This window comes from Niveispirillum sp. SYP-B3756 (genome assembly GCF_009495745.1).
In the GTDB taxonomy this organism is placed as follows: domain Bacteria; phylum Pseudomonadota; class Alphaproteobacteria; order Azospirillales; family Azospirillaceae; genus Niveispirillum.
In genome coordinates this window covers 57,672-115,342 of the sequence record NZ_WIDQ01000006.1, presented here as the reverse complement: position 1 = coordinate 115,342, position 57,671 = coordinate 57,672, and the positions used below count along the sequence as shown (strand labels likewise).

Annotated in this window: 28 protein-coding genes and 4 pseudogenes (2 of these 32 cut by a window edge); 19 read left to right on the top strand and 13 right to left on the bottom strand. The window is 66.6% G+C overall.

From position 1 onward, the window contains the following. Positions 1 to 175: the 3' portion of an aldehyde dehydrogenase family protein gene (locus GE253_RS26690; protein ID WP_348770864.1), read on the top strand. 110 nt of this gene lie to the left of the window's left edge; only the last 175 of its 285 coding nucleotides appear in the window; its start codon lies beyond the left edge, outside the window; its stop codon occupies positions 173 to 175. A 276-nt stretch (positions 176 to 451) separates the two neighbouring features. On the opposite strand, the gene GE253_RS14130 is transcribed toward GE253_RS26690, so the two are convergent. Continuing rightward, positions 452 to 1,540: an energy transducer TonB gene (locus GE253_RS14130; RefSeq protein ID WP_173012641.1), complete on the bottom strand. Its 1,089-nt coding sequence runs from the start codon at positions 1,538 to 1,540 to the stop codon at positions 452 to 454. A 141-nt stretch (positions 1,541 to 1,681) separates the two neighbouring features. Further along, positions 1,682 to 2,809 carry an energy transducer TonB gene (locus tag GE253_RS14125; protein ID WP_153204768.1) on the bottom strand — a complete coding sequence of 376 codons (1,128 nt, stop codon included), beginning with the start codon at positions 2,807 to 2,809 and terminating at the stop codon, positions 1,682 to 1,684. Positions 2,810 to 2,935: 126 nt separating this feature from the next. Here GE253_RS14125 and GE253_RS14120 point away from each other — a divergent pair, with 126 nt between their 5' ends. From GE253_RS14120 to GE253_RS14100, 5 genes are all read left to right on the top strand, one after another. Continuing rightward, the gene (locus GE253_RS14120) at positions 2,936 to 3,241 is read left to right on the top strand and encodes a hypothetical protein (RefSeq protein ID WP_153204767.1); all 306 of its coding nucleotides are present in this window, start codon (positions 2,936 to 2,938) and stop codon (positions 3,239 to 3,241) included. A 144-nt stretch (positions 3,242 to 3,385) separates the two neighbouring features. Then, positions 3,386 to 4,345: an aspartate carbamoyltransferase catalytic subunit gene (locus GE253_RS14115; RefSeq protein ID WP_153204766.1), complete on the top strand. Its 960-nt coding sequence runs from the start codon at positions 3,386 to 3,388 to the stop codon at positions 4,343 to 4,345. A 64-nt stretch (positions 4,346 to 4,409) separates the two neighbouring features. Then, positions 4,410 to 5,702: a dihydroorotase gene (gene pyrC, locus GE253_RS14110; protein ID WP_153204765.1), complete on the top strand. Its 1,293-nt coding sequence runs from the start codon at positions 4,410 to 4,412 to the stop codon at positions 5,700 to 5,702. 45 nt (positions 5,703 to 5,747) lie between these two features. Beyond that, on the top strand, positions 5,748 to 6,371 hold the full coding sequence (plsY, locus tag GE253_RS14105) for a glycerol-3-phosphate 1-O-acyltransferase PlsY (RefSeq protein WP_173012640.1): 624 nt from the start codon (positions 5,748 to 5,750) through the stop codon (positions 6,369 to 6,371). A 270-nt stretch (positions 6,372 to 6,641) separates the two neighbouring features. Next, a complete protein-coding gene (locus GE253_RS14100) occupies positions 6,642 to 7,832 on the top strand; it encodes a hypothetical protein (protein WP_153204764.1) in 1,191 nt (396 codons plus the stop codon). Between the two features lie 149 nt (positions 7,833 to 7,981). Here the strand turns inward: GE253_RS14100 and GE253_RS14095 are convergent, their stop codons facing one another. From GE253_RS14095 to GE253_RS14085, 3 genes are all read right to left on the bottom strand, one after another. Then, positions 7,982 to 8,950 carry a GDP-mannose 4,6-dehydratase gene (locus tag GE253_RS14095; RefSeq protein WP_153204763.1) on the bottom strand — a complete coding sequence of 323 codons (969 nt, stop codon included), beginning with the start codon at positions 8,948 to 8,950 and terminating at the stop codon, positions 7,982 to 7,984. Between the two features lie 186 nt (positions 8,951 to 9,136). Further along, positions 9,137 to 10,174 (bottom strand): GDP-mannose 4,6-dehydratase, encoded by a 1,038-nt coding sequence (gene gmd / locus GE253_RS14090; protein ID WP_153204762.1) that lies wholly within the window; start codon positions 10,172 to 10,174, stop codon positions 9,137 to 9,139. Between the two features lie 119 nt (positions 10,175 to 10,293). Further along, on the bottom strand, positions 10,294 to 11,394 hold the full coding sequence (locus tag GE253_RS14085; RefSeq protein WP_348770856.1) for an NAD(P)/FAD-dependent oxidoreductase: 1,101 nt from the start codon (positions 11,392 to 11,394) through the stop codon (positions 10,294 to 10,296). 267 nt (positions 11,395 to 11,661) lie between these two features. On the opposite strand from GE253_RS14085, the gene GE253_RS14080 reads away from it, so the two are divergent. After that, positions 11,662 to 11,982 (top strand): NAD/NADP transhydrogenase alpha subunit-like protein, encoded by a 321-nt coding sequence (locus GE253_RS14080; RefSeq protein ID WP_247878661.1) that lies wholly within the window; start codon positions 11,662 to 11,664, stop codon positions 11,980 to 11,982. 5 nt (positions 11,983 to 11,987) lie between these two features. Then, a complete protein-coding gene (locus GE253_RS14075; protein ID WP_153204760.1) occupies positions 11,988 to 12,629 on the top strand; it encodes a hypothetical protein in 642 nt (213 codons plus the stop codon). 231 nt (positions 12,630 to 12,860) lie between these two features. Here GE253_RS14075 and GE253_RS26685 read toward each other — a convergent pair. The 5 genes and pseudogenes from GE253_RS26685 to GE253_RS14065 all read right to left on the bottom strand — a co-directional run. Beyond that, positions 12,861 to 13,013, bottom strand: a pseudogene (locus tag GE253_RS26685) (acetyl-CoA carboxylase biotin carboxyl carrier protein subunit); the annotation flags it as partial. Positions 13,014 to 13,336: 323 nt separating this feature from the next. Further along, the gene (locus tag GE253_RS26535; RefSeq protein WP_282183230.1) at positions 13,337 to 13,468 is read right to left on the bottom strand and encodes a hypothetical protein; all 132 of its coding nucleotides are present in this window, start codon (positions 13,466 to 13,468) and stop codon (positions 13,337 to 13,339) included. A gap of 82 nt (positions 13,469 to 13,550) precedes the next feature. Continuing rightward, positions 13,551 to 14,279 (bottom strand): annotated as a pseudogene (locus tag GE253_RS26270) (carboxyltransferase domain-containing protein); the annotation flags it as partial. Next, a complete protein-coding gene (locus tag GE253_RS26265; protein ID WP_247878659.1) occupies positions 14,246 to 15,304 on the bottom strand; it encodes a biotin carboxylase N-terminal domain-containing protein in 1,059 nt (352 codons plus the stop codon). The pseudogene GE253_RS26270 and the gene GE253_RS26265, both read right to left, overlap by 34 nt. 25 nt (positions 15,305 to 15,329) lie before the next feature. Next, complete coding sequence (locus GE253_RS14065) at positions 15,330 to 15,716, bottom strand: amidase (RefSeq protein ID WP_211101459.1); 387 nt, start codon at positions 15,714 to 15,716, stop codon at positions 15,330 to 15,332. 176 nt (positions 15,717 to 15,892) lie between these two features. Here GE253_RS14065 and GE253_RS14060 point away from each other — a divergent pair, with 176 nt between their 5' ends. From GE253_RS14060 to GE253_RS14045, 4 genes and pseudogenes are all read left to right on the top strand, one after another. Further along, positions 15,893 to 16,219, top strand: coding sequence for a hypothetical protein (locus tag GE253_RS14060; protein ID WP_153204759.1), 327 nt, complete (start codon positions 15,893 to 15,895; stop codon positions 16,217 to 16,219). Between the two features lie 73 nt (positions 16,220 to 16,292). After that, positions 16,293 to 16,784 carry a hypothetical protein gene (locus GE253_RS14055; RefSeq protein ID WP_153204758.1) on the top strand — a complete coding sequence of 164 codons (492 nt, stop codon included), beginning with the start codon at positions 16,293 to 16,295 and terminating at the stop codon, positions 16,782 to 16,784. Between the two features lie 129 nt (positions 16,785 to 16,913). Continuing rightward, positions 16,914 to 17,414: pseudogene (locus tag GE253_RS14050) on the top strand (transporter substrate-binding protein); the annotation flags it as partial. Further along, positions 17,410 to 17,661: pseudogene (locus GE253_RS14045) on the top strand (ABC transporter ATP-binding protein); the annotation flags it as partial. The pseudogenes GE253_RS14050 and GE253_RS14045, both read left to right, overlap by 5 nt. 8 nt (positions 17,662 to 17,669) lie before the next feature. On the opposite strand, the gene GE253_RS14040 reads toward GE253_RS14045, so the two are convergent. Next, positions 17,670 to 18,158, bottom strand: coding sequence for a DUF697 domain-containing protein (locus GE253_RS14040; RefSeq protein WP_153204757.1), 489 nt, complete (start codon positions 18,156 to 18,158; stop codon positions 17,670 to 17,672). Between the two features lie 253 nt (positions 18,159 to 18,411). On the opposite strand from GE253_RS14040, the gene GE253_RS14035 reads away from it, so the two are divergent. Genes GE253_RS14035 through GE253_RS14025 form a run of 3 tightly spaced genes read left to right on the top strand, consistent with a single transcriptional unit; the run spans position 18,412 to position 23,916 of the window. Then, entirely contained in the window at positions 18,412 to 20,151 is a 1,740-nt protein-coding gene (locus GE253_RS14035) for an ATP-binding cassette domain-containing protein (RefSeq protein WP_153204756.1), read from the top strand. Next, a complete protein-coding gene (locus tag GE253_RS14030) occupies positions 20,148 to 21,347 on the top strand; it encodes a prohibitin family protein (RefSeq protein WP_153204755.1) in 1,200 nt (399 codons plus the stop codon). Before GE253_RS14035 ends, GE253_RS14030 begins: the two co-directional genes overlap by 4 nt. A gap of 10 nt (positions 21,348 to 21,357) precedes the next feature. Then, the gene (locus GE253_RS14025) at positions 21,358 to 23,916 is read left to right on the top strand and encodes a hypothetical protein (RefSeq protein ID WP_153204754.1); all 2,559 of its coding nucleotides are present in this window, start codon (positions 21,358 to 21,360) and stop codon (positions 23,914 to 23,916) included. A gap of 13 nt (positions 23,917 to 23,929) precedes the next feature. Here GE253_RS14025 and GE253_RS14020 read toward each other — a convergent pair whose 3' ends face one another. Together GE253_RS14020 and GE253_RS14015 are read right to left on the bottom strand one after the other, a co-directional pair. Further along, positions 23,930 to 24,901 (bottom strand): acyltransferase domain-containing protein, encoded by a 972-nt coding sequence (locus tag GE253_RS14020; RefSeq protein WP_153204753.1) that lies wholly within the window; start codon positions 24,899 to 24,901, stop codon positions 23,930 to 23,932. 117 nt (positions 24,902 to 25,018) lie between these two features. Further along, a complete protein-coding gene (locus tag GE253_RS14015; protein WP_153204752.1) occupies positions 25,019 to 25,633 on the bottom strand; it encodes a DUF697 domain-containing protein in 615 nt (204 codons plus the stop codon). Positions 25,634 to 26,126: 493 nt separating this feature from the next. Here GE253_RS14015 and GE253_RS14010 point away from each other — a divergent pair, with 493 nt between their 5' ends. The 4 genes in view from GE253_RS14010 to GE253_RS13995 are tightly spaced (at most 2 nt apart) and all read left to right on the top strand, a layout consistent with a single transcriptional unit that may run on beyond the window. Beyond that, complete coding sequence (locus tag GE253_RS14010; protein WP_153204751.1) at positions 26,127 to 33,050, top strand: type I polyketide synthase; 6,924 nt, start codon at positions 26,127 to 26,129, stop codon at positions 33,048 to 33,050. After that, positions 33,047 to 45,019, top strand: coding sequence for a non-ribosomal peptide synthetase/type I polyketide synthase (locus tag GE253_RS14005; RefSeq protein WP_153204750.1), 11,973 nt, complete (start codon positions 33,047 to 33,049; stop codon positions 45,017 to 45,019). Before GE253_RS14010 ends, GE253_RS14005 begins: the two co-directional genes overlap by 4 nt. Further along, positions 45,019 to 49,587: an SDR family NAD(P)-dependent oxidoreductase gene (locus GE253_RS14000; protein ID WP_153204749.1), complete on the top strand. Its 4,569-nt coding sequence runs from the start codon at positions 45,019 to 45,021 to the stop codon at positions 49,585 to 49,587. Before GE253_RS14005 ends, GE253_RS14000 begins: the two co-directional genes overlap by 1 nt. A gap of 2 nt (positions 49,588 to 49,589) precedes the next feature. Next, positions 49,590 to 57,671: the 5' portion of a non-ribosomal peptide synthetase gene (locus GE253_RS13995; RefSeq protein ID WP_153204748.1), read on the top strand. The gene runs 1,680 nt beyond the window's last position; the window shows 8,082 of its 9,762 coding nt (coding positions 1-8,082); its start codon is at positions 49,590 to 49,592; its stop codon lies beyond the right edge, outside the window.

Below are 57,671 nucleotides of genomic sequence, written 5' to 3'. Positions count from 1 at the left end.
CGTGCTGTCGATGCGGAAGATCGCGCCGGCCCTGGCAGCCGGCTGCACCATCATACTGAAGCCGGCGGCGGCCCCCCCTTTCCGTCCTGCGCCTGGCGGAAATTGCACGGGAGGTGGGCCGGCCGGCGCGCGCCCGCGTAAGCCCACGCTGCCGGAGACAGCGCCCAGCGCATGAGCAACTGTCTGTCAGGTCATGAGCAGCGTCCAGCCCGGATTATGCGCCGGTGGTGTGATGGTTCTCTCCGGGTGCGACGGCTGTTCTGCGGAGGCTTATATGGATGCAATCCTCCCTCTCCCGTCGGCTGGCGAGTTTCGGGATGATGGTTATGGGGTTATCGGGGTGAGCTTTGGCTGGGCGCATGGCGCGCCGACAATACCGGCAGGTTTCAATCAGGTCGGTATTTTTTCAACAGGCGCTTGACTCTGGTATGGCAGGATTGGGTGGCAACAATCAAACCCGGCGTTTCAGCCGGGTGCCGGTTTCCGGCTTGGCATTGCTGAACTGGTAATCAAAGCTCTCCTCCATCTCTATCAGCGTGCCGGCAGCGCCGGCTGGCACGCTGGGCTTGAAGCGCCATTCCAGCAGCGCCTTCTTCACCCGTTCGGCGAATTGCGGATTGCCTTTCTGCTCGGCAATCTCAATCTGTTTCACCTTGCCATCCGCAGTGGAAACCTTGAAGACTGCGCGCACTTTCCCGCTCAGCTGCACCCCAGCGGAGAAATCCGTGTCGGGTGCTGTGCGGAACAGGGGAAACAGTTCTTCTTCCACGGGTATCTCCCGGGTCTTTTCCACCAGCGCATCTTCCCGCGCGGCATCCCCTTGCTTGTGCGCGATGTAGATCAGCTTGCCATAGGCAGTCAGAGCGACACTGGTGATGTCTTTCTGGCTACGCGGATCGGTATTGGAATGTGCCTTATCGATAATTTCCTGGAACATCCGCGTCGCTTCGTCCCGGCGATCATCATCCAAGGTCAGTTGTGCGTGCTGGATATCAATGCTGAGTCGCATCGGGTGGTTGGTGGGAAGTGCCGAGGTGATTTCCGATGCTTTGTTCAAAAGTTCCCGTGTGCGCACAATATTACGCGTTGTTCTGGAGGTTCTTGCATAGTTCAGCAGAGCCATCATATATTGCGGCGACTTGTCACCATAGATATTGGCTGTCAGCACCAGAACCTGATCAAAGGCGTCCTCGCCATCGGTAAAACGGCCCTCATCATAATAAGCCTTGGCCAACCGCTCCTGAAACTGGATCACCAACGGATCATTTTCGCCGGCACGGCGGCGGAAATCCGCCAAAGCCCGGCGTGCCGCGCCCGGTGTCTGGGTTTTGTCCCATTCGACTGCCACATCAATCGCATTGATCAACAGTTGTGCGTGATTTTCTGCTTTGTAGTTTGGATTTTGTTCATAGAGTACGGCCGCCTTCCATGCCATGTCATAGGCCTCTGAAAGCTTTCCTTCATCAATCAACAAGGCGGAAGCCTTGTTGGCCTCTTGCCATGTGCTTTGTGCAAAGGCAGGGAAGGCGGAAAGCAACATCAACCCCGCAGCGCCTATTAGTACCTTATTTCGCATTCTCATGCTCGCACAGAAAATAATGCCCGTCGAATAGCAACTCATAAGGGAATAAATTTCAAGTGTATTTATTTTCTTTCATTTCCGGCGGTCGCGGAGTGAAGATCACACCCGCCGTTTCAGGCGGGTGCCCAGCTCCGGCCCCTCATTGTCAAAGCGATAGCCAAAGCTCTGTTGGATCTCCACCAGTTCCCCCGCCGCACCGGCAGGTGCGCTGGGACGATAGCGCCATTCCTTCAGGGCCGCTTTTACCCGGTCGGCAAATTGCGGGTTGCCCGACTTTTCCACGATATCGATCTGCTTCACGCGGCCATCTGCGGTGGAGATTTTGAACACCGCCTTGGCGGTACCAGTCAGGTGAATGTCACCCGAAATGGTCAGATCTGGGGCAACACGGACCAGGGGAAACGGTTCCCTGCTTTCCAGTGGCAGGGCGCGCGTCTTCTCCACCCAGGCATCGGCCTTGGCCGCATCGCCCTGTTTGTCGGCGATATAGACCAGCTTGCCATAGGCATGGAGCAACAGGGGAGCCAGCGCCACCCGCTGTTGGGGATCGGCAGCATTCTCGCCTGTCTCCACAAGGGCGCGGAACATGCCCTCCGCCTCGTCCCAACGGTTGGCCTCCAGCGTCAGAATGGCCTGTTGGAAATCTGTCCGCAGACGTTGCGGATGGGTCGGTGGCAGCTTGGCCGTGATAGCGGAGGCGCGGTCCAGCAGCTTTCGTGTATGCACCAGTTCGCTGGTGGTCTTGGACATGCCGGCATATTCCAGTATGGCGTCCAGATATTGCGGCGACTCGCCGCCGAAATTCCGCTCGGTCAGATACAGCATCCGTTCATAGGCGCTGGCCCCATCCTGAAACTGGCCAGTCCCGTAATAGGCCTGGCCCAGCCGCTGCTGGAACTGGATGGTCAGGGGGGCATCCTCCCCGACATGGCGCTTCAGGGCAGTCAAAGCCCGCCGCACAGCAGCCAGTTCCACTTCATTATTGATACTGTCGGCCATATCCACGGCGTTCAGCAGCAACTGCGCGTGGCTGGCGGGTTTGTAATTGGGATTTTGCTCGTAAAGCTCAGCTGCTTTCCAGGCCATCGCCAGTGCCTGATCCTGCTTGCCTTCCTGTTGCAGCGCGGCTGATGCCCTGTTCGCCTCCTGCCAGGTGCTCTGGGCCAGGGCAGTGCTGGTGGAAGCCAGGAATCCAGCCAACAGCAGAATATTGTAGCCAGCGCGCATGGACGATTCTCTATCCAGGTTAATCGGTACAATATCAACCGATAGGAGAGAGGATTTCAATATGCCTTGCGCAGCGGTACGGCTGCGCCATTCTATAAGGGAGCTTGCCAGGGAGAAAGCCGCCCCATGTCCGCCGACCCGAAGGCCGAATTGCTGCGCCAGATGCGGGCCATCCGCCGCCGCATTGATCCCGACGTGCTGGAACGGGCGGAAAAGGCCGCCCAGGCGGCGGAGGCTGCCCGCACATTGCCCCCCAGCCATGTGCCATATGACAAGGAAGCGGCGCGTGATGTGGTGACCGCTTTTCTGCGCGGTCGCAACGATGGCGGCAAATTCGCCCTGAAACTGATGGAAAACCTGAAAAAACCGGAAGCGGCGGCCAAAGCCTATGGCGAGCCGCCGCCCCGCCCACCTGCGGGACGCAAAGTCTGACCCCCCTTGCCGGCACGGCAGGGGCTGAAGGGGAAGCGTTTGAAGGGGCTGGGTTTCGCGTCGCGCACTTGCCTGCCCCCGGTCCCGCGCTATAGTCCGCCGCAACCGAACCAGCCCCGTTTCCATTCCCCGAGGCAGCGCCCCATGGCGACCCATCCGCACGATATCGACGGCCGCGCCGACAGTTTCAGCCACCGGCACCTACTGGGCATCCAGGGGCTGACGGCACCGGAAATCAACCTGTTGCTGGATCTGGCCGACCGTTATGTCGAACAGAATCGCGCCGGGGCCAAGTCCGACCTGCTGGCCGGGCGCACCGTCGTCAACCTGTTCTTCGAGAACTCCACCCGCACCCGCACCAGTTTCGAACTGGCGGCCCGGCGGCTGGGGGCCGACTGCATCAACATGTCGGTCGATGGCAGTTCGGTGAAGAAGGGGGAGACGCTGATCGATACGGCGATGACCCTGAACGCCATGCATCTGGATGCGCTGGTGGTGCGCCACCAGGAATCGGGTGCGCCCAAGCTGCTGGCCGACAAGGTGAATTGCGCGGTGCTGAATGCCGGTGACGGCCAGCATGAACACCCAACCCAGGCCCTGCTGGATGCGCTGACCATCCGCCGCCGCCTGGGCACGCTGAAGGGCCTGACCGTCGCCATCTGCGGCGATATCCTGCACAGCCGCGTCGCCCGCTCCAATATCCAGTTGCTCAATATCATGGGCGCCAATGTGCGCGTGGTGGCCCCGCCCACCCTGCTGCCAAGCGCCATTGGGGAATTGAGCGTGGAGGTGCATCATTCGATGAAGACCGGCCTGAAGGATGCCGACATCGTGATGATGCTGCGCCTGCAACTGGAACGGATGCAGGGCCAGTTCGTGCCCAGCCAGCGGGAATATTTCCGCTTCTTCGGCCTGGATTATGAGAAGCTGGCCGTGGCCAAGCCCGGCGCCCTGATCATGCATCCCGGCCCGATGAATCGCGGGGTGGAGATCGACAGTCTGGTGGCCGACGATATCCACCGCTCCGTCATCTTACAGCAGGTGGAACTGGGCGTCGCCGTGCGCATGGCCTGCCTGGACTTGTTGGTGCGCCACAAGGGTTGAGCCTGTCTGCCACCCTGTTGCGCCCCCATCACCCCTTCCCGCCCGCCGGCCCGGACACGCCCCCATGACCCAGCGCACCGCCTATCTGAACGCCCGCCTGATCGACCCCGCCACCGGCCTGGATGCTATAGGCGGCCTTTTGGTGGAAGGCACCCGTATCGCCGATTTCGGCCCCGGCCTGTTCGCCGGTGGCGTGCCGGAGGGGGTGACGGCGGTGGATTGCACCGGCCTGTGCCTTGCCCCCGGTCTGGTGGACCTGCGCGCCTTTGTGGGGGAGCCGGGGTTTGAACATAATGAGACCATCCTGACCGCCAGCCGCAGTGCGGCTGCTGGCGGCATCACCGCCTTGGCGGCCCTGCCCACCACCGATCCGGTGGTCGATGATGTGGCAGGGATCGAATTCATCGCCCGCCGGGCGCGGGAAACCAAGCTGGTGAAGATTTTCGCCTATGGGGCCCTGACGCGGGAAAATGCCGGCAAGGAACTTGCGGAAATCGGCCTGTTGATGGAGGCCGGGGCCGTTGGTTTCACCGATGGCGGCCCCATCGCCGACCCGGCCCTGATGCGTCGCGCACTCTCCTATGCCAGCACCTTTGCCCAGACCATTTTCCAGCACCCCAGTGAGCCACGCTTGGCCGGCGGGGTGATGAATAGCGGGGAGATCGCCACCAAACTGGGCCTTGCCGGCATCCCGCCAATGGCCGAAGTGATCATGCTGGAACGCGACCTGCGGCTGGTGGAAATGACCGGCGGGCGTTACCACGCCGCCAATATCTCCACCGCTGAATCGGTCAATGTCATCCGCCGGGCCAAGGCGCGCGGCCTTTCCATCACCTGCGACACCGCCCCGCCCTATTTCTCCCTGACGGAAATGGATGTCGGCGATTATCGCACCTTCTTCAAGCTGAAGCCCCCCCTGCGCAGCGAAATGGACCGCCGCGCCATCGTGGAGGGGCTGGCCGATGGCACCATCGATGCCATCACCTCTGACCATCAGCCGCATGATCAGGACAGCAAGCGCGTGCCCTTCGCCCAGGCGGCCTTTGGCGCGGTCGGGTTTGAAACCCTGCTGCCGCTGGTGCTTGACCTGCACCATAAGGGGCAGGTGCCGCTGGCCCGTGCGCTGGCCGCCATCACCCATATCCCCGCTGATATCCTAGGCCTGCGGCGTCTGGGCCGGTTGGCCAAGGGTGGTGCCGCCGATCTGGTGCTGTTCGATCTGGACCGGCCCTGGCGGATCGAGGCGGAGAAGCTGGCATCGAAATCGAAGAATAGCTGTTTCGACAAGCGCCCGGTTCAGGGCATGGTGATGCGCACCATCGTGGATGGGCGCAGCGTGTTCACCCGCGCCGCCTGACCCGTCCGCGCGTAACCATTAAGAACAAAAAGGATCGGTGCCATCATGGCTGAACCGGCAACCGCTTCCCTGGCCTGGGGCCTGTTGATCGCCGCCTTTGCCGGCGGCTATTTCCTGGGCTCCATCCCTTTCGGGCTGGTGCTGACCCGGCTGGCCGGCTATGGCGATATCCGCAAGATCGGCAGCGGGAATATCGGTGCCACCAATGTGCTGCGCACCGGCAACAAGCCGCTGGCCGCATTGACCCTGATTCTTGACAGCGGCAAGGGCGGCATCGCCACCCTGCTGGCGCTCTATTTTGGTGGGGTGGAAGCGGCTGTGGCCGCCGCCGCCGGGTCCATGCTGGGCCATAGCTTCCCGGTCTGGCTGGGCTTCAAGGGCGGCAAGGGGGTTGCCACCGCCATTGGCGTGCTGCTGGCCATTGCCTGGCCGGTGGGCCTGTCTGCCTGTGGCACTTGGCTGCTGGCCGCCTTTGCCTTCCGCATCTCCTCCCTCTCCGCCCTGATCGCCATCGGCCTCAGCCCGGTGGTGGCCTGGTTCCTGGCCGGGCCGGCGGTGGCGGGCCTGTGTGTCTTCATCGCCCTGCTGGTCTTCATCCGGCACAAGGAAAATATCGCCCGGCTGCTGAAGGGTACCGAGCCGAAGATCGGGGCGAAGAAGAAGACATGACACGCTTATACCAAGAGCCATGGGTCACGGCTCCTGGTACTTACCCGTTCCCTCAACCTCAACAGCCGCCATGCTGACTACTGCTCTGCCACCGGCAGCTTGCAGTTGCTGGACGGTGCGCAACAGATCGCTGCGTCAAGCGCGGCAATTGATAAATTCAACCGCCATCAACCAACTACCCTCCGCACTCACGTGGTTAACGATTAATTATCCAAGGGCGATTATCATCGCCACCGGGAACCGCTGGCGTACGGGAAAGTTGGATACTCGATGGCTAACCTGCTGACGGCAGGCTTTTCATTATCGGGCTCCATATCAGCAATGGCGCCGATTCCAAGGCAAACCGCAGGAGCGACCATGCAGGATTCGGACAAGGCTGCAAAACATCCGATACGGTTCGCCCGCTCTTCATCTCAGCGCCTCAAACGTGTCTTTCTTGTGCTGCCGACGGCACCCACCCCCGGATTCGGGGACAATGACAGCGTACATTATCGTTCCCTCAATCGGGCTGAACATCTGGCTGCAAACGGTATCAACGCGATGGTCTGCACAATTGAGACATTGTCCGGTGCGGATATGAACGCTGGCGATGCTGCTATTTTTCAGCATCCGGTGGTCTCTCCCCACCTGCGGCAGATGGTCGATTCCATTCAGCGATCCAATGCGACGGCAGTCGCGGATATCGATACGCATAATATCGATATTTCCTTGGCGATGCGGGGGCCTGCCGGTCGCTTGGATATCCATTCAAGGGAGCAGATCCTGGCCGATCTTGCTGCCAGAACGGAAGCATTGCAGCTTTTCTCCACGGTGATTGTTCCGGACGAGCCATTGGCGATGCGTATCCGTCAGCTCTGTCCGGCAGGTCGGATTCAGGTTGTGCCCGATGTGCCGGTTCCAGCGGAAATTGCCTTGGCAGAAGCCATGCGTACTCTACCAGAAGCAATGGCGGAGAGGGCTTATGTAGCCTGCCTGGGTCAGCCGGAGGAGTTGGCAGAAATCCTGCCGGTTCTGGCGCCACGGCTGATTCCCATACTTTCGGCCGCAGGACTGACATTATTAGTCCAGGTGAATGTAACCGTGCCACCGGTGCTGCTGCAAAGCGGAAGGGTCCGCCCAATATTGCCGGCCAATCCGCAGGACCAACCGGCTCTGCTGCGCGTTTGCCGGTCCCTTGCTTTTCTGACAACTTCCGCAGACACCAGCGGCATCATTGCGTGGCGGGCTTTCATCCAGGCAACCCTGGCTGGAATCCCCTTCCTCGGCTTAAGCACGCCCAGTTTGGCGGATCGATTGGGAGGAGCGGGGCGATTGGTCGAAAATCTGGATGAATGGCTGGGTTGCCTGTCCGCAGTGCCTGCTCGCACCAAGCGGCGGCCCCCAGCAGCTGCGGGCTCTCTTATGCGAAAATTTCCCGTCCATAAAGCGCACAGAAAATTGATGGCCGCTCTGGGAAACTGATACCAATCTCCCTTGATCCTGACCGATCAAGGGAGATTTCAGGTGCCGGGCGCTGCCTCCGGCAGCTTGGCTTGCGCGCCCACGGGGTGCTGAGCCGGCGGTCGCCGGCCTCCAAACTGCTTAAAGGTCAACCTTTAGGTGGCTTGGTATCAGTTTTCCAAAAGCTTCGCCTGTTCGTGCTCAATCAGCGCGCGCGCGATCTGCGGCATGTGCATCTCGGCTTCCCATCCCAAAAGTTGCTTAGCCTTGGCCGGGTTCCCGACACTCCGGTCGATCTCCGAAGGACGAAAAAGCGTGGAGTCAATATCGACATGCTCTTTCCAATCCAGGCCCACCGCAGCGAACACCGCGGCGACAAACGCCTCCAGTGAATAGGTTTTACCGGTTGAAATCACAAAATCTTCTGGCTTATCACTCTGCAGAATACGCCACATGGCATCAACATATTCCGGTGCCCAACCCCAATCCCGCTCAATAGCAATATTGCCCAGGCGCAAATTCTCCTTACTGCCGTTGGCAATGCGCAGTGCGGTTGACACAATCTTCCTTGTCACGAAGCGGGCCGGTCGCAGCGGGGATTCATGATTGAATAAAATACCAGAACACGCGTGCAGCTTATACGCTTCCCGGTAATTGGCGACAGTCCAGAAAGAGGCAGCCTTTGCTGTGGCGTAAGGGCTGCGCGGATGGAAAGGGGTGCATTCATTGGCAGGTTCGGGCGTGTTACCGAAACATTCACTGGAGCCCGCATTGAACAACTTGGTCGGCCGGTCAAGCAGCTTCAAACATTCAAGAATATTAAGCGTTCCAACCGCAATACTTTCAAACGTTTCCACCGGCTGATCAAAAGAAAGCCCCACTGAGGACTGACCCGCCAGATTGTAAACCTCATCCGGTTGGACATTGCGGAAGACTTTGAACATGCTTCGAAAATCGTTCAACGCCAGGGAATGCGTTTGAACCTGACGCCGTATCCCCATAAGGGTCAAACTGTCGAAGCCACGTACCTGATCATCACGGGAAGTGCCATGGATCTCATAGCCTTTCGACAGCAGCAGCTTGGCCAGATAGGTGCCATCCTGTCCGCCAATTCCCAGGATCAATGCGACTTTACCCATCTTCAACCTCCCGGGAGAAAACCCACCCTATACTGGTCACACTGACCGCCGCTGAACCACAAGACATTAATCGCCAGCGCTACTCCCCGTTCCCGATAGAGCACAGCCATCGGGAACGGGGATCAACAGTAAAACCGCCTGTCCGCCGCGCTTCCTGTTCCTTGATAGGGCGACGCCAGCGCTCCGTCAGGCCATCAGCTTCAGATCGGATTCCATCATGTCGCGCACCAGTTCGGCGAACGGCGTGCTGTGCTTCCAGCCCAGCTTTTCCAGGGCCTTGGACGGATCACCCAGCAGTAAATCCACTTCCGTGGGGCGGAAATAGCGGGGATCGACCTTGACCAGTTCGCGGCCGCTGGCACTGCAACGCCCCACCTCGTCCACGCCACTGCCCGACCATGTGATGGTCACGCCGGTATGGGCGAAGGATTTCTCAACGAACTCCCGCACCGTATGCATCTCACCCGTGGCCAGCACGTAATCATCGCCGGCATCCTGCTGCAAGATGCGCCACATACCTTCCACATAGTCGCGGGCATGGCCCCAGTCGCGCAGGCTGTCCAGATTGCCCAGATACAGGCAATCCTGCTTGCCATGGTGGATGGCCGCCACCGCACGGGTGATCTTGCGGGTGACAAAGGTTTCGCCCCGGATCGGGCTTTCATGGTTGAACAAAATGCCGTTGCTGGCATGGAGGCCATAGGCCTCCCGGTAATTCACCGTGATCCAATAGGCGTAGAGCTTGGCAGCAGCATAGGGGCTGCGCGGATAGAAGGGGGTGGTTTCCTTCTGCGGCGTCTCCTGCACCTTGCCGTACAGTTCAGAGGTCGACGCTTGGTAGAAGCGGGTCTTCTGTTCCAGCTTCAGGATACGGATGGCTTCCAGCAGGCGCAGCGTGCCGATGGCGTCGGCATTGGCAGTATATTCCGGCGTCTCGAAACTGACCTGCACATGGCTCTGCGCCGCAAGATTATAAATCTCGTCCGGCTGGGTTTCCTGCACAATCCGGATCAGGTTGGTGCTGTCCGTCAGGTCACCGTAATGCAGCTGGAACCGCACATCCTTCTCGTGGATATCCTGGTAAAGATGGTCAATGCGGCCGGTATTCAGCGAGGAGGAACGACGCTTCACCCCATGGACGATATAGCCCTTGGACAGCAGCAGTTCAGACAGGTAGGCGCCATCCTGCCCCGTCACACCGGTGATCAACGCGACCTTGCTCAATTCACGGCTCCTGCGGATTTTGATAATTTGCTGATATTTAGCTTAATGGCTGGTTTTGTCTCATCATGCAACTGACATGTTTAAGTCGCCGATCTCCTCAATGTTACACATCTTTCACATTATCGGAGTCTTTCCGCAACTTCGGCCGCGATGGCCATGCAGGAGGTCAAACCGGGGGATTCAATCCCAAACAGGTTAACCAGCCCGGCGATGCCATGTTCCGTTGGTCCCTGGATGACAAAATCGCTGTCGCTTTCCCCCGGGCCGACCAGCTTTGGCCGGATGCCGGCATAGGCGGGAATCAGGGCTCCCGTCGGCAAGCCTGGCCAGTAGCGCCGCACCGCCGCATAAAAGCGTTCGGCACGGCCGGGATCCACATCATAGGTTTCCCGGTCGATCCATTCCACATCCGGGCCGAACCGGGCCTGCCCTCCCAGATCAATGGTGACATGCACCCCCAACCCCCCCGGTTCAGGCAGGGGATAAACCAGCCGGCGGAACGGGTTACGGCCGCTGAGCCCGTAATAATTCCCCTTGGCCAACCGCAAAGGCGGCACAAAGGTCGACGGGAGCCCCTCGATGGCGGTTGCCAGTTTCTGCGCCCCCAGCCCGGCTGCATTAATCAGGTTGCGGGTACGTAGACGCAGCGGATCGCTGCCCCCCACCAGCAACTCAATGCCATCCCCCCGAACCTCCGCCGCTTGCAGAGGGCTGCGGAACACCACCATACCGCCATGCTCTTCCAGGTCTGCCTGGAATGACAGCATCAAGGCGTGACTGTCGATAATGCCGCTGACAGGTGACAACAAGGCCTCGGTACAGGTGATTTCCGGCTCCAGCGCCTCTACCTGGGCCCTGGTCAGCCAAACCAGGCTGTCAACGCCATTGGCGATCGCCTTTGCCTGCAAGCCCAGCAAGCGATCATGCTGTTCTTCTGCGGTGGCCACAATGATCTTACCGCAGGCCTCGTGGGGAATGCGGCGCCGTTTAATATAATCATAGATCATCTGCCGTCCGGCGACGCAGAGGCGCGCCTTCAGGGAACCTTGCGGATAATAAATACCGGCATGGATCACTTCACTGTTTCTGGAGCTGGTACCCGAACCGATAAGGCTCTCCGCTTCCAGAACGATAACTTCCTGTCCTGCCAGGGCCAGATGCCGGGCAATAGCCAGTCCGACCACACCAGCGCCGATAATGACTGTTTCGACCTGTTCCACGCTTCCCCCGCTCCCGCTTGCCCGCGGCCTGATCCCTCGTGCAGCAATGACGGACCTTGGCAGGACCGTCATTACACAAGCCCGCTGCTTTCGCCAACAGCCCGACGCATCCCGCTTTGCACGCGCGTTCCAAAGTATATCGTATATTAGGCTTTAATACCTTAAAAACTTGATTTTCCAATTTTAAGGATATATATCCTATTTAAGAGATCGGCACCGCTCCCAGCGGTTGATGCCGGTGTCCTGATCCCAAAGTGAGAGGACAGAATGCAGACGTTCGAGATTTTCCACGATGCGATGGGCAACAGAACGGAAATTTTAGAGCCGTCGGATAGTCGTTACGCCATCGTCCTGGCGGCCGCCACAGCCAAAACCGTCGCGGTACCCGCGGGAACCCGGGTGGTGTTATTCAACGCCACCGGGCCCTTTTGGGTGGGATATGATAATATTCCCTACATTCCAACCGAAGATATCGTGGACGGCAGCGCTGGAGAATATTGTCCATCCGGCCGCAAGATCAGCGGCCGGCAGAGACTGGGATTCATCGCCCCTGCCGCCTGTACTGTTTCCCTCAGCTTTTTCAGGTGATCGTCATGGCCGGCACTTATTTCCTGCACTTAAATCCGGTGTCATCAACCGATCTCAGTCTTTACGCTCCCTTGAACCGGCCGAGCTTCACAGGCACGGTCAGTATTAAAGACGTTGTCCAACTGGCAGAGGGCAGGTCGGGCCAGCCAGCACTGGCCTTTACGGCCGATGCGGACACGGGCATCGCGCATCTGGCAACGGACAGTCTCAGCGTGGTTGGGGGCGGGGTGGAGGTGATGCGGGCCGCTGCCTTGCCGGGCGCCGTCAATGGCGTCCTGCTGGAAGCGGCCCCGACGGGCATCTCCCCAATCCTCACTGCAACCGGCAGCGACAGCCATATCGGCTTCAATTTCAACGCCAAGAACAGTGGCGGCTTTGCCTTCAACGCTACCGGCACGCAATTCGTCATCCAACCGACGGCGTCCTCGGTAAATTATCTGGCCATTACCGGTGCTGGCACCGGTACCGCACCGTCGCTGTCAGTACGCGGCAATGATGCGGATGTGGATATCGCCCTGCTGCCCAAGGGAACAGGCGGGCGGCTGCGCTTTGGGAATTTCACGGCGGGTGGGGCGTCAACCGTGACAGGCTACATTGAAATCCGCGATGCCAGTGGCACCATCCGCAAGCTGGCCGTGGTGGGGTGATCATTGGCAGGTTCGGCCTGACCAGGCGGCGGACACAGCACCGACCATTGACGGAACCGCTAATACCCAGTTGCGATGAGGTGAACTCATCGCAACTGGGTACGGCGGCGACTACCGCCGCGCGGCCCGTGCCGCGTGAAACCAAGCCAACAGATGTTGGCGCCGGCGTTTGAGGACCATGATCAGGACCGATCGGTTCTGATCATGGAAACGGAGTATAAATGCCAAGAGTCATGCTTCATGGCTCTTGGTATGAATCGCCTCCAGCGACAATAACGCATCACCCGCTGTCACCGGTCGGCCCGCCCGGCAATGGATGGCGGCGATACGGCCCGGTATTTTGGCCTGGATGGAGAATTCCATCTTCATCGCCTCCAGCACCACCAAAGGCTGGCCCGGCTCCACCCATTGGCCCGGCTCCACCAGCACCTTCCAGACATTGCCGGAAATATCCGCCTGCACGGCATTGTCATCGGCAGGGGGCGGGGCTTCATCCGCAGCGTCGCTGCTGCCAGCCTCATCCGTCTGCCAGCGCGCCACCTCCGCTGTGAAGGCTACCTGCTGGTGGGTGCGGAAGCTGGTGATCGCATCGGCCTCATCCACCCAGGCCTCCTCGTGAGCGGCAAGGTCGAACATGTCCTCTTCCAACCGCACCTGGACGCGACCTGCGCGGAAATCGCCGCGGAACCGATCCAACTCCAACTCTGTCACCGGATAGAACTGCACCCGGTCGAAGAAACGCAGCAGCCAGGGCTCCGCCCCGAACTGGCGGTTGGCCAGGAACTGTTCCAGATCGGCACCGTCCGCCCCACCAGTTGATAGCCGCCGGGGCTGTCCATGCCATAGATGCACATATATAGATGCCGCCGATCCCACCGTGCCTTCCGCCGTATAAGTGCGGGCGGGGTTGTATTTGCTGGTCAGCAGCCGGTGACGCGGGTCCAGCGGCACCGCACAGGGGGCACCCAGATAGACATCGCCCAGGCCCAGCACCATGTAACTGGCCTCAAACAGCGTATCCCTCACCTGATCCAGGCGTTCCAAGCCGTTGATCCGCTGAATGAAATCCACATTGTTGGGCAGCCACGGCGCCTCTTGCTTCACCGTCTCCCGATAGCGGGTAACGGCACCCAGCGTGGCGGAATCTTAAAATGCCAGCGGCAGGTGCACGATGCGGCTGGGCACCTTCAGCCCCGCCACCCCGCCCAGCCGGCTTTCCAGCTCCAGCAATCTATCGACCAGGGCCGATTGGCTGATGATTCTGCTGTCATAATGGATCTGTACGGAACGCACGCCGGGTGACAGTTCCGCGACACCCTGGATATTGGCCGCCTTCACCGCCTCCATCAACAGATGGATGCGCAGGCGCAGCCGCAGGTCCAGCACATTCTCCCCACATTCCAGCAGGATATATTTATCCCCGGCCTGCCGATAGGGGACCATGGGGCGTTCGTCACTGGCCGGCAGCCGGGTCAGAATACAGCTTTCCGGGTTGATCAACGCCGGCAGCGGCAGCGGGCACGCCGACAGGGTGGCAATCGCCGCATCCTGGGCCTGTTCCAGGGCCAGGGTGTCGGCAAAGCTGACCGGGCGGAAACGGATCGTGTCACCCGGCTTCACCTGCCCCACCTTCCACAGGTCGGCCTTGATGATGGTGGCGGGGCAGACGAAGCCGCCCAGGCTGGCCGCGGTTCCGGCAACAGGCTGAAATCAGGCACGTCGCCGGCGGTGATGCGGATCATCCATTCCACCAGATCCAGGCCGGTTACCGCCTCTGTCACCGGACGTTCGACCTGCAGCCTTGTATTCACCTCCAGGAAATAAAACGCATCACGGGCACCATCATGGATGAATTCCACCGTGCCGGCAGAGACGTAATCCACCGCCAGACCCAGCCGCACAGCGGCATCCAGCAGGCGGCGACGGGTTTCCGGCGGCAATCCGGGGGCGGGTGTTTCCTCAATTACTTTCTGGTTGCGACGCTGGACGGAACAGTCACGCTCACCCAGCGCCACCACATGGCCGCGACCATCGCCGAAAATCTGCACTTCCACATGGCGGGCATCGGCGACGAACCGTTCAATGAAGACCCCGCCATCTTTGAAAAAGGACTGGCCCAGCCGCTTCACACTGTCGAAGGCGGCGACCAGTTCCTCCTCATCGGCGCAGCGCTGCAGGCCGATGCCACCGCCGCCGGCGGTGCTTTTCAGCATGACCGGATAGCCGATTTCCGCTGCCGCCTGCTTGGCCTCAACCACATCTCGTAACAGGTCTGTGCCCGGCGTCAGCGGCGCGCCGGCGGCCCTGGCAATCTCGCGGGAGGTGTGTTTCAGACCAAAACGGCGGATCTGGTCGGGCGTGGGGCCGATGAAGACAATCCCGGCAGCAGCGCATTGTTCCGCAAAATCGGTATTTTCTGACAGGAAGCCATAACCGGGGAAGATGGCTTCCGCCCCCGTTTCCTTGGCGATTTGAATGATACGACCGCCGCGCAGATAGTTTTCCACCGGCGTCTGCCCCCCCAGCGACACCGCCATGTCAGCGGCACTGACATGCAGGCTGTCGGCATCCGCGTCGGAATGGATGGCGACAGAACGGATGCCCATCCGCTTCAAGGTGGCGGCAATGCGCACAGCGATTTCGCCGCGGTTGGCGATCGGGACGGTCTTGAACATCGGCTGCTTTCCATTTTGGGCGCGGTCAGGTGTTGGCATTTTGCTGATTGCGCAGGCGCATAAAGGCCCGCCAGCCGCCCAGGCTGGTGATGTCGGCGGCCCCTTGCGTGGCCCAGGCTTCGCACAGGAAGCCCTGCACATGCCGTCCATTCACCAGTTCCAGGGTGCCGATGCCCAGCGGCGGCGGGATCAGCGCCACAAACGACCCGTAATGGGCGACCGGCATTTCCCACAGTTCCACCGCGATGGGCGTCCCCTCCCCTGTCCGCAGCAGCCCCGGCTTGGGTGGCACGGTGCCCGGCAGGGCGTAGAGGTGGCAGGCCGCCGATGTCAGCGTGCTTCCCGGCAGAACGGCACCGCGTTCGGTCAATTGCCCGTTCAGCGGCATGTCCGACAGGTGCGCCCCCACCACGGCCAGGGTGATATATCCGGGCCGACCCGCGTCCCCCGCCCGGTCCGCCTGCGGGAGCGACAGGGTGGAGGCGCCGCGTTTCCAGGGGCTGGCCGCCTGCCAGATGCAGCTATACCAGTGCCGAAGATGCCGCCCCCAGCGGCAAGGACCGCTCCAACGATGTCAATCTGGACTCCGTGCGCGTGTTCGTTTCCGGTTCGCTGACCGATACGATCAAGGCGACCTTCAACACAGAACGCGACAGCGACGGGAATTTGAAGCTGCTGGACGGCTATGCCCGTTTTGAATTTTCCGATGAATTCAATATCTGGGTCGGCCGGATGCTGCCGCCCAGCGACCGGGCCAATCTGGACGGTCCCTATTACATCAATGCCTGGTCCTATCCCGGCGTGGTGTCGCAATATCCGGCCAAGTTCGCCGGGCGTGACGATGGTGCCACCCTGTGGGGCAAGGTTGCTGACAAACGGCTGACCTACGCGTTCGGCGCCTTCAAGGCGCCATAACCGCATCAAAGGTGCCAGCAATGAAGGCGACAAGCTGCTTTATACCGGGCGGCTGGCCTACAACTTCCTGGATGTGGAAGACAACCCCGCCTATTACACCAGCAGCACCTATTACGGTGCTGCCGATGTGCTGACCCTGGCCATTGCCGGAGCCTATCAGCCCGATGGCGTGGGCACGGCGCGTAAACCGGGCGATTACAGCACCGTCAGTATTGATGTGCTTTTTGAAAAGAAGCTGGGGTCAGCGGGGGCGGTCACCCTGGAAGGGGCCTGGTATTCCTATGATACCGACAATGTGGGTGGCATTGTTGCCGGTGATGCCTGGATGGTGGCGGCAGCCTATCTGCTGCCGGGCAAGGTCGGGATCGGCCAGTTCCAACCCTTCGCCCGTTACCAGACCTTCAACCCCGACGCCCTATCCCGCGATATCAAGCAATATGATCTGGGCGTGCATTACGTGATCAAGGGCCACAGCGCCCGCGTCAGTGCGGAATATTCCAACATCGACAGCGGCACAGGCGGCAAGCAGGACCGCTTCACCCTGGGCCTGCAATTGCAGTTCTGAACTGCCACGCACCGGCCTTTGGCCGACCGCTTCTTCGATTTTCCTCATTTACCCGCAGACGGGAGAAAATCAATGTCGCGTCGTCATTTTCTGCGTTCGGCCGTGCTGGCCGTGACGGGTGCCGCTTTGATGCTGGGCAGCGCCGGGGTGGCCCTGGCCGGCGACAAGCCGCCGATCAAGGTCGGCATTCTGCATTCGCTCTCCGGCACCATGGCCATCAGCGAGACGACCCTGAAAGACGTCATGCTGATGCTGATTGAGGAGCAGAACAAGAACGGCGGCGTGCTGGGCCGCAAGCTGGAACCGGTGGCGGTGGACCCGGCCAGCAACTGGCCGCTCTTCGCCGAAAAGGCGCGCGAGCTGCTGGCCGTGCAGAAGGTGGCTGCCACCTTCGGCTGCTGGACCTCTGTTTCGCGCAAATCCGTGCTGCCGGTGTTTGAGGAACTGAACGGCATCCTGTTCTATCCGGCGCGGTATGAGGGGGAGGAAAGCAGCCGCAACGTCTTTTATACCGGGGCCGCCCCCAACCAGCAGGCCATCCCGGCGGTGGATTACCTGATCGGCGAAGGGGTGCAGCGCTGGGTGCTGGCCGGGTCTGATTATGTCTATCCCCACACCACCAACAAGATCGCCGAAATTGCTGCTGGTCGATGAGCCGGTGGCCGGGATGACGGATGCGGAAACGGCGGAAACCGCCCGCCTGCTGCGGGAAATAGCCCAGACGCGATCTGTCGTTGTGGTCGAACATAACATGACCTTTGTGCGCGACCTGGATGTGAAGGTGACGGTGCTGCACGAAGGTTCCGTCCTGTCCGACGAATCTCTGGACCATGTCAGCGCCGATCCGCGCGTCGTCGAAGTCTATCTGGGGCGCTGAACAAGGACTTAGCGCCGGGCCGCAAACTCGCGCTCCAGTTCCTGGCGTATGGCCTGGGCGCTGATGCCGTGCAGGCGCCCGCCACCCTCGAAATAGCGGATGAAGACACGGCCCAGCGCATAGGTGCCGAACCCGGAGAAAGCGGCCATGGTCGTCAGTCCAACAAGACCCGCAACACCCGGCAGCGCATTGACCAGCAACTGGGTCAGCAGGGAGGAGGCGCTTTTCGGCACCAGCACGCCGATCAGGACGCCAACCAGGGCCTGGATGGATTCCAGCGACACGGTTTCGCCATACAGTTCCGCAAGTTCCGTCACCATCTTGGTCTGGACCACGGCCAGGGCAGCAAGGTCCATCACCGGAACCGGGACGGCCCCGGCAGCGACGCCCCAACCCGCATAACGCGCCAGGATGCGGGAGGCCTTGTCCAGGCGGCAGGCCAGCGCGTCCGGCAACAACGCTACGGGCGGACGCTGCTCTTGCTCTTGCTGGGACATGGGTGGCGATCCCTTCTCTGGTCGGGCCCTGGCGGGTGACGGGCTCCAGATATCATGCCGGCAGGGGAAGCAACAACCACCGGGTTATCGAAGGCGCGGCAGGGCACCATCGTTGCAGGCCTGAGAGGAGGCGGCTTCCCCGCCACCCCTTTTTCAGATATGTTCCGGCCAATAGTGGCGACTGCTGCGCGAGCGGGGTAATTACATTGCTTATGTTTTACACCTGCGAGCACTGGGCCTCGCGGAGCCCTTCATGATGGCTGAAGGCATGGACGCCTCCAGCAGCGCACGCCCCTTTGCTGCGCGCGTGCTGTCGGCCTTGGCCGGTGCACCAAAGGCCGCTGCTGGCCAGGACCGCTTTCAGTCCCTGCGCGATGCGCTGGACCGCACGCGCACCGTCACCCTGCAGCAGTTGGCGCAGGCCGCCATCCTGGCTGCCTGCTGCGGCACCGCCGTGCTGGCCGTCATCAACAAGGCGGCGGCGCTGGCATCCGATGACGGTTATTCGCTGGTCTATGTCTTCCTCTTCTTCATCCTGATCATCGGCTACAACCTCGCACAGAAGTTCTTCACCAAGGGGGCGGCGCGGGATCTGGAAATGGCGCTGCATGACATCAGGGGTGTCACGGCAACCCGCATTGCCCGCCTGGACCTGCGCCATTTCGAAAGCTTCAGCAACGAGCGCTTCTACAGCGCCCTGGTGCGGTATTACGAGATGATCTCGATGGGGATCGTCAACCTGTTGTCGGGTGTGCAGTCGGGCATCCTGTTCCTGTTCAGCATCTGCTACGTCTTCTACCTGTCACCGGCGGCCTTCCTGCTGACCCTGGTGGCCGTGGGGTTCCTGACCTACGGCTATCTGATGAAGGCCGGCGAGACGGACGGCGCCCGGCAGGAGGCGGCCGTAGCGGAGACGCGGCTGATGGACGGCGTCCATGATCTGATCCAGGGTTTCAAGGAACTGAAGCTGGACCCGGCCAAGCGCGCCATCGTGGTGGATGAGATCAAGGCCTGCAGCGCCCAGGCAGCAGAGCGGCGGTCCCATGCCAACGACGTGCTGACGGACCTGATCGTCTATATCAACAGCACCTTCTACCTGCTGAGCGGCGCGGTGGTCTTTCTGTTGCCGCTGTTCAGCCAGGGCAGCCACGAACAGATCGAGCGGCTGGTGATGGTGGTCTTGTTCGCCGCCAGTTCGCTGATGAGCGGGGTGGGTGCCACGGTGCAGACCGTCGCCGGCGTGCGTCTGGCGGCCCAGGGCATTCGCGCCTTCGAGGGCGAGTTGGACGGACAGGTGGAAACCCATGACGACGACGTGGGCACCACCACCCCGCCGCCGTTCCGGTCGCTGGCGTTGCGCGACGTGCACTACACCCACGCCACCGGCAATGGCGACCAGCGCTTCAGCATCGGCCCCATCAATTTCGATGCGCGACCGGGGGAGATCGTCTTCATCACCGGCGGCAATGGATCGGGCAAGTCCACGGCGCTGAAGGTGATGACAGCCCTGTACCCGGCCATGGGCGGGCAGTTGCTGCTGAACGGCGCCCCTCTGGGCGTGGGCGCCACGGAAAGCAATCGTCGCCTGTTCGGCACCGTGTTCGCAGAGTTCTACACTTTCCACCGCCTGTTCAACATCACGGCCGAGCGTGAGCCGGAGATGTGGCGGTTGCTGACGCAGATGCAGTTGGCGGAAAAGCTGCCCGGCGGCCTGATGAACGGCTTCAACCCTGCAGCGCTGTCTACCGGCCAGCGCAAGCGCCTGGCCCTGGTGATTGCTTTGCTGGAGGACCGGCCGATCCTGTTGTTCGACGAATGGGCGGCGGACCAAGACCCGGAATTCCGGGCCATCTTCTACCGCGAGATCCTGCCCGGCCTGAAGGCTGCCGGCAAGGCGGTGATCGCAGTCACCCACGATGACCGCTACTTCGATGTCGCCGACCGGCGCTATCACATGGATGAGGGCAAGATGCGCGAGCTGACGGCGGCATGACCACATCCAAGGACCACTCATCCACCGGCCCCGGCCCCAGTTCTGCGCCCAAGCCCGCGCCGACGCCGGTGAAACCTGACCTTCGGGCGCGGTTTCGCGCATGGCGGCGTCGCCATCGGCTGAACATTCTGCTGGCGACGCTGATCCTGACCTTCGCGGTCGTCATCCTGGCTGACCGCATCTTCATCAACATCCCTTCGGGCTCAGTCGGGGTACTGTGGCTTCGTCTGACCGGCGGCACCCAGATCGGCTTTCACTATAGTCCCGGCCTGAAGATCATCGCGCCCTGGGACCAGATCTTCATCTACGATGTGCGTCTGCGCCGCATGGATGAAACAGTGCAGGCGCTGACCCGCGATGGTCTGGCGGTGGATGTCGAGCTGACCGTGTCCTATTTTGTGGACCGCAATCTGGTGGCCAACCTGCACGAGACCCTGGGGCCGCAGTTCGAAGACACTTTGATCCGTCCGACCATAAGTTCCGAAATCCGCAACGCGGTGGCGGAACTGCGCCCGGATGACCTGTACAGCATCAACCGGACGGCGCTGGAACAGCGCGTCGCCCGTCTGGTACGCGGGGTGCTGGCACGCAGCAACCTGGATGTCGGCGGCGATAACCAATTGATCAACATCCAGGACATCTTCATCCGCAACATCACCCTGCCCCAGTCGGTACGGACCTCCATCGAGCAGAAGATCTCGGAGGAGCAGAACGCCTTGCGCTTCCAGTTCGTGCTGGAGAAGGAACGGCTGGAAAGCGAGCGCAAAGCGATCGAAGCGCAAGGCATCCGGCAGTTCCAGGATATCGTCTCCAACGGCATTTCCGAACGCTATCTCCGTTGGAAGGGCATCGACGCCACCTTGCAACTGTCGAAATCGCCCAATGCCAAGGTGGTGGTGATCGGCGCGCAGAACGGCCTGCCGCTGATCCTGGACACCAGCGACAAGCCCAATGCCGACAAGACACCGGCCGAGAGCCCGCGCGCCAAAGCCCCCTCGCCGGTCAGCGGTTCCGGATCGGAGGGGGACGCGGCATCGGCCGTCTGGCCCCCACCCCTGCCGGATACAGTCGATCCCCTGGACGCCGGTGCAACCAAACCAGCCGCCGCCAAGCCGGAAGGTGGAAAGACCAGCGGCGTAAAGCCCGGGACGTCGGCCGCCGCGCTCGCGGCTGGCCCCGCCCCGGCCAAGCCGTGACACAGCCGCTATGACCTGCCGCCGCCGTTTGGCCTTCGCGGCCACAATCATTCTTTGCCTGGTGGCCCTCGCTGTGGTGACCCCCCGGCTGATGGTGGCCTCTTACCGCCGGTCCGTCACGCCGGCCCCGGTCACCGCCATTGCCGCTTACCGCGATGCCTACAATGGTTCGGAAACGCTGCACGCTGTGGCACGCGCGCTGGTGCACGACCGCCCCATGCTGGTGGCGGTAGGCGAAGGCAGCCTTATCCTGACCAATGACGAGGGCAACCATCTGTGGACGCGGCAGGAGGCGCCCGGTCGCAGCGAACTTTATGCCGTGACCGGCGGCCCTGCCGGCTTCGTCGCGGTCGGGTCGGGCGGAACCGCCACCCTTTCCGCCGACGCCATCAACTGGCAAGAGGTTCAGACCGGGGTGGAGGGCACCTTGACCGCCATCGCGGCATCGCGCGACCGCTATGTCACCATCGGCCCCGCCGGCATGGCCAGTTCCAGCGATGGCCGACACTGGCGCCCCACCGCGCTGCCCCAGGAAGCCAACCTGATGGCAATCACCTATGCCGGCGATCTCTTCGTCGCGGTGGGTGAAAACGTCAGTGCCGTCTCATCCAACGGGCTGGACTGGCGTCTGTGCAAAATGTCCGAGGGGGCGGTGCTGCAAAGCATCACGCATTCGCCCAGTCTGGGCTTCGTCGCTGGCGGCGCCGACGGCCTGTTGCTGCGATCCCGCGATGGCTGCCGATGGGCGCCCCTGGGGCCAGTGCCTGACGCCACCATTCGGGCCGTCCTGGCAGTGCCCCAGGGCATCGTGGCCACCGGCACCGGCGGCATCATCGGCCTTGCCTGGCCAGGCAAGGCCTGGCAGGAGGGGGTGTCCGACGCCCGCTATAACCTGGAGTCCCTGGTCCGCACCGATGACCGCATCGTGGCCGTGGGCACCGGCGGCGTCATCCTGTCATCCGCCGACGGCCGCCGCTGGCAGGTGGAACGGCCGTCAGCGGGTCAGCCCATGCTGGGCGCGATCTTCAATGGCCGCTTCACCGCCGTGGGCGGGGGGGGCAGCATCCTCACCTCCACGGATGGCGAGAACTGGACCCGCCGCGTTCCCGCCACCCGCCGTGTGCTGTGGGGCCTGGCCCAGCACGATAACGGGCTGATCGCCGTGGGCGACCGGGGCTTGGTCATGATGTCGCGCAACGGTGTGCTGTGGTCCTCACGGTTCAGCGGCACCCGCACCGACCTGCTGGGCGTGGCCGCCTTTCGGCGCCAGCTGATCGCCGTGGGGCGGAACGGCACCATCCTGACCTCTCCCGATGGCGATGGCTGGACCCCCCGGCGCACCACTGCGCCCAACCGCTCGACATCGCTGGCGCTGTGGGCGGTGGCGAGCGCCCGGGACTATGTCGTTGCTGTGGGCGAGAATGGCCTGATCTCCGTGTCGCGCGACGGCACGACCTGGAAGACCCTGCCGCCCCTGACCCGCCAGGATCTGCTGGCCGTCATGGCCAGCGGGAACGAAGCCGTGGCCGTCGGAACGGACGGCGTCATCCTGCGCACCACTGACGGCAATATCTGGACGCAGGAAACCAGCGGCACGCAGGAAAAGTTGTGCGCCGTGGCCTTTTGGCAATCCACCGTCATTGCCACCGGTAGCGGCGGCACCATCCTGACCTCCGCAGCCCCCGGCCAATGGACAACCCGTGCCTCCGGTACGCAAAGCACGCTGTGCGCAGCAGCAGCAGCCGGTGGGGGCGTGCTGGTGGCACTGGGTTACAGCGGCGCCATCTCCCATTCCTTTGACGGTGGGGTAACGTGGGAGGCGACGTCCCAGCGTGTTCGGGAAGGCTATTGGCTGGCCCGGGCTGACGGCGATGTCATCGCCACCGGCACCGCCGTGGACCACGGCAGGGTGGGCGCCACACGTTCCCCTGTTGTCGGCATCAGCGCGCCCCTGTTGGGCGACGGTTACTGGGTGGCCACCCGCGACGGCCACGTGCATGTTGTGGGCGCGGTACCTGATTTCGGTGAGGTCACCACCAAGCTGGAACCGGGGCAGGAGATCGTTGGCATCGACCACACGCCGTCGGGGCTGGGATATCGCCTGCTGGCACAGGACGGCGCGATCTTCTGTTTCGGCAATGCCCTTTGCGACCTGCCGGCCGGCCTCGGCTCCCCGGCAGAAAAACCCGCAAGTGCGGCGGTCGACATCGTCAGCGCTCCGGTGGGGGAAGGCTATGGCATACTCTATGCTGATGGCCGTGTGCGAACCTTCGGTTCTCTGAAATATCTGGGGGATGCCCCCACCTTGGGCCAGCGTGGAGAGGGGGCCGCCAAGGCCCTCAGCATCACGTTGCAGCCCAAGGGAGAGGGGTACTGGATACTGGCGAACGATGGATCGGTGACGGGTGTGGGCGCGGCCCCCTCCTTCCCGGCCACCGATGCAGCGCCGATGACAGGGACCGGCCGGCACAGTCGGCGGCCGGTCGCCATCGCCGCCCGCGCCGACGGGAACGGCGTCTGGCTGGCCATGTCGGACGGACAGGTGATCGACCGTAGTCCGCCGCCATAAGCGGTTCGACCGATCAGACCGGCCGCAATGCTGCGGCCAGTCGCTCAATCGACTTCAGGCCACTGGCGAAGGGCGACAGGATGGTGAAGACCTGGGACGGTGATCCGGGCGGCAGGCACAGGCGGGTCAGCGTAGCCAGCGTGCCGGACGGGCTGAGGTCGATATAGATCGCCCCGCCCCGCCCCTCCAGCGTTCGGACCATGGGGCCGACATGCATCTGACTGCGGGCGATGCGCCAGAACAGGTCCGGCGTATCGGGCATGGCCCAGTCCTGCAGGCTGGCGGAATGACAAGGACAATGGCCCGCCTCAAGCCGTATCTCGGCGGTCATCGCCCGGCTGGCCGCCGCCGCCGGTTCAATCCAGCGGGAATGGAAGGCGAAGGGAACGGGCAGGGCCTGGTAAGGCAGATGCAGGCGGTCCAGTTCCATGGTGATCGCCGGCATGGCTTTCGCCTCGGCAGACAGCACGAAATGCTCATCCGACGTAACGCCCGCCAGCTCGCTGCGGCTGCTGAGGATGGGGTTGCTCCGCCAGATGTCGGGGCTGGCCAGCACGGCGACCATACCACCCGGCGCGCAATGGCGAGCGTAGAGCGCGGGCTGGCGCGCCACGAGGTCCAGGGCTGTTTCCAGCGGCATCATGCCGGCGACCACCATGGCCGCGAATTCTCCCAGGCTGACCCCCGCCACCTGATCGGGCACGATGCCGTGATGTTCCAGCGTGCGGGCCAGCGCCACCTCGGTCAAAAAGATGGCGGGGTGAGTGATGGGCAGGGCGTCGAAGACGTCGCCCAGGCCCCGCCCCGGGGCGTAGATGGTTTCCAGGACAGGCCGGCCGAAATTTTCCCGCAGGAAACGATCGCCCCAGCTCATCCACTGGGCGAATATCGGATGGCCGCGAAACAGCTCCGCCCCCATCTGATAGTACTGCGACCCTTGGCCCCCGAACAGGAAGGTGACGGGCAAGGTGCCAGAACCGCTCATGCCAAGACCTCAAAAAGCCAGACGGCGTTCCCGCAGGAACGATCGCGCATACTCACAGCAAAAGGCGCGGCCAGGGAACCCGGCCGCGCCCAACGCTGAAGGGGTGGAAAGTCGGGATCAGGCCGCCGCAGCATCCTTGGCTTCCTTGGCCTCACGCTTGGCGATCCGGGCCAATTGCTTGCCCTTCTCATACTGCTCACGCGCGAAGGCCTTGAACTTGCCGGCGTCCAGGTTGAACAGCGATCCGCCTTCCTCATAGTGCCGCACGAACACCCTGCCGATGGCATAGGTGGACGCGCCAGCCGCGATCGGCATGGTGGCGGCGGACAGGGCCCAACCGATTCCCGGAACGATCTTGACCAGGCTGCCAACCGCCAAGCCGCCGCCCAGACCGCCGAAGGTGCCCAGCAAGGCCCCCTGGAGCGAGCTGCCGAGGCTGCTGCTGAAAGGCTTGCCATATAGCTGGGACAGTTTCTGGATCATGCGCAACTGGATGGCGGCGATGCCGGCGACATCGACCAGGGGCAGCGGCACGGCGCTGAGCGCGACCGCCGCCACCACGTAGCTCTTGATCTCATTGCTGGCCAACAGCGTCAGTGCGACGTCGTGGCGGACATCAGGCCCGGGGATCACCACGGCCGGCGCCGGTGCAGCATCGTCCACCATCGCGGCCAGGGCTTCGGGCGTGACGGCGACCTCGGGCGCAACATGCGGGACGGGCTTTTCAACCATCGGGAAACTCCATGATCGGCATGGTGGGGGCGGCTGAGAAATTCGCCCTATAATAGCAGTTTGGTGCGGGTTTCGCACCCACTCAATTCGACAAGACACACCCCTGGTCGACTGGACTGCCCATCAAGAGCAGATGTTGTTTTAATCGAACAACCCTGGTATTTGTACCATTATTCCGAGTTTTTCCTTACCATGACACCAATAAGTCTGATCATCGAAACCGTGCGGCCGTCCTGGCTTCAACAGGCCACGCCCCCAGTACCGGCAAGGCATCAACCGTCGTCTTGACAACCTGGAAGGGATTTATTCGTATGCCTGAACAGCGGACAACAAGACGTCGGGAAACACGCGGAAATTCAGGCGGGTTTCCTCCATCCGCACTGGATTCATCCGCATTGGCAGATGCGTACGGCCGCACCGCCACAGGCCGCTTTCATCCGCCCTTCTGGCACGCCTGTGGTTGTTCTAAAACAACACAATCAGGTATCTCACGATGACGCGCCCGCCCGCATTCTCCGCTGCCGTTTTCGGGGGACCGTTGCCCCCCCTGGGATTCAGCAATCTGGGTCAGGTCCTGAGGCAGGCGGCGGACAGCGGGGGCGGACTGATCTTCCTTGATGATGACGGCACGGAACACCGGTCCGACTACGCGCAGGTGCTGGCGGAGGCGCTGCATGTCCTGGGTGGCCTGAACGCGGCGGGCCTGGGCGCCGGCGACCGGGTCATCCTGCCGGTCAAGGATGTGGGTCGGCTGGTACCGCTGCTGTGGGCCTGTTTCCTGGGCGGCATCGTGGCCGTGCCCATGGCGCCCCCCACACTGATTGAGGAGGGCGCACCACCGGTGCGCAAGTTGCAGGCCATCTGGGCGCTGCTGGACCGCCCCCTGGTGGTGGCTGATGGCGACATCCCGGCGGGACTGGCCGCCCATGCCGCGGCAAACGGCTGGCAAGGCTTCCAGGCCCTGTCGGCCGAAGGACTGTCGCAAGGCCCCATGGCGACGCGGCTGCCCGACATTCAGCCGGATGACCTGGCGATGATGCCGCAAACCTCGGGCAGCACCGGCACCCCCAAGGCGGTCATGCTGACCCATGCCAACATCCTGGCCATGGTGGCCGGCACCATCCAGGCCAACGGCTTTGCTGCGGCCGACACGACATTGAACTGGATGCCCCTGGACCATCCGGGGGCCAACGTCTTCCTGGGTGTGATGCCGGCAGTGCTCGGTGCCTGGCAGGTGCATGTCCCCACCGCATACATCCTGACCGATCCCCTGCGCTGGCTGTCGCTGCTAAGCCGCCACCGCGTCAGCATCTCCTGGGCGCCCAACTTTGCCTTTTCCATGATCGGCCGCAGCGCCGACCGGCTGGCGGCGCTGGAGCTGGACCTATCATCCGTCAGCTTCCTGGTCAGCGCGGGCGAACAGGTGGCGGCCGCCACCTCCGCCACATTCCTGGAACTGCTGGAAGCGCACGGCCTGCGCGACGGTGCCCTGCGCCCGGCTTTCGGCATGGCGGAAAGCTGCTCCGGCATCACCTGGTCCAGGGGCCTGACACGGGGCCAACTGGCCGGCAACCCTACCACCCTGTCGCTGGGCCCACCGATCCCCGGGGCCGCCATCCGCATCACCGATGAAGAAGGGGGCGTACTGCCCGACGGTGAACTGGGCCTGCTTGAACTGTCCGGCCCGTCGGTAACGCAAGGTTATTACGACAATGCCGAGGCGAACGCGGAGGCGCTGAAGCCCGGCGGCTGGTTCGCCACCGGCGATCTGGCCTATATCCTGGGCGGTGAGCTGTACATCACCGGCCGCAAGAAGCAGATCGTCATCATCAATGGCCTGAACATCCCGGTCCACGACATCGAAGCGGCGGCCGAAGAAGTGGCGGGCATCAACCCGTCCTTCACCGCCGCCTTTTCCATCTTCAGTGCCGAGCGCGGGACGGAGGAACTGGTCCTGGTGTTCAGCCCGGCCGGAGACAGGGCCGGCGACGACCTGGGCCGCCGCCTGCGCGCCCACCTGACCCGCCGCACCGGCCTTGCCCCCACCCACCTGCTGGCCCTGCCGCAGGACCTGATCCCCAAGACCAATATCGGCAAGATCCAGCGTCTGGAGCTGAAGCGCCGGTTCGAGAAGGGGGAGTTGCGCGGTTATCACCTGGCAGCCGAGACGTCGCGGCCGGCGCCACCCCGCCGGGACAGCCGGGGGCAAGAGGCGCTGATCACCACGGTCTGGGCGGAGTCTCTGGGACTGGACGCGGTCGGCCCGGACGATAATTTTTTCGAGTTGGGCGGCCATTCCGTCCTGCTGATCCAGGTGGCTGGCCGCCTGAAGCAACATTTCCCGGTGCTGGAGCCAGTGGACCTGTTCCGCTTCCCCACCGTCCGCACCCTGGCAGCCTACCTGCGGGATGCGGCAGATGGGCAGGATATGGACACCGCCCGCACCCCGGTCGCGCCGCGCCGCGCCTATGACGGGGAAACGGATGTGGCGGTCATCGGCATCGCCTGCCGCTTCCCCGGCGCCGATAATCCGGCCGAGTTCTGGGCCAACCTGCGCGAGGGGCGCGAATCCATCGCCCGCTTCACCGTCGATGAGCTGGTGACCGCCGGTTTCGACCGCGCGGCGGTGTCGCATCCGGATTACGTGCCCGCCAGCCCGGTGCTGAAGGACGCCGCCGGCTTCGACGCCGCCTTCTTCGGCTATGGCGCCCGCGAGGCGGAGCTGATGGATCCGCAGCAGCGTCTATTCCTGCACTGCGCATGGGAAGCACTGGAGGATGCGGGGTACAACCCCTTCCAGTATCCCGGCCGCATCGGCGCCTTCGTCGGCGCCAGCATGAACACCTACTTCAGCAATAACGTTCATCCCAACCGGCACAAGCTGGACCCGCGCGACCGCATCGACGTCTTCACCCTGGATTCCATGGGCGGCTTCCAGGCCATGGTGGCGAACGACAAGGACTATATCGCCACGCGCACCAGCTACAAACTGGACCTGCGCGGCCCCAGCCTGAACGTGCAGACCGCCTGCTCCACCGGTCTGGTGGTCATCCACGCGGCGGTGCAGAGCCTGCTGGCCGGCGATTGCGCCATGGCGCTGGCGGGTGCGGCGGCCGTGCAAAGCCCGCAGGCCGCCGGCCATCTGTGGCAGGAGGGTATGCTGGTGACGGCCGACGGCCATTGCCGCGCCTTCGACGCCGCCGCCACCGGCACCATCTTCGGCAGCGGCGTGGGTGCCGTGTTGCTGAAGCCGCTAAAGGCGGCCTTGGCCGACGGCGACCATGTCTATGCCGTTATCAAGGGCACGGCCGTCAATAATGATGGCGGTGTCAAGGTGGGCTTCATGGCCCCCAGCGGCACGGGCGAAACCGGCGTGGTCCGCGATGCGCTGGCCGCATCCGGCGTGCCCGCCGACACCATCACCTTCATGGAGGCGCATGGCACAGGCACGGCGCTGGGCGACCCGATCGAGGTCGCCAGTCTGGCCGCCGGCCTGAGATCGTCCACCGCCCTGATCCCCGCCGGGAATTGCGCCCTGGGCTCGGTCAAGACCAATGTCGGCCATTTGCAGATCGCATCAGGCATTGTCGGCTTCATCAAGACGGTGCTGGCCCTGCACCATCGCCAGATCCCACCCACCCTGCATTTCCAGACGCCCAATCCGGCCATCGATCTGGCGGCAAGTCCCTTCCACATCAACACCTCCCTGGTGCCCTGGCAGCCACCGGCCGGGGTGCCCCGGCGGGCGGGCGTGAACTCCTTGGGCATCGGCGGCACCAATGCCCACGTCATCCTGGAAGAGGCCCCGCCCACGCCGCGTATCGCTGCCGGCAACGACCGGCCGTCGCACCTGCTGACCCTGTCGGCGCGCACGCCGACGGCGCTGGCCGCCCTGGCACGCGCTTATGGCCGTTTCCTCGCCGATCATCCGGATACCGATGCGGCGGACCTGTGCTTCACCGCCAATACCGGCCGCAAGGCCTTCGAACACCGTCATGCCCTGGTGTTCGAGACAGTCGCAGAGCTGCGTGCCGCACTGGCACCGCTGGAGAGGGTGGCCCCGGTCACCCTGGCAGCCGCCCCCCGCATCAAGATCGCCTTCCGTTTCGCCGATCATGCCGAGCCCGGCCTGGGGCAAGAGCTTTACCAGACGGCGCCGCCCTTCCGCGCCCAGTTGGACGAATGCGACCGGCTGCTGAGCCGCCGCTGGCCGGCGGCGTCCCTGGTCGGTTGCTTGTATGGGGACGCGCCCTGGCCGGGTGATGCCGCCTTCACCCGCGCGGCGACGGCCAGCCTGGGCATTGCCGTGGCCGCGTTGCTGCGCGGCTGGGGCCTGGAACCCGATGGCGTGCTGGGCACTGGCACGGGTGCCATGGCGGCGGCCGGCTGGGCGCTGGGCGGGTTGTCCCTTGAAGAGGCGTTGGATCGCGCGGGCCAGGACATCGCCACCGAACTGCCCCCCGCCCCCGATGGGGCCGTGGTAGTGAATGTGATGGCGGATGGCTGGGCCGGGCTGCTGCGCGACCTGGGCCATGTCCATGTCCGCGGCGGTGCCGTGGACTGGGCCGCCTTTGACCAGCCCTACCGCCGCCGGCGCCTGTCACTGCCGACATACCCGTTCGAAAGCCGCCGCTATTGGCTGGAACCGCCAAAGGCCAGTCCCGCCCCGGTGCTGGAGGCCCGGCCGCATCCCCTGCTGGACCGGCGTTTCAGCAGCCCGCTGACGCACGACACCTTCTATGAGGGCCGGCTGGATACGGCGCGCCTGCCGCTGCTGGCCGACCATCTGGTCCATGGCCAGCCGGTGGTGTCTGGCGCCTGCTACATGTCCATGCTGACCGGTGTGGCGGCGCTGAATGGCCGGCTGGAGGTGCGCGATGTCGCCTTCCTGCAGGCCCTGACCGTGCCGGCGGACGGCGTCACTGTGCAGCTGGTGCTGCAACCCCAGGCGGACGGCAACCAAACCGCCACCCTGATTTCCCTGGGCGACGGGGATGGCGCGTATCGCCGCCACGTCACCGCCACCCTGCACCCGCTGGAGGATGCCAACACCATCGCCGCCCTGGCCGCCCCGGACCTGTGCCAGGCGGAATGCCCACAGACGGTGGCGCTGGACGACCACTACGCACGGCTGGAACAGCGCCACATCGTGCTGGGCCCGCAATACCGGTGGATGACGGCCCTGTCGCGCGGCACGGACCGGGCCTTCTGCCGCCTGCGCCGCCCGGCGGAACTGGATGCCGCGACCGACGCGGCCTATGGTCTGCACCCGGGTCTGATCGACGCCTGCTTCGGCCTGATGATTGCCGCCGTGGACCTGGATGTGGCCGATACCTTCATCCCCTCCAGCATTGAGCGCCTGCGCCTGCATTCCCGCCCCCAGGGCCGACCGGCCGCAGAAACCCTGTGGGCCTTTGGCCGCTTCACCCGGCAGGCCGATGGCGGCGGGGTTCGTGGCGATATCCAGCTCTGCGGCGATGACGGCATACCGGTGCTGACCCTTGCGGGCTTCACCGGTCGTGTTGCCCGCCGCGAGCAGATCCTGGGGGCCGCCCCGGCCCTGCCGCTCTATCGCCTGGACTGGCGAGCCGACGATCTGCCCCAGACGGCGGCCCCAACGCCCAGCGCCTGGCTGGTGCTGGCCGACAGCGCAGGCCTGGGCACAGCCGTGGCGTCAAAGCTGGCCGCCCGTGGCCTGCCCTGCCGCACCGTCCCGGCCGGCAGTGCCGATCTGACAACCGTGTTGAATGAGGCCGCCGCGTCTGCCCCCGGCGGCGGCCTGGGCATCCTGCATCTGGGCAATCTGGACATTGACGCCGGTACCGCGCCGGCCCAGGCCCGCGCCTTGGGCCTGACCCCGGCCTTGCTGGCCGCCCAGGCGCTGGCGGCCGTATCCGCGACGGGCGCGCTGTGGCTGGTGACCCGGGGGGCGCAGGCGGCCGGTGAGAACCAAAGCGTGACGGCAGCCCAGGCCCCAGCCTGGGGCTTGGCCAAGGTGCTGCGGCTGGAACAGCCGTCCCTACCCTGCCGCGCCATCGACCTGGACCCCTCTGCCTCCAGCCTGGAGGCAGAGGCCGACCGGCTGCTGGCCGAACTGACCATCGGCGGTCAGGCGGAGGTCGCCTGGCGCGGCGGCCGCCGTTTGCACCCGGTTCTGCTCCCCCTGGCCCCCGTCACGTCCCAGGCCCCGGCCCTGTCCCCCGATGCCAGTTATCTGGTGGCGGGCGGCTCCGGCGCCCTGGGGTCGGTGATGGTGGACTGGCTGGCCGATCGCGGCGCGCGGCACATCGTTGTCGCCAGCCGGCGTGGTGCTGTCGATGATGGACAATCCCGGCGGTTGGCGGAACGGGGCGTATCCCTTTACCCCCTGCGGGCCGATCTGGCCGATGGCACGGCACTGCCCCTGGCCTGGGGCCTGCTGGAACCACGGTTGCCCCCCTTGCGCGGCCTGATCCATGCCGCCGGTATGCTGGATGACGGGGCGCTCTCCGCACAGACGCCGCAACGGCTGGACGCGGTGGCCGCACCGAAGATGGAGGGCGCGCTGGCCCTGGCCCATCTGGCCGAGGGGCGAAACCTGGACTTTCTGGTGCTGTTCTCCTCCGCCGCGTCCATCCTGGGCCATCCTGGTCAGGCCAACTACGCCGCCGCCAACGCCTATCTGGACGCGCTGGCCGCTGATTTGCGGGCGCGGGGGCAGCGGGCGGTGGCGATCAGCTGGGGTCCGTGGGCAGAGGCCGGCATGGCCGCCAGCGACCGCGTCACCGCCGGCTTCAACCGGCTGGGCATCCATCCGCTGACCGCCGACCAGGGGCGCCGCGCGCTGGAAACGGCGCTGGCCGCCAACGTGCCGCATGTTGGCGCGCTGAACTGCGACTGGGATCGGTATGTCGGCCAGAGCGTGGCGCAATATGGCGACGGTACCGGCCGTACCGCCCCCTTCCGTCGCCTGACGAAGCCTGCTGCCCCGGCGGTGGCTGTGGCGCCCGCAGAGGAGGTGGATCTGTCCACGCGTCTGGCGGGTGCCACCGGTGAGGCGCGACGGCGGCTGTTGGCGACCCTGGTGCTGGACGTGGTGACGGAGGCCTTGAGCTTCACCGGCACCGACGCGGTGGACCACACCGTGGCCCTGATGGAACAGGGGCTGGATAGTCTGGCCGCCGTCAGCGTTCGCGCCAATCTGGCCCGCGCGCTGAACGGCGCCCTGTCGCGCGCCTTGCCCGTGGGCCTGATCTTCGAATATCCCACGGTGGACGATCTGACCCGGTTCCTGGAACGGGAAACAGCCCCGCCCGCCCCTCCGGAAAGCACCGCCGGCCCGGATGAGGACGACGACCTGGATGATTTGAGCCTGGCTGAACTGGAAGCACTGGTCAGCCGCGAATTGAACGCTGATCTGTTGAAGGTCGGACCATGACGGACGGTCCGGGCACGGCGCCCGAGCTTGCATCGGCGCAAGAGACGATCAAACGCCTGTACCGCGCGCTGAAAGCGGAAAAGCAGCAGCGCGCGGCCTTGGAAGCAAAACAGGCGGGCGGCCAGCATGAGCCGGTGGCCATCGTCGGCATGGCCTGCCGTTTCCCCGGTGGCGCCAACGATCCGGACGCCTTCTGGCGCCTGCTGGATCGTGGGGGGGATGCCGTCGGCACCGTGCCGGCCGACCGCTGGGACGCGGCCGCCTATCTGGACCCGGATGGCAAGCTGCCCGGCACCATGCACACCGCCCAAGGTGGTTTCCTGGACGTGGCCCTGGACCGGTTCGACTATGGCTTCTTCCGCCTGTCGCCCAAGGAGGCGCGCGCCCTGGACCCGCAGCAGCGCTTGCTGCTGGAAGTGTCGTGGGAGGCGCTGGAGTCCGCCGGCATCGTTCCCGCCACCCTGAAGCGCAGCCGCACGGGCGTGTTCATCGGCCTGTCGGGCGACGACTATACCCTGGCCCACCGCCATTCCGCCGATCTGTCGCGCATCGACGCCTATTCCATCACCGGCAGCACGCCCAGCACGGCGGCCGGCCGCATCGCCTATTTCCTGGGGCTGGAGGGGCCGGCCCTCCCGGTGGACACCGCCTGTTCCTCCTCTCTCGTCGCGTTCCATCTGGCCTGCCAGAGCCTGCGGGAAGGGGAGACGGACCTGGGCCTGGTGGGCGGCGTCAACCTTATCCTGGCGCCGGCCACCCATGTCTGCTTCTCCCGTCTCCAGGCCATCTCCCCTGACGGGCGGTGCAAGAGTTTCGCGGCATCGGCCGATGGCTATGGCCGGGGCGAAGGCTGCGGCATGGTGGTGCTGAAGCGCCTGGCGGACGCGCGGCGTGACGGCGACCCCATCCTGGCGCTGGTCAAGGCCACGGCGGTGAACCAGGACGGTGCCAGCAACGGCTTTACCGCCCCCAACGGCGCGGCGCAGAAGCGCCTGCTGCGGGAGGCCCTGGACAAGGCCGGCCTGTCCCCCGCAGACATCCAGTATGTGGAAACCCACGGCACCGGCACGCCACTGGGCGATCCCATTGAGGCCGATGCCCTGGCCGAGGCACTGTGCCAGGGCCGCGACCCTGCCCGCCCCCTGGTCCTGGGTGCCGTCAAAAGCAACCTTGGCCATCTGGAGGCGGCGGCCGGCATGGCCGGCGTGCTGAAGGTGCTGCTGGCGCTGCGCCATGGCCGCATCCCACCCAACCTGCACTTCACGGCGCCCAACCCCCTGATCCCCTGGGACGACGCGGCCCTGCGGGTGCCCACCACGGCCGTGCCCTGGCCGGCGGGTGGTCCAGCCCGCCATGCCGGCATCAGTTCCTTCGGCTTCAGCGGCACCAACGCGCACGTCATCCTGGGCGAGGCGCCGACCGATGGGGCCACCACCGCTTCCCCCGTCGGCCCGGCCCTGCTGTGCCTGTCGGCGCGCACGCCGGCAGCGTTGGCAGAGACGGCACGCCGGGTTCAGGCGCATCTCGCCACCCTGCCGGCCCACACCAGCGTGCACGACATCTGTGCCACGGCCCTGCACCACCGCAGCGCCTTTGCCCATCGTCTGGCCGTGGCGGGCGCCGACGCCGGGGATCTGGCCCATGCGCTGGGTGCCTGGCTGCGGAACGGCACCGTGGCCGATCATGCGGCCGCCCGCGCCTATGTCGAAGGCAACAAACCGGACGCTGCGGCCCTGGGCCTGGATGGCCCTTACCGGCGGGTGGACCTGCCCGCCACCGCCTTTGATCCCCAGCCCTGCCATTTCGGCCAGCCCGGCGGGCCACTGGTGCCCTTGCCGGCCCCCACTGCCACGGGCCGCACCAGCCGGGATGTCGTGCATCCCTTATTGGGCCGCCAATGGCGCAGCCCGCTGCTCAACGACACCTTGTGGGAGGTTGAGATCGGCCTGGGCAGCCATCCGCTGTTCCGCGATCATCGTGTCTTCGGCCAGCCGGTGGTGCCCGCCGCCGCCTATCTGTCCATGATGCTGGCGGCGGCCGGCCACCATCTGCCCGGCCGGCCGCTGGCGCTGGAGAGCGTCGCCTTCCCCGCTGCCCTGGTCCTGCCCGAGGCCGGCGCCGTCACCCTGCATTTGCGCCTGCGCCCCCTGGATGAGGATCGGGCGGAATTGCGTCTGGTGCGCCTGACCGAGACCGGCGCCGTCACCCACGCCACCGCCACCCTGGTTGCCGCTGACGCCCGCGATCTGGTCGCCGACACCCCCGCCGCCCGCTGGGACGGCTGGTCGGAGACGCTGGACACCCTGTTCAACAGTCAACGCGACCGGCTGGTGCTGGGGCCGGCCTTCCGTCGCGCCGGCGCCGCCCGCCGGGCGGGTGACGACGCGCTGGCCCGGCTGGAAACCGGCGCCGACGATGGCGTCTGGCAGCCCAGCTTCCATCCCGGCCTGATCGATGCCGGGCTGCAACTGCTGCCCGCCCTGTGGCAAGGCGGGGGCGATGCTGCCCTGGTGCCAGTGGGCGTGGACCGCGTCACCTGGTCCGGTCAGGCCAGCGCCCCCCAATGGGCCGCCGCCACCCTGACGCGCGATGCCGGCAACCTGCCGGGGGGTGACATCCTGCTGTTGAACGCGGATGGCCAGCCCCAACTGCACCTGCGCGGCCTGCGCGGCGAAACCCTGTCGGCGGACGCCTTGCGCCGCGCCATCGGAATGAGTGAGGCAGGTGCGCCCCCCTGCTATCGCGTCACCTGGCACCCGACGGCGGAACGCCCCCTGGCCACCCGCTGGATCATCCTGCCCCATGCCCGCCTGCCGGCCGACGCCTTCCCCGGCGCGCTGCGGATCGCGGACGAAAGCGCGCTGGCTGACGCGGATACGCATGGTGCCGCCATCCTTGACCTGCGGGCGCTGGATGGGGGCGCCGATCTGGCGCTGGCGGCACCGGCCCTGCGACTGGCGCAGACGCTGGCACGGCTCGACGCGCCGCCGCGCCTGTGGATCGCCACCCGCATGGCCCAGGCCGCCAGCCCGGATGACACGCCCGACCCTTTCCAGGCGGCCTTGTGGGGCCTGGGTCGGTCGCTGGCGGTGGAACAACCAATGTTGTGGGGAGGGCTGGTCGATTTGCCGGCGGCGCTGGACACCGTGGCCTGGGACCGTTTGCCCGACCTGCTGGTCCCCGGTGAATGCGCCCTGCGCGACGGCACCATCCTGGCTCCCAGGCTGGAAGCCGCGTCGCCGGCGGACCAGCCTTTCACGCTGCGCGATGACGCAACCTACCTCGTCACCGGCGGCCTGGGCGCCCTGGGCCTGGACCTGACCGAGGGGCTGGCCCGGCGCGGTGCCCGCCATCTGGCCCTGTTGGGACGCAACGGCCCCACCACCACGGCACAGGCGCGGCTCGATGCGCTGGCGGCATCCGGCACGCGCGTCCTGGTCCTGGCCGCCGACGTGTCGGATACTGCCAGCCTGGAAGCGGCCCTGGCCCGCATCAAGGCGGCAATGCCGCCGCTGGCCGGCTTCTTCCATCTGGCCGGCCGGCTGGACGATGGAATGCTGGCCGACCAGACGCCGGAACGTCTGGCCCATGCCATGGCCGGCAAGGCCGGCGGCGCCTGGGCGCTGCATGAAGTGACCCGCGATCTGGCGTTGGATGTGGCGGTGTTCTTTGCCTCCGCCGCCGGGGTGCTGGGCGCCGCAGCCCAGGCCAACTACGCCGCCGCCAACGCCTTCCTGGACGCCCTGGCGGCCCATCGTCGGCGGCAGGGCCTGCCGGGCACCAGCCTGGCCTGGGGCCCCTGGGCCGGCGTCGGCATGGCGGCCGACAGCAAGGCCGCCGCCAACCTGTCGGCCCTGGGCTTCACCCCCCTGGCACCGGAACGGGCGCTGGCGGCGATGGACCGGGTGCTGGCCGCCGACTGGGCCCAGGCCACGATCCTGGCCGTGGATTGGTCCCGCTATGGCCGCGCCTTGCCGGCGGGGACATCATCCACCCTGCTGCGCGGCCTGCTGCCTGCCGGCCCGGCGGCCAAGCCCGCCGATCTGACCGATTTCCTGGCCGCCACCGCCGCCGAGGTGCTGGGCGCCGCCCTCGGCACGATCATCGATCCATCACAGGATCTGTTTGAATTGGGCCTGGACTCCCTGATGGCGCTGCGCCTGCGCAACGCCGTGGAGGCCCGACTGGGCATCAGCCTGCCGCCCACCATCCTGTTCGAGCACCCCACATTGGCGGCCCTGGTCAAGGCGCTGGGCGAACCTGCGGCCCCCACCATCATACCCGCCCCCACCCAGGGCGGCGCCGACCCCACGGCCTTGAGCGTGGGACAAAAGGGGCTGTGGTTCCTGCAGCAACTGGCACCGGACAGCGCCGCCTTCCACACCTGTTTCACCGCCCGCATCCGCAGCGCCCTGGATGTGGACGCGCTGGAGCGGGCCTTCCGACGCGTGCTGGACCGCCACCCCGGTCTGCGCGCCCGCTTCAGCGCGCCCGACGGTCTGCCCCGGCAGGACGCGGTGCCGGCCGACGGCTTCTCCATTGAGCGTCACCAGGCGCCGACCGATCCGGACGACTTGCACGCCGCCGTAGACACGGCCTATCGCCGCCCCTTTCAACTGGATTTGGGGCCGCCCCTGCGCGTGGCCCTGTGGCAGGCTGCCGACAATGACCATGTGCTGCTGGTCGCCGTCCATCACATCGCCATCGACGTCTGGTCGTTCGAGCTGCTGCTGGATGAGGTGAAGGCCGCCTACGCCATCGAACGCGACGGCGGCGCCCTGCCCCTGCCAGCCGGCCGCGCTTACGCCGATTTCATCGCCTGGCAGCGGGATTTGCTGGCCGGTCCCCGGGGCGGGGCGCTGCGCGACTATTGGCGCGGACAACTCGCCGGTGCGCCGCCGCCAGCAGAACCGCCCCTGGCCAACCGGCCGCAGGGCACCACGGCGCTGGCGGGCCGGTCGCTGCATTTCACGTTGGGGCCTGACGCAACAGCGGCGCTGGAACGGATGGGGCAGGAACAGGGCGCCACCCTGAACATGACCCTGCTGGCTGCATGGCTGCTGTTGCTCGGTCGCCTGAGCGGGCAGCAGGACATCGTTGCCGGCACCCCGGCGTTGGGCCGCAGTGAGCGCGCCTGGGCCCAATCCCTGGGCTTTTTCGTCAATGTCCTGCCCATCCGGGCCAGCCTGACCGGCACATGGCCCGACTTCCTGCGTCAGGTGCGGCGCACGGTGCTGGACGCCATCGCCCACCAGGATCTGCCCTTCGCCGACATCGCCGCCCTGGCGCCGCAGGCCGACCATGCCGGCCCGCACCCCCTGTTCACCACCCTGTTCCACCTGCGCAATCTTGAGGAAATGGGCCCGCTGGGGAACGCCTTCCTGCCCGGCCGCACGGGGGCCATCCCCTTCGGCCCGCTGGAGATCGAGCCCTATTTCCTGGACCAGCAGGAAGGGCAGTACCCCCTGACCATGGAATGGTTCAAGGCGGGCGGGGATCTGCACGGCGTCCTGAAATACGACACCGCCCATTACGATGCGGCGGGCGCCGCGCGAATTGCGGAGCATTACCAGGTGGCCCTGGCGGGCCTGGTCAGCCAGCCCGACGCCCCGGTCACCGCCATCGACCTGCTGACCGATGATGACCGCGCGGCGCTGGCGCGCTGGAATGACACCGTCCGCGACATTCCTGCGGCCTGCATCCATGACCTGATCGCCGCCCAGGCGGCCCGCACGCCCGACGCCCCGGCCCTGTTGTCGGGGGAGGAGGTGTTGAGCTACGCGGTTCTGGACCGCCGCGCCAACGCGCTGGCCCACAGGCTGGCCGACCAGGGCGTCGGGCCGGGCACCCTGGTCGGCCTGTGCCTGGAGCGATCCACCGCCCTGGTGGTGGGCGTGCTGGCTGTCCTGAAGGCCGGCGGCGCCTATGTGCCGCTGTCACCCGACGACCCGGCGGATCGGCTGACGGCCCTGGCCCGGGACGCCAAACTAACGCGGGTCTTGGTGCAGCCGGACCGGCGCGACCGCTTCACCGGTCTGGATGATGATCAGATTCTGGTCCTGGCCGAAACGGACCATGAGCGAGCGGACGCGCCGTTGACGGCGGTGACGCCGGGCGATCTGGCCTATGTTCTGTTCACCTCTGGCACCACCGGGATGCCCAAGGGCGTGATGGTGCCGCATGGCGCCGTGATCAACCTTCTGGCCTGGTGTCAGGACAGGTGGCCTCTGACGGTGGATGGCGCACTGCTGCAACGCACGCCGCTGACGTTCGACCCGTCGGTGGCGGAGCTGTTCTGGCCGCTGATCACCGGAGCCCGGCTGGTGCTGGCCGGGCCGGATGGTCATCGTGATCCATCGCGCCAAATCGACCTGATCCGCCGCCACCGGATAACGGCGCTGTTCACCGTGCCCTCGCAGTGGCACACCCTGCTGGAAGAGCCGGGGATTACCGCGTGCGATAGCCTGCGTCTGGTCATTTCCGGCGGCGAGGCCCTGCCGGCCGCCTTGATCGGCCGCTTCCAGGCCGCCCTGCCCCAGGCGGTGCTGGTCAATGTCTATGGCCCGACAGAGGCCACGGTGCTGGCAAGCGCCTGGCCCTGCACATCCCAGCCGGATGAGGGGGCGGTGCGCATCGGCGCGCCCATCGCCAACACGCAGCTCTACGTGCTGGACGGGGCGCTGAGGCCTGTACCCCCAGGTGTGGCCGGCGACCTGTACATCGCCGGACGCGGCCTGGCGCGGGGATACCTGAACCAGCCGGATCTGACGGATGCCGCCTTCATCACGGACCCCGCCGTGCCGGGCGGGCGTCTCTACCGTACCGGCGATCGCGCCTGCCTTATGCGGGATGCCGATGGCCGCTTGAGCCTGCATTTCCTGGGCCGGGGCGACCAGCAGGTGAAGCTGCGCGGTATGCGGTTGGAGATCGGGGAGGTGGAGGCCGCCCTGCGCCTGCACCCGGATATCGCCGCCGCCGCCGTGCGCCTGATCACCCCGCCGTCGGGCGAGGCCATGCTGGGTGCCTGTCTGGTGCCGGCCGCCGGCGCCGCCATCACGCCCGAAGACGTCACCGCCTTCCTGACCGATCGGTTGCCCGGCTGGATGACGCCCCGCGTGTGGGCCACGCTGCCTGCCCTGCCCCTGACCGCGCATGGCAAGATCGACGGGACCGCCCTTGATCGGCATCTCCGGGTCGCGCTGGACCAGCGGACAGCGGAACCATCACCCACGGCACCCACGGTGCCCGTGGCAATGGGGCAGGTTGAACGCACGGTCGCCCGCATCTGGTGCGACCTGCTGAACCTGCCCGCCGTGGGCCGGAACGACCATTTCTTCGACCTGGGCGGCACCTCACTGATGCTGGCGCGCGTGCGCCGGCGACTGGAGGATGCGGGCCTGGGCGAAGTGCCCATCGCGGACTTGTTCCGCTATCCCACCGTGGCAGGATTGGCCGCCTATTTGAGGGCCGAGGGCGCGGTCGACGCCCCCGTGGCGGTGCCGGCCCGCGCCGAGGCGGGCGATCACGCCGTCGCCGTCATCGGTTTCGCCGCACGCTTCCCCGGCGCCCCGGACGTGGACGCCTTCTGGGACAACCTGTTGCGCGGCGTGGAGAGCATCCGCCGCTTCACCCGGTCGGAGCTGCTGGCCGCCGGCGCCCCCGCCACCCTGGTGGACGACCCGACCTATGTCCCCGCCAATGGCGTGCTGGACGGGGTGGAGGATTTCGACGCCGGCTTCTTCGGGTATTCTCCGCGTGAGGCGGAAACGCTGGACCCGCAGCAGCGATTGTTCCTGGAAACGGTGTGGCACGCGCTGGAACATGGCGGCTATGGCCGTCGCGCTCTGACCGAGCGGGTCGGAATCTACGCGGGATCGGAGATCAGCAATTACCTGCTGTTCAACCTGGCGGACCGGCTGGACTCCACCGACATGAATGGCGGCTATGCCTTGAGCTTGGCCAACGACAAGGATTTCCTGGCCACGCGCGCCGCCTATGCCCTGGACTTGCGTGGCCCGGCCATGACGGTGCAGACCGCCTGTTCCACCTCCCTCACCGCGGTGGCCATGGCCTGCGACGCGCTGATCTCCGGCCAGTGCGAGATGGCGCTGGCCGGCGGCGTTTCCATCCAGTTGCCCCAGATCCAGGGTTATCGCCATCGGGAAGGTCTGGTGGCGTCGGCCGACGGCCATTGTCGGCCGTTCGACGCCGCCGCCAGCGGCACCGTCAATGGCAACGGCGTCGGCGTGGTGCTGCTGAAACCACTGGGCCGGGCGCTGGCCGACGGCGACACGGTGCACGCCGTGCTGAAGGGCTGGGCGGTCAATAATGACGGGTCGCAAAAACTGGGTTACACCGCCCCCAACGCCGACGCCCAGGCCCGCGTGCTGGCGGCGGCCTGGGACCATGCCGGCGTGCGGCCGGACGAACTGGGGTATGTGGAGGCCCACGGCACCGGCACACCGCTGGGCGACCCCATTGAGGTGACGGGCCTGATCCAGGCCTGGGGCGGCCGGCAGCATTCCACGACGCCCTGCCTGTTGGGCTCCGTCAAGGGCAATATCGGCCATCTGGGCGCCGCGTCCGGTGTCGCCGGCCTGATCAAGACCGTGCTGACGGTGCGGGAGGGGCAGATCCCGCCCAGCCTGCACCTCGACAGCCCCAACCCCAAGATCCCCTTCGCCGGATCAGCCTTCGCCGTGAATGGCAGCCTGCGCCCCTGGCCCGGCACGGGCGTGCGCCGGGCGGGCGTCAGTTCCTTCGGCATTGGCGGCACCAACGTGCATGTCGTGGTGGAACAGGCCCCGGCACCGGTGGGGGCCCGGGCCGACGATGGCTGGCACCTGCTGCCCGTTTCCGCCGGCAGCGCCCGCGGGCTGGACACGGCCCTGGGCACGCTGGCCGGCCGCCTGACCGCCACCGACGCGCCAGCACTGGCCGACACCGCCCATACCCTGCAACAGGGCCGCGACAGCTTCGCCCACCGCGCCGCTCTGGTGGTGCGCGCCGGCGCCAAGCTGGACGAGGCACTGGCGCAGGCGCCGCGCGCCCATGTCCGCCCCGTGGCGGGCGAGGCGCCGGATGTAGCCTTCCTTTTCCCCGGCCAGGGGGCGCAGCATCCCGACATGCTGCTGGACCTCTATCGCGCCTGGCCCGACTTCCAGCGCGACATCGACCAGGGCCTGGATCTGCTGGCGACGGTGGAGGGTACGGCGGCCGCCACCTTGCGCGCCATGCTGTACCCCACGGCGGAGCGGCGGGAAGAGGCGCGCGCCTTCCTGGGCCAGACCCGCCATACCCAACCGTTCCTGTTCGTCATGGAGCACGCGCTGGCCCGGCAGTGGCAGCGTCTGGGCGTGGAACCGGGGGCCCTGATGGGGCACAGCGTCGGCGAGTATGTGGCCGCCTGTCTGGCCGGCGTGTTCACCTACGCGGACGCCTTGCGTCTGGTGGCGGCGCGTGGCCGCCTGATGCAGGCATTGCCGGCCGGTGCCATGCTGGCGGTGAATCTGCCCGTCGGGGACATTCACCCCTATCTGTCCGACATGGTCTGTCTGGCAGGCGACAACGGCCCGACCCAGTGCGTGCTGTCCGGCCCGCCGGCCGCCATCGCCGCCGTGGCGACAGCGTTGGCGGAACGCGGCGTGACCACGCACACGCTGGCGACCTCGCACGCCTTCCACTCCGCCATGATGGACCCCATCCTGGACGCCTTCCGCCAGGTGGTGGCGGGCGTGACACGACAGGCGCCGCGCATTCCAGTCATTTCCTGCCTGACGGGCGATTGGCTGACGGCGGAACAAGCGACCGATCCGGATTACTGGGTACGGCAATTGCGGGGCGCGGTGCAGTTCCGCCGGGGTGTGGAAACGCTGAAGGCTACCCCCGGCCGGCTGATGCTGGAGGTGGGTCCGGGCCGGGCGTTGAGCGCCCAGGCGCAGCGCGTTGTCGGCCGCGATGGCCCGGCCGTGCTGGCCACCGCCCGGCGCGAAACGGAAAAACGCGATGACCGCGAAGCTTGGCTGTCGGCCTTGGCCAGCCTGTGGCTGGCGGGCGTGGACGTCCGTTGGCCGCTGATCGCCGGCGCACGACGCGTGCCGCTGCCCCCCTATCCCTTCGATCGGCAGCGCTACTGGGTGGAACCGGGTGCTGCCCGGCAGGCGGCGGGCCCGGTGCGGGCGGACGCCGCCAACCGCTTCTACACCCCGCGCTGGACGCCCACGCCCCTGCCGCCGGCCGCAGCGCCCCTGCATGACGGCCTGACCCTGATCTTCGCCGACGGCGCCGGCGTGGCCGAGCGGCTGGCGGCCCGTCTGGGTGCTGAAACGGTGGTGGTCGATATCGCCGGCCCATCCGGTCTGGCCCATGCCCCGGCGGCCTATGCCGCCCTGCTGAACCGGGTGCGCTCACAGGGGCCCCTGCGCCGCATCATCCATGCCGCCTGCCTGGGCATTCCGTCCGACCATGTGCGCAGCCTGGGCCTGGAGAGCCTGCTGTTCCTGGGTCAGGCCCTGGCCGAGACGCCGGACCCGGTGCAACTGGCCATCGTCGCAAGCGGCGTGCAGGACGTGACGGGCGATCCGCCGGGACCGTCGGAGGCAGCAATGCTGATGGGGCCCGCCCTGGTGCTGCCACGCGAATGCCCCTGGGTGGATTGCCGGTTGATCGATATCGTGGCGGTCTCCGCCACCGCCGCGCAGGTGGCCGGCCGTATCCTGGATGAGATGGCCGACCCGCGCGGCGACCGTCTGGTGGCCTATCGCCATAACAGACGATGGGTGCGCGATTTCCAGCCCCTGGCGATCCCGCAGAGCGAACCCAGCCCGTTGCGGCCACACGGCGTCTATCTCATCACCGGCGGCTTGGGCGGCATCGGCCTGACCATCGCCCAGGCGCTGGCCCAACGCTGCCAGGCCCAGCTGGTGCTGTGCAGCCGCACCGTGCCGGCGGCGGACGACCCGCGCCAGGACATCCTGCAGCGGATCCGCGAGGCGGGGGCGGAAGTCACGGTGGCGGCGGCCGACGTGACCAGCGCGCAAGACATGGAGCGCCTGATCGCCGACACCCTGGCCCGGCACGGTGCTCTGCACGGCGTCATCCATGCCGCCGGTCTGGCCAGCCACAGCGCCTTGACCGCCAAGAATGCGGCCGGCATGGCGACCGTGCTGGCGCCCAAGGTGGATGGCACACTGGTCCTGGCCGACGCCGTGGCCCAGGTGCCGTTGGACTTCCTGGCCCTGTTCTCCTCCAGCAGCGCTGTCCTGGGTGCCGCCGGCCTGATGGACTATGCCGCCGCCAATGCCTTCCTGGACACCTTCGCCCACCGCCGCAGCGCCGCCGGCCTGCCCACGGTGGCCATCGGCTGGGACGCCTGGGCGGATGTCGGCATGGCGCGGGACGCCTTCACCGGCACGGTCACCACCCGCCAGGCGGCACAGGCCCTGACGGCGGAGGAGGGCGTGGACGCCTTCCTGCGCATCCTGGGTCAGCGTGGCCTGCCGCACATCCTGGTGTCGCCCACCGACCTGAACACCATGCTGGCCGACATCGCGGCCGCCGGCCGGGACGAGGACACGCCGGCAACCGCGGCGGCGGCCGCCTGCTATGACCGGCCGGAACTCGCCACCTCCTTCATCATGCCATCCACGCCGATCCAGCGACAGGTGGCGGCGCTTTGGCAGGAGATCCTGGGCATCCGGGAGGTCGGCATCCAGGACAATTTCTTCGACCTGGGCGGTGACAGCCTGGTGGGCGCCAGATTGGTGGCGCGCCTGAACCGGAGCTTCGGGGCCAACCTGCCCGCCGTGATACTGTATGAGGCGCCCACCGTAGAGGCGCTGGCCGACCGGCTGACAGAGGCCAAAACACCGCCGCGACCGGCGGCGATGGTGGAAGCGACAGGGCTTGAGGGCGATGGGCGGGACAGCCGCCGGGCGCGCCGTGACAGGAAACGGGACGATTTCTTCTGATGAACATGACGAGCAACCGCAACGATCTGGACGGCGCCATCGCCATCATCGGCATGGGCCTGCGCGTGCCCGGTGCCGACACGGCCGAGGGGTTCTGGCGCAACCTGTCCAAGGACGTCTGTTCCATCACCCGCTTCACGCCCGACCAGTTGCGGGCGGCCGGCGTGCCGGTGGCGGACTATACCCGGCCCGATTACGTCCCCGTTGGCGGCATCCTGCCCGACGTCGATCGTTTCGATGCCAGCTTCTTCGGGTTCACCGCCCGTGAGGCGGAATGTCTGGCGCCGCAGAACCGCCTGCTGTTCGAATGCTGCTGGGAGGCGTTGGAAAATGCCGGTTACGATCCCAAGGGCACGCCCGGCCGCACCGGCCTGTTCTTCGGCCAGAGCCTGAACAGCTATTGGCAGAACAATGTGGAGCCCAACCTGACGGCGCTGGATGTCGGGCTGGATTTTTTCGCCAACCCGGACTTCCTCAGCACCGGCATCGCCTACAAGCTGGACCTGCGCGGGCCAGCGTTGACAGTGCAGTCCTTCTGCTCCACCTCGCTGCTGGCGGTGCATCTGGCCCGGCAGAGCCTGCTGGAAGGGGAATGCGACATGGCGCTGGCCGGCGGCGCCTCTGTCCGCATCCCCCAGGCCCAGGGCTATATCCACATGCCCGACAGCCTGTATTCCCCCGACGGTGTCGTTCGCGCCTTTGACGCCGGCGCCAACGGCACGCTGTTCAGCAACGGCGTGGGAACCGTGCTGCTGAAGCGGCTGGAAGACGCGCTGGAGGATGGTGACCGCATCGTCGCCGTCATCCGGGGGTCGGCCGCCAACAATGACGGTGGCCGCAAGGCGGGCTATAATGCCCCCAGTGTGGACGGTCAGGCCCGCGTCGTGGCCCAGGCCCTGCGCGATGCCAGCGTGGCCGCCGACAGCATCGGCTATGTCGAATGCCACGGCACCGGCACCCTGCTGGGTGACCCGGTGGAGGTGGCAGCCTTGACCAAGGCCCATCGCGTGTTCACGGACCGGCAGGGCTATTGCGCCATCGGCTCGGTCAAGCCCAACATCGGCCATGCCGACCGCGCCTCGGGCGTCGTCAGCCTGATCAAGGCGGCGCTGTGCCTGCGCCACCGCACCCTGCCCGGCCTGCTGAACTACCGCAGCCCCAACCCGCGCCTGGACCTGGACGGCAGCCCTTTCTACATCAATACCCAGGCCCAGCCGTGGGAAGCGGCGGATGGTCCCCGCCGCGCCGGCGTGACCTCGCTGGGCTATGGCGGCACCAACGTCCATCTGGTGCTGGAAGAGGCGCCGCCGCAGCCCATGCCAAAGGGAGCCACGGCACCGCAGGCGATCATCCTGTCGGCCCGCAGCCCCGCAGCCCTGGACGCCGCCAGCCGCCGGCTGGCCGATCATCTGGAAGCCAACCCCGGCCTGCCCCTGGACGCCATCGCCCACACGCTGCAGGCCGGTCGCCACGGCTTCAACCACCGCCGCGCCGTAGTGGGCGCCAGCATTGCCGAGATCATCGGCAAGCTGCGCCGGGCCGAGGGGGGACGTGACGTCACGGTGCGCAATCCGCCCGTCCAGCTTGTCCTCACCACCGGCATCCCGCCAGACCAGGCGGCGGCGTTGATCCGCGCCCTCATCGCCTGGGGCATCACCCCCGCCAGCCTGACGGGCCCGGGCGCCGACCGGGTGGCGCTGGCCCTGGAACCGGCGACCTTCCCCGTCCGGCCGGCGGATGCACCGGTCGACGCGGGCCATGTCCGGCTGGATATCGGCACCGGCAGCCCCGCCCAACTGCTGGCGGATCTGTGGCTGGCCGGCGTCATCCCGGACTGGCGGGCCGTATGGGAGGGTACGCCGCCCGCGCGTCTGGGCCTGCCTACCTACCCCTTCGAGCGGGAGCGGTATTGGTTGAACGGCCGGCAGGAACAGGCTGGGGAAACGGGGGAGACGTCCCCGTCCCCCGCCCTTGCCCCAGATGAGGAAGGCCGGCCTGTCTTCCAGGTACCGTCCTGGCGCCGCCTGCCACCGCTGACGGGAAGCGCCGGGCCGGCGCGCTGCCGCATCGTCGTGCTGGATGGGGCGGCCCTGGGTGATGGCGTGGCCGATGCACTGGAAGCATTGGGCGATACCATCATCCGCATCGCGCCCGGCGCCACCACCACCAACCCAGCGGAACGACGCTACACCGTGGACGCCACCCGGGCGGATCACCTGGATGCCCTGCTGAACCGCCTTAAAATCTGGGGGCCAACCGATCTGGTGCTGTGCACACCCGCACCGGTGGCCGGTTCCGCCGAGGCGGCGCTGGCGGCCTTCAGCGATCTGCACCGCTGGATCCGGGCGGTGGACGCCGTCTGGCCGGGCAAGCCCTGGGGGCTGACAATCGTGGCCCCCGGCCTGTTCCAGGTCACCGGGACCGACATGACAGTGCCCGCATTGGCCGTGCTGCCGGCACTGGCCGCCGTGGCGGCGCAGGAATATCCGCATCTTTCCTGCCGTGTCATCGATGCCGGCAGCACCGCCGCAGCGCTGGCGGCCGAGATCCGTCAGGGCGGTGGTGACGGCACCAGCGTGGCGTTGCGCGGCCCCCACCGCTGGGCCGCAACGCAGGAAGGGGTGGAGATCACGGAGGAGGGGCCATCCGCCCTGGCCCACCGGCTGCGCCCCGGTGGCACGTATCTGATCACCGGCGGGCTGGGCGGCATCGGCTATACCCTGGCCAGCCATCTGGCCAGCACCTTGGGCGCCCGTCTGGCCCTGGTGTCGCGCGCCGTTCCGGCGGCGGGCGATACGGATGCCAAGGCCCGCCGTCTGGCGGCATTGACCGCCCAGGGCGGGCAGGTCCTGGCGCTGGCCGCCGACACCGGCGACGCCGCACAGATGGCCGGCGCGGTGGCGGTGGCCCGTGCCCGCTTCGGCCGCATCGACGGCGTCATCCACGCCGCCGGCTTGCCCGGCGCCACGACGCTGGACAGGTTGACGATGGATGAGGCCCGCGCCGTCATCGCGCCCAAGGTGGCGGGTGCGGCGGCCCTGATCGACCTGCTGCGGGACGATCCGCCCGACTTCCTGGTCTTCTGCTCCTCCCTGGCCGCCGTGCGCCCCACGGTCGGCCAAGGCCATTACGCCGCCGCCAATGCCGTGCTGGACGCCCTGGCCCAAACACCTGATGCGCCCATGCCCATCCTGTCGGTGAACTGGAATTCCTGGCGCACGGTGGGCATGGCCCAGGACATCTGGAACCGTCAGGCCACCCTCACACCGCTGGACCACCCGCGCTTCCGCGAACGTGTGCACATGCCGGATGGCGAGGTGCGCTTCCATGCCCGGCTGGACGGGCGTACCGACTGGCTGCTGGCCGACCACCGCGTGGCCGGCCGCCCCACCATGCCCGGCACCGGCATCCTGGACCTGATCCTGCAAGCCCACGTGCTGCACCAAGGTGGCGCTTTCCAACCGGTGGAGATACGCGATCTGGTCTTCCAGCGACTGCTGGCCACCGACACCGCCGTCGAGCTGCGCATCGGCTTTGTGCCGCTGGCCGACGGCCTGGCCGTGCGGGTGGAAAGCGTGGCGCCGGACGCGGAACCCGTGCTGCACGCCCATGCCACCCTGCGCCCGCTTGCCGATACAGCGGAGACGGTGGCGGTAACGCCCGGAACGCAGGCGCACCCCCTGCCCGGCCGCGCGCCCGACGGCCCGGACCTGGGTGACCGCTGGAACTGCCTGACCCGCCTGACCAGCGGCAACGGACGCAGCGTGGCGGATCTCTCGCTGCATGTCGCCTTCCAGGCCGATCTGGCCGCGACCGTGCTGCACCCGGCCCTGGTCGATATCGCCCTCAGCATCCATCATTACCTGCGCGGCAGCGGTGGGCTGGCCCTGCCGGTGGGGTATCGCCGCCTGCGGGTCCATGCCCCCCTGGGCGCCGATCTCGTCAGCATCGTGGAGGAGGCGCCCCGCCAGACGGACACATGCATGGAATGGACGGTGGCGCTGGCCGACCGGACGGGCCGCGTGCGGGTGGCGGTGGAGGGCTTCGCCCTGGTGGCTTCCGACCATATTCAGCCGCCCCCCCCGCCCCGCGCGCAAGCCGATGGGTTGCACGGCAACCCATTCGAGGCCGACAGCATCACGCCGGCCGAAGGCATCGCCATCTTCCGCGCCCTGCCCCTGGGCCTGACGTCCCAGTTGATGGTGTCACGCGGCCGGCCCACCCCTGTGCGCAAGGCCGCGACAACCGAACCGACCTTCGCCCAACCGGTGGCAACACAGCCACGGGATGAGGCGGCGGTGCGCGCGGCGCTGGCGACGCTGTGGCAGCGCATCCTGGGCGGCGGGGTGCCGTCGGCGGATGCGCATTTCTTTGAGCTGGGTGGCAACTCGCTGGGCGCCACCCGCGTGCTGTCGCACATCCGCGAGGTCTACGGGGTCACCCTGGGCATCAAGGACTTCTTTGCCGACCCCACCCTGACCGCCCTGGCACGCCGCGTCGTCGCGGGCGCCGCCCAAGCCGATATCCCCGCCGCCCCCGACGATGACCGGGACGAGGGAGTGCTGTGACGGTGGATGTGCAATCCCTGCTGCAGCGCCTGGGGGAGCTGGATGTCCGTCTGTGGGTGGAAGGGGGGCAACTGCGCTTCTCCGCCCCCAAGGGCGTGCTTCAAGGGGCCTTGCGCGACGCATTGGTGGCCGCCAAGGCTGAAGTCGTCGCGCATCTGTCGGCGCCGCAGGTTTTGCCGGCTTCCGCCAACCAGGAAATGCTGTGGTCGCTGGACCGGCTGGAGCCCGACTGCCCGCAGTTATACATTGAGGCGCGGGCCGTACGCCTGACCGGCCCCCTCAATCTGCCCGCCCTCACAGCGGCCCTGAACGCGCTTTGCGGACGCCATGACAGCCTGCGCACGCGCCTGGAAATGGCGGATGACGGGCTGCATCAGGTGGTGGTGCCCGACATCACCGTCACCATCCCGGTGGAGGATGCGACGGGCCTGGACGGCACGGCCCTGGAAGCACGGGTCAATGCGGTCGCCTGGGCGCCCTTTGATCTGGGCACTGCCCCCCTGCTGCGCCTGACCTGGCTGCGCACCGGCGCCGATGCAGGCATCCTGGTTTTCGCCCAGCACCACATCGTCACCGACCGCTGGTCCATCGCGCTGCTGGTGCGGGAACTGTCGGCCCTGTACGCCGCCCTCCAGGCCGGCCGGCCCGCACCACTGCCCCCCGCACCGGCGCAATATAGCGACTATACCCGCTGGCAGCGGCAGCGCCTGGCAGAGCGGGGCGACGCCTTGATGGCCTATTGGCGCCAGACGCTGGAAGGCGCGCCGCCCTTACTGAACCTGCCCACCGACCGGTCCTATCCAAAGCGCGCCAGCCATCGGGGCGGCCGTATCGAGCGCCGGCTGGACCGGACATTCACCGGCACGCTGGACGGTTTTTGCCGGCGGGAGGGGGTAACGCCCTTCATGGCGGTCACCGCCGCCTATGCCGCCCTGCTTCACCGCCTCAGCGGCCAGGACACCGTCGTCGTGGGCACGCCCATCGCCAACCGGCTGCGGGCGGACTTCGAAGGGGTCGCGGGCTATTGCGTGAATACCCTGGCGCTGCGCCTGGACGTGGACGGGGCCGCCCCCTTCCGCGACCTGCTGGCCTGGACGCGGGACATGGCGCTGACGGCCTACGAGCATCAGGAACTGCCCTTCAGCCAGTTGGTCGCGGCCCTGCAACCGGATCGTGGCGCCAGCCATCCCCCCCTGTTCCAGGTCATGATCGCCCTGCAGAACATCGAGATGGCGGAACTCGCCTTTGGCGACGCGGCGCTGACCCCCTATCCCCTGGCGGCCGACACAGGGAAATATCCCCTGATGCTGACCATGCTGCCGGATGAGGCCGGCGGGCCGCTGCTGTGCTGGGACTACCAGACCGACCTGTTCGATGCCGGCACCGTGGCCGACATCGCCCAGCGCTTTGAGCTGCTGCTGGCCGACGCGCTGGCCGCCCCTGAACGGCCGGTGGGGCGACTGGCCCTTCTGACCCCGGCCGACCTTGCGCGGTTGCGGGGTGCGACCAACCGCGACGCCCTGGTTCCCCGCCCCGCGCTTGAGAGCGTCCCCACCCTGTTCCGCGCCCAGGCGGCGGCCAGTCCCGGCGCCACCGCCCTGGTGCATGGGGCTGAGCGCATCGACTATCGCACCCTGGACCGACGCTCCGACCTGCTGGCGGGTTATCTGGCCCGCGCTGGCGTCCGCGCCGGCGACACCGTGGGCATCGCGCTGGACCGGTCGCCCGACTTCATCACCGGGGCGCTCGCCATCTTGAAATGCGGCGCGGCCTATGTGCCGCTGGACCGCCGTTACCCGGCCGAACGGCTGGCCTGGATGGCGGCGGATTCCGGCATCCGCCTGCTGCTGACCGCAGCGGACGCCGATACGCCGTGGACGGATGCGCGCCGCCTGATCGTTGATATGGCGGACCTGGATCTGGAGGAGGAACCGGTCCCCGTGCCCCCCGGCGTCACTGCCGACAGTCCCGCCTATATCATGTACACGTCCGGCTCCACCGGCCGGCCCAAGGGCGTGGTGGTGCCGCACCGGGGCATCAATCGGTTGGTGAAGGATGCCGATTTCGCCCGCCTGGATGCCGATCAGGTGATGCTGATGCTGGCGCCGGTATCGTTCGACGCCTCCACCCTGGAGATCTGGGGGGCGCTGCTGAATGGCGGCACCCTGGTGATCGCCCCGCCGCTGGAAGATGACCTGCTGGCCCTGGGCCGCGTCATCCGGGAGAGCGGCGTGACCACGCTGTGGGTCACCGCCGGCCTGTTCACCCTGCTGGTTGAAAACGGCCTGGATGATTTGCGTGGCGTCCGTCAGTTGCTGACGGGCGGTGATTTCATGCCCCGCCGTGCGGCAGCCGATGTGCTGGCCCGGTTGCCAGACACTACGCTGATCAACGGCTACGGCCCCACCGAAAACACCACATTCACCACCTGCCATGCCTTCGGTCCGGGGCCGTTGGGCGATGTGGTCCCCGTGGGCCGCGCCATTTCCGGCACCACCGTCTACATTGTCGACGCCCACGGCAACCCCGTGCCACCGGGGGTGGCGGGTGAGTTGCTGACGGGCGGCGAGGGCCTTGCGCTGGGTTATCACAACCGGCCTGACCTGACGGCAGAGCGCTTCGTCACGCAAGAATTCGCCTTCGACGGCCTGCGGTGGAGCGAGCGCCTATACCGCACCGGTGATCTGGCCCGCTGGGTTCCCGATCCGGCCGGCGGCGATGGTCTGGTCGTGGATTTGCTGGGCCGCGTGGACGCTCAGGTAAAAATCCGGGGCTTCCGCGTGGAACCGGGCGAGGTGGAGGCCGCCTTGGGCGCTCTGCCCGGCATCGCCGACTGCGCCGTGGTGGCGCGGCGTGACGACGGCCAGGCGCGGCTGGTGGCCTATTACGTCGCCCGAGAGGGGGCGACGCTTGCCGACCCGCGTGCCGCCCTGGCACGGCAATTGCCGGACCATCTGGTACCGGCGCAAATTGTGGCCCTGCCGGCCCTGCCGGTGACGCCCAACGGCAAGGTCGACCGTCAGGCCCTGGCCGGTGCGCGCTACAAGGTTGTGGGCGGCGGCACGGATGGCGCAGAGGCGCCGGCCACCGCCATCGAAATCCTGCTGGCCCGGATATGGGCCGATGTGCTGGCCGGCGGGCCCTATTCCCGCGCGTCCCACTTCTTCGATCAGGGTGGCAATTCCCTCTCGGCCATTCGGATGGTGACCCGCGCCCGCGATGCGCTGGCAGCAGCCGGCCAGCCGCAGGCTTTGCCTGTGCGTGCGGTGTTCGAGCATCCCACCCTGGCCGCCCTGGCCGCCGCCATTGACGCAGGCGACAAAGCGGTGGCGGCGGCAGATGCGCCCCGCCCCTGCGGCCTGGGTCGCACCAATCTGCCCCTGTCGTATGCTCAGGAACGGCTGTGGGTGTTGGAAAAGATGCTGCCGCTGGGTGGCGCTTACAACGTACCGGGCCAGTACCGCCTGGACGGCCCGCTGAACGTGGCGGCCCTGGCCCGCGCCATCGAGACCGTCATCGCCCGCCATGATGTGCTGTCGGCCGTGTTCGTGGAACAGGACGGGCGGGCGGTGCAGCGCATCGCCGCCACCGGCACCATGCTGGACGTGCGCGATGCCGGGGAAACCCAGGTGGCCGGCCTGCTGGCGGCGGGGGCGGAGGCGCCGTTCGACCTGGAACGCGGGCCGCCGGTGCGCGCCACCTTGCTGCGCATCGGGCCGGACCGGCACATCCTGCAAATGGTCATGCACCATCTGGTGTGCGATGGCTGGTCGCTGACCGCGTTCCTGCGGGAGGTGGAGACCCTCTATGCCGGCGGCGCGCTGGCGCCGCTGCCCCTGCAATACCAGGATTATGCCAACTGGCATCGCGGCTGGCTGCAAGGCCCGCTTCCGGCACGCGCGCTGGACTATTGGCGGGCCAAGCTGGCGGATCTGCCGCCCAGCCTGGAACTGCCGACGGACTTCCCCCGCCCGGCCGTGCCCAGCAACCGGGGCGCCACGGAAACATTGCCCCTGGATTTGGACACAGCAGCGGTGGACACCCTGTGCCGGCAGCACAGCGTCACGCGCTTCATGCTGTTCTATGCCGCTTTCACCGCCTTCCTGTACCGTGTCACCGGTGAGACAGACTTCGGCGTCGGCACCCCCATCGCCGGCCGCCACCATGCGGCGGTGGAACCGCTGGTGGGATTCTTCGCCGACAATCTGGTGCTGCGCACGCCGGTGGATGACGGCGTTGCCTTCTCCACCCTGCTGGCCCAGGCGCGCACCACGGTGCTGGAGGCGTTCGAGCACCAGGACGTCCCCTTCACCACCCTGGTGGAGGCTTTGCGGCCCGAGCGGCGCCTGGACACCACGCCGCTGTTCCAGGTGATGTTGGCCGTGGAAGAGGACACGGCCTTCCCCCTGCGCCTGGACGGCGTGACGGCCACGCCGCTGGCGTGGGAAAGCCCCTACGCCAAGTACGATCTGACGCTGAGCATCCGGACCACGGACAGCGGCCTGATGGCCAGCCTGGAATATAACACCGACCTGTTCCACCCCATCAGCGCCGGGCGTCTGGGGCGGCAGTTCGCCACCCTGATGGCGGAACTGTTGGCCGATCCGGCGCAGGCCGTGGATGCCATCGACGTGCGTCCGGCGGCGGAACGGGCGGGTTTGCCGGGGCTGGCCGGTACCGCACGCCCCCGGCCTGTCGGCGTCGGGCTGCACGGGCTGGCGACCGCCCGTCCCGGCGCCCCGGCCCTGGTTTACGACGACACGGTCCTGACCCATGCGCAGGTCCAGGCCGCCGCCAACCGTCTGGCCCACCACCTGATCGCCCGTGGCTTGCGGCCCGGTGATCTGGTGGGCGTGCATCGCCGCCGCGCCCTGGACCTGCCGGTTCTCTTGCTGGGCATCCTGAAGGCCGGTGGCGGCTATGTGCCGTTGAACCCCAACCACCCGGCGGACCGCCTGGCCGCCATCCTGCGCACGGCCACCCCCGCCCTGATCCTGACCGGCCCGGATTTTCCGGTGTCGGATACCGACTGCGTCCTGGTGGACCCGGATGCCGAGGCCGCCGCCATCGCCGCCCGGTCGGACACGGACCCGGCCGTGCCGGTGGATGACGAGCGGTCGGCCTATGTCATGTTCACCTCGGGCTCCACCGGCGTGCCCAAAGGTGTCGCCGTGCCGCACCGCGCGGCTGTAAACCATCAATTGTGGTTCGGGGACGTGGTCGGCCTGACCGCCGACGATACCCTGTTGCAGATGACCTCGTTCGATTTCGACGCCTCGGTCATCGAATTCTTCGCGCCGCTGACCTGCGGCGGCCATCTGGTCATGGCGCCACCGGAGGCGGAGAAAGACCCGGCGGCCTTGGGCGCCCTGATCCGCGCCCACGGCGTGACGGTGTTCCAGGCGGTGCCCGCCCTGCTGCAGATCATGGCGGATGAGGGCATCCTGGCCACCTGTCCCAGCCTGCGTCTGGTCTGTTCGGGTGGCGAGGTGCTGGCGACAGAGCTGCAGGATCGCCTGTTGGCCCAACTGGGTGCCGCCCGTCTGCTGAACTGCTACGGCCCCACGGAAAGCGGCATCGACGCCACCTGGCATGAATGCGCGCCCGGCGCTGAACCACGCCCGGCCAGCGTGCCCATCGGCCGGCCGGTGCATAACATGCGGGCCTATGTGCTGGACCACGCCCGGCGCCCCGTCGCGGCGGGGCTGGTGGGTGACCTTTATCTGGCGGGCATGAGCCTTGCCACCGGCTATCTGAACGCGCCCGCCCTGACCGAAGCGGCCTTTCTGGCCGACCCGGTCGCCGGCGGTATCATGTACCGCACCGGCGACCGGGTACGCGTCGGGCCTGACGACACCCTGGTCTTCTTGGGCCGCGCCGATAGCCAGGTGAAAGTGCGTGGTTACCGCATCGAGACGGCGGAGGTGGAGGCGGCATTGAACGCCCTTCCGGCCGTGCGGGAAAGCGCCGTCATCGGTTTGAAGCGGCCGGGCGACACGGAGCACCGCCTAGTGGCCTTCATCGTCGGTACCGCCGATGAAGCGGCCTTGCGCGCCGGCCTGCGCCGCACCCTGCCCGACTATATGGTGCCGGCGCATTTCCTGGTGCTGGACGCCCTGCCGCTGGTCACCAGCGGCAAGGTGGACCGCCGCCGGCTGGCCAATCTGGCCGAACCCGCGCTGCGCGACGCCACCACCACCACCGACCGCGTGGCCCCGCGCAACGGGACGGAACAGCGTCTGGCAGCGATCTGGGCCAATGTGCTGGGCGGCGACACCTTTGGCGTGCACGACAATTTCTTCGAACGCGGTGGCCATTCGCTGAAGGCGGTTCAGGTGGTGGCCCGTATCCGCGACCAGTGGCCGGGGATGGATCTGTCTGTCCGCCATGTGTTCGAAGCGCCGACCATCGCCGGTCTGGCAACCCTGCTGCGGCCCGGGGGGGCGGGCGATGGCGACCGCCCCGCCCTGCTGCCGCAGCCGCGGATTCCGGGCCCCGACGGCACGGCCCTGATGCCGATATCCTATGCCCAGCGCGCCCTGTGGTTCCTGGATCGGCTGGAGGAAGGCGGGCGCGCCTACACCACTGTCGACGCCTTCGTCCTGGCCGGCCGGTTGGATCTGGGGGCCCTGCGCGCGGCGCTGGATGCCCTGGTACGCCGCCATGAAAGCCTGCGCACCTGCTTCATCCTGCGGGAAGGGGAGCCGTGCCAGCACATCCTGCCGCCCCTGCCCATGCCCTTCATCCATAAGACGACGGCTGCAACGGCCGACCTGGAGAGCCTGGCGCTGGCGGAGGGTGCCCAGCCCATCGACCTGTCGCGGGAGCCGCCGTTGCGCGTCAGCGTCATCACCCTGACGCCCGACCGACATCTGGCTGTCCTGACCTGGCACCATATCGCCACCGATGGCTGGTCCACCGGCGTGCTGGTGCGGGAAATCGGGGCGCTCTACACGGCGGCTTTGGCGGGGGAAAGCCTGGACGGGGCCCTGCCGCCCCTGCCCCTGCAATATGGCGACTATGCCGACTGGCAGCAGCGCTGGCTGGCCAGCGCTGGATTCAAACGCCAGTTGGATTACTGGGTCGAACAGCTGGCCGAGGCGCCGACCCATCTGAACCTGTGCACCGACCGGCCAAGGCCTCAGCGGCAGAGCTTCCGGGGCGCCACCCTGCGCTTCACCGTCGCGGCTGATCTGGTGCGGGGCCTGGCGTCCGTGGGGCAAGCGGCGGGGGCCAGCCCCTTCATGACCCTGCTGGCCGTGTTCATGGTGTTGCTGCACCGGCAGTCCCGCCAGGAAGACGTGCTGGTCGGCACGCCGGTGGCCAACCGGCCCGCCAGCGAACTGGAGGGCCTGCTGGGTTTCTTCACCAACACCCTGGTGCTGCGCGGCCGCCTGGAGGGAAACCCGCGCTTCAGCGATTTCCTGGCCCAGATGCGACGGACGGCGCTGGACGCCTATGCCAATGCCGATGTGCCGTTCGAAAAGCTGGTCGATGCCCTGGACCCACCACGCAGCCTGGCCCATTCGCCGCTGTTCCAGGCCATGTTCAACCTGCAGAACACCCCGCGCGCGCCCCTGGCGCTGCCGGGTCTGGACTTGGTGCCGGTGGAGATCGACACCCGTACCGCCAAGTTCGACCTGCTGCTGACCTTGATCGAGGCGGCGGATGGCGGCTTGGACGGCCATTGGGAATACAGCACCGACCTGTTCGATCCCGCCACCGCCCAGCGCATGGTGGACCAGTACCTGTCCCTGCTGCACGCCGTGGTGGCCAACGCCGACCTGCCCCTGCGTGATATGGCGCTGGCCACCCCCGATGATACCGCGCGCCTGCTGGCCGCCTGCCAGGGCCCGGCGATGCCGAACGCCGGCAACGGCCGGCTGCACCTTTTGTTCGAGGCGACGGCCGCAACGCAGCCGGACAGGGTGGCCGTCACCTTCAACGGCACCGATCTGAGCTACGCCCAGTTGGACCGCCGTGCCAATGCGCTGGCGCACCGGCTGGTCACACTGGGTGTACGGCCGGATACGCCGGTCGGCATCCGACTGGAGCGATCGCTGGACATGGTGGTGGCCATGCTG

Bases quoted from the DNA above. Each gene is read 5' to 3' on its own strand.
- GE253_RS14130 (WP_173012641.1), bottom strand. From the start codon at position 1,540: ATGTTGCTTTCCGCCTTCCCTGCCTTTGCACAAAGCACATGGCAAGAG.
- GE253_RS14125 (WP_153204768.1), bottom strand. From the start codon at position 2,809: ATGCGCGCTGGCTACAATATTCTGCTGTTGGCTGGATTCCTGGCTTCC.
- GE253_RS14120 (WP_153204767.1), top strand. From the start codon at position 2,936: ATGTCCGCCGACCCGAAGGCCGAATTGCTGCGCCAGATGCGGGCCATC.
- GE253_RS14115 (WP_153204766.1), top strand. From the start codon at position 3,386: ATGGCGACCCATCCGCACGATATCGACGGCCGCGCCGACAGTTTCAGC.
- pyrC (WP_153204765.1), top strand. From the start codon at position 4,410: ATGACCCAGCGCACCGCCTATCTGAACGCCCGCCTGATCGACCCCGCC.
- plsY (WP_173012640.1), top strand. From the start codon at position 5,748: ATGGCTGAACCGGCAACCGCTTCCCTGGCCTGGGGCCTGTTGATCGCC.
- GE253_RS14100 (WP_153204764.1), top strand. From the start codon at position 6,642: ATGGCTAACCTGCTGACGGCAGGCTTTTCATTATCGGGCTCCATATCA.
- GE253_RS14095 (WP_153204763.1), bottom strand. From the start codon at position 8,950: ATGGGTAAAGTCGCATTGATCCTGGGAATTGGCGGACAGGATGGCACC.
- GE253_RS14080 (WP_247878661.1), top strand. From the start codon at position 11,662: ATGCAGACGTTCGAGATTTTCCACGATGCGATGGGCAACAGAACGGAA.
- GE253_RS14075 (WP_153204760.1), top strand. From the start codon at position 11,988: ATGGCCGGCACTTATTTCCTGCACTTAAATCCGGTGTCATCAACCGAT.
- GE253_RS26535 (WP_282183230.1), bottom strand. From the start codon at position 13,468: ATGGACAGCCCCGGCGGCTATCAACTGGTGGGGCGGACGGTGCCGATC.
- GE253_RS26265 (WP_247878659.1), bottom strand. From the start codon at position 15,304: ATGTTCAAGACCGTCCCGATCGCCAACCGCGGCGAAATCGCTGTGCGC.
- GE253_RS14040 (WP_153204757.1), bottom strand. From the start codon at position 18,158: ATGTCCCAGCAAGAGCAAGAGCAGCGTCCGCCCGTAGCGTTGTTGCCG.
- GE253_RS14035 (WP_153204756.1), top strand. From the start codon at position 18,412: ATGATGGCTGAAGGCATGGACGCCTCCAGCAGCGCACGCCCCTTTGCT.
- GE253_RS14030 (WP_153204755.1), top strand. From the start codon at position 20,148: ATGACCACATCCAAGGACCACTCATCCACCGGCCCCGGCCCCAGTTCT.
- GE253_RS14025 (WP_153204754.1), top strand. From the start codon at position 21,358: ATGACCTGCCGCCGCCGTTTGGCCTTCGCGGCCACAATCATTCTTTGC.
- GE253_RS14020 (WP_153204753.1), bottom strand. From the start codon at position 24,901: ATGAGCGGTTCTGGCACCTTGCCCGTCACCTTCCTGTTCGGGGGCCAA.
- GE253_RS14015 (WP_153204752.1), bottom strand. From the start codon at position 25,633: ATGGTTGAAAAGCCCGTCCCGCATGTTGCGCCCGAGGTCGCCGTCACG.
- GE253_RS14010 (WP_153204751.1), top strand. From the start codon at position 26,127: ATGACGCGCCCGCCCGCATTCTCCGCTGCCGTTTTCGGGGGACCGTTG.
- GE253_RS14005 (WP_153204750.1), top strand. From the start codon at position 33,047: ATGACGGACGGTCCGGGCACGGCGCCCGAGCTTGCATCGGCGCAAGAG.
- GE253_RS14000 (WP_153204749.1), top strand. From the start codon at position 45,019: ATGAACATGACGAGCAACCGCAACGATCTGGACGGCGCCATCGCCATC.